46 protein-coding genes and 1 pseudogene (1 of these 47 running past the window's edge) are annotated in these 57671 nt (G+C 69.3%); 18 read left to right on the top strand and 29 right to left on the bottom strand.

Features of this window, described 5'->3' with window-relative positions; genetic code table 11:
* On the top strand, positions 1–178 hold the end of the coding sequence (locus JNB50_RS12440; RefSeq protein ID WP_208040458.1) for a CbrC family protein. 395 nt of this gene lie to the left of the window's left edge; the window shows 178 of its 573 coding nt (coding positions 396–573); the start codon falls outside the window, past its left edge; its stop codon occupies positions 176–178.
* Positions 179–234: 56 nt separating this feature from the next.
* On the opposite strand, the gene JNB50_RS12435 is transcribed toward JNB50_RS12440, so the two are convergent.
* Positions 235–1005, bottom strand: a complete 771-nt coding sequence (locus JNB50_RS12435) for an alpha/beta fold hydrolase (protein ID WP_243768426.1) — start codon at positions 1003–1005, stop codon at positions 235–237.
* Positions 1006–1057: 52 nt separating this feature from the next.
* Between JNB50_RS12435 and JNB50_RS12430 the strand changes: the two genes are divergently transcribed.
* From JNB50_RS12430 to JNB50_RS25910, 4 genes and pseudogenes are all read left to right on the top strand, one after another.
* On the top strand, positions 1058–1480 hold the full coding sequence (locus JNB50_RS12430) for a MarR family winged helix-turn-helix transcriptional regulator (protein WP_208040457.1): 423 nt from the start codon (positions 1058–1060) through the stop codon (positions 1478–1480).
* A gap of 152 nt (positions 1481–1632) precedes the next feature.
* The gene (locus JNB50_RS12425; protein WP_208040456.1) at positions 1633–2481 is read left to right on the top strand and encodes a hypothetical protein; all 849 of its coding nucleotides are present in this window, start codon (positions 1633–1635) and stop codon (positions 2479–2481) included.
* 56 nt (positions 2482–2537) lie between these two features.
* Positions 2538–3134 carry an NADPH-dependent FMN reductase gene (locus tag JNB50_RS12420; protein WP_208040455.1) on the top strand — a complete coding sequence of 199 codons (597 nt, stop codon included), beginning with the start codon at positions 2538–2540 and terminating at the stop codon, positions 3132–3134.
* A pseudogene (locus JNB50_RS25910) lies at positions 3131–3268 on the top strand (TetR family transcriptional regulator); the annotation flags it as partial. The gene JNB50_RS12420 and the pseudogene JNB50_RS25910, both read left to right, overlap by 4 nt.
* Before the next feature lie 200 nt (positions 3269–3468).
* Here JNB50_RS25910 and JNB50_RS12410 read toward each other — a convergent pair.
* A complete protein-coding gene (locus tag JNB50_RS12410; protein ID WP_243768425.1) occupies positions 3469–4578 on the bottom strand; it encodes an endo alpha-1,4 polygalactosaminidase in 1110 nt (369 codons plus the stop codon).
* 108 nt (positions 4579–4686) lie between these two features.
* Here JNB50_RS12410 and JNB50_RS12405 point away from each other — a divergent pair, with 108 nt between their 5' ends.
* Both JNB50_RS12405 and JNB50_RS12400 read left to right on the top strand, forming a co-directional pair.
* The gene (locus JNB50_RS12405; RefSeq protein ID WP_307794704.1) at positions 4687–5310 is read left to right on the top strand and encodes a sigma-70 family RNA polymerase sigma factor; all 624 of its coding nucleotides are present in this window, start codon (positions 4687–4689) and stop codon (positions 5308–5310) included.
* 82 nt (positions 5311–5392) lie between these two features.
* Complete coding sequence (locus JNB50_RS12400; protein WP_208040454.1) at positions 5393–6724, top strand: hypothetical protein; 1332 nt, start codon at positions 5393–5395, stop codon at positions 6722–6724.
* A gap of 37 nt (positions 6725–6761) precedes the next feature.
* On the opposite strand, the gene JNB50_RS12395 is transcribed toward JNB50_RS12400, so the two are convergent.
* From JNB50_RS12395 to JNB50_RS12380, 4 genes are read right to left on the bottom strand one after another with little or no spacing between them, the layout of a single operon-like run.
* Positions 6762–7109 (bottom strand): carboxymuconolactone decarboxylase family protein, encoded by a 348-nt coding sequence (locus tag JNB50_RS12395; protein ID WP_208040453.1) that lies wholly within the window; start codon positions 7107–7109, stop codon positions 6762–6764.
* The gene (locus tag JNB50_RS12390; RefSeq protein ID WP_208040452.1) at positions 7106–7513 is read right to left on the bottom strand and encodes a cupin domain-containing protein; all 408 of its coding nucleotides are present in this window, start codon (positions 7511–7513) and stop codon (positions 7106–7108) included. The genes JNB50_RS12395 and JNB50_RS12390 overlap by 4 nt, the downstream gene beginning before the upstream one ends.
* Positions 7510–8541: a zinc-dependent alcohol dehydrogenase family protein gene (locus JNB50_RS12385; RefSeq protein ID WP_208040451.1), complete on the bottom strand. Its 1032-nt coding sequence runs from the start codon at positions 8539–8541 to the stop codon at positions 7510–7512. The genes JNB50_RS12390 and JNB50_RS12385 overlap by 4 nt, the downstream gene beginning before the upstream one ends.
* Positions 8529–9797, bottom strand: coding sequence for a multidrug effflux MFS transporter (locus JNB50_RS12380; RefSeq protein ID WP_208040450.1), 1269 nt, complete (start codon positions 9795–9797; stop codon positions 8529–8531). Before JNB50_RS12380 ends, JNB50_RS12385 begins: the two co-directional genes overlap by 13 nt.
* A gap of 102 nt (positions 9798–9899) precedes the next feature.
* Here JNB50_RS12380 and JNB50_RS12375 point away from each other — a divergent pair, with 102 nt between their 5' ends.
* Both JNB50_RS12375 and JNB50_RS12370 read left to right on the top strand, forming a co-directional pair.
* On the top strand, positions 9900–10787 hold the full coding sequence (locus JNB50_RS12375; protein WP_208040449.1) for a helix-turn-helix transcriptional regulator: 888 nt from the start codon (positions 9900–9902) through the stop codon (positions 10785–10787).
* Positions 10784–11158, top strand: a complete 375-nt coding sequence (locus tag JNB50_RS12370; RefSeq protein WP_208040448.1) for a DUF2255 family protein — start codon at positions 10784–10786, stop codon at positions 11156–11158. Before JNB50_RS12375 ends, JNB50_RS12370 begins: the two co-directional genes overlap by 4 nt.
* A 151-nt stretch (positions 11159–11309) precedes the next feature.
* On the opposite strand, the gene JNB50_RS12365 is transcribed toward JNB50_RS12370, so the two are convergent.
* Positions 11310–13307, bottom strand: a complete 1998-nt coding sequence (locus JNB50_RS12365) for an RICIN domain-containing protein (protein ID WP_208040447.1) — start codon at positions 13305–13307, stop codon at positions 11310–11312.
* A gap of 210 nt (positions 13308–13517) precedes the next feature.
* On the opposite strand from JNB50_RS12365, the gene JNB50_RS12360 reads away from it, so the two are divergent.
* Genes JNB50_RS12360 through JNB50_RS12340 form a run of 5 tightly spaced genes read left to right on the top strand, consistent with a single transcriptional unit; the run spans position 13518 to position 19243 of the window.
* A complete protein-coding gene (locus JNB50_RS12360; RefSeq protein ID WP_208040446.1) occupies positions 13518–14723 on the top strand; it encodes an ROK family protein in 1206 nt (401 codons plus the stop codon).
* Positions 14724–14759: 36 nt separating this feature from the next.
* Positions 14760–15851: a sugar ABC transporter substrate-binding protein gene (locus JNB50_RS12355; RefSeq protein WP_208040445.1), complete on the top strand. Its 1092-nt coding sequence runs from the start codon at positions 14760–14762 to the stop codon at positions 15849–15851.
* Entirely contained in the window at positions 15836–16648 is an 813-nt protein-coding gene (locus JNB50_RS12350) for an ATP-binding cassette domain-containing protein (protein ID WP_208040444.1), read from the top strand. The genes JNB50_RS12355 and JNB50_RS12350 overlap by 16 nt, the downstream gene beginning before the upstream one ends.
* Positions 16641–17855 (top strand): sugar ABC transporter permease, encoded by a 1215-nt coding sequence (locus JNB50_RS12345; RefSeq protein WP_208040443.1) that lies wholly within the window; start codon positions 16641–16643, stop codon positions 17853–17855. The genes JNB50_RS12350 and JNB50_RS12345 overlap by 8 nt, the downstream gene beginning before the upstream one ends.
* Before the next feature lie 17 nt (positions 17856–17872).
* Entirely contained in the window at positions 17873–19243 is a 1371-nt protein-coding gene (locus JNB50_RS12340; protein ID WP_208040442.1) for a GH1 family beta-glucosidase, read from the top strand.
* 74 nt (positions 19244–19317) lie between these two features.
* Here the strand turns inward: JNB50_RS12340 and JNB50_RS12335 are convergent, their stop codons facing one another.
* From JNB50_RS12335 to JNB50_RS12320, 4 genes are read right to left on the bottom strand one after another with little or no spacing between them, the layout of a single operon-like run.
* The gene (locus JNB50_RS12335) at positions 19318–19611 is read right to left on the bottom strand and encodes a putative quinol monooxygenase (protein WP_208040441.1); all 294 of its coding nucleotides are present in this window, start codon (positions 19609–19611) and stop codon (positions 19318–19320) included.
* 39 nt (positions 19612–19650) lie between these two features.
* Positions 19651–20130 (bottom strand): Lrp/AsnC family transcriptional regulator, encoded by a 480-nt coding sequence (locus JNB50_RS12330; RefSeq protein WP_208040440.1) that lies wholly within the window; start codon positions 20128–20130, stop codon positions 19651–19653.
* A gap of 34 nt (positions 20131–20164) precedes the next feature.
* Positions 20165–21640, bottom strand: coding sequence for an aldehyde dehydrogenase (locus tag JNB50_RS12325; protein ID WP_208040439.1), 1476 nt, complete (start codon positions 21638–21640; stop codon positions 20165–20167).
* Between the two features lie 35 nt (positions 21641–21675).
* On the bottom strand, positions 21676–23118 hold the full coding sequence (locus JNB50_RS12320) for an APC family permease (protein WP_243768424.1): 1443 nt from the start codon (positions 23116–23118) through the stop codon (positions 21676–21678).
* 154 nt (positions 23119–23272) lie between these two features.
* Between JNB50_RS12320 and JNB50_RS12315 the strand changes: the two genes are divergently transcribed.
* Positions 23273–24688: an FAD-binding oxidoreductase gene (locus tag JNB50_RS12315; RefSeq protein ID WP_208040726.1), complete on the top strand. Its 1416-nt coding sequence runs from the start codon at positions 23273–23275 to the stop codon at positions 24686–24688.
* Between the two features lie 94 nt (positions 24689–24782).
* On the opposite strand, the gene JNB50_RS12310 is transcribed toward JNB50_RS12315, so the two are convergent.
* From JNB50_RS12310 to JNB50_RS12285, 5 genes are read right to left on the bottom strand one after another with little or no spacing between them, the layout of a single operon-like run.
* Complete coding sequence (locus JNB50_RS12310; protein WP_208040437.1) at positions 24783–27410, bottom strand: alpha-L-rhamnosidase; 2628 nt, start codon at positions 27408–27410, stop codon at positions 24783–24785.
* Positions 27411–27428: 18 nt separating this feature from the next.
* On the bottom strand, positions 27429–28313 hold the full coding sequence (locus JNB50_RS12305) for an alpha/beta fold hydrolase (protein WP_208040436.1): 885 nt from the start codon (positions 28311–28313) through the stop codon (positions 27429–27431).
* 22 nt (positions 28314–28335) lie between these two features.
* Complete coding sequence (locus JNB50_RS12300; protein WP_208040435.1) at positions 28336–29805, bottom strand: NAD(P)-dependent oxidoreductase; 1470 nt, start codon at positions 29803–29805, stop codon at positions 28336–28338.
* The gene (locus JNB50_RS25065; RefSeq protein WP_243768423.1) at positions 29802–34871 is read right to left on the bottom strand and encodes a family 78 glycoside hydrolase catalytic domain; all 5070 of its coding nucleotides are present in this window, start codon (positions 34869–34871) and stop codon (positions 29802–29804) included. Before JNB50_RS25065 ends, JNB50_RS12300 begins: the two co-directional genes overlap by 4 nt.
* Positions 34872–34887: 16 nt before the next feature.
* Positions 34888–36228 (bottom strand): MFS transporter, encoded by a 1341-nt coding sequence (locus JNB50_RS12285; protein WP_243768422.1) that lies wholly within the window; start codon positions 36226–36228, stop codon positions 34888–34890.
* A gap of 129 nt (positions 36229–36357) precedes the next feature.
* Here JNB50_RS12285 and JNB50_RS25775 point away from each other — a divergent pair, with 129 nt between their 5' ends.
* Positions 36358–37365 (top strand): LacI family DNA-binding transcriptional regulator, encoded by a 1008-nt coding sequence (locus JNB50_RS25775; protein WP_307794703.1) that lies wholly within the window; start codon positions 36358–36360, stop codon positions 37363–37365.
* Positions 37366–37427: 62 nt separating this feature from the next.
* Here the strand turns inward: JNB50_RS25775 and JNB50_RS12275 are convergent, their stop codons facing one another.
* The 5 genes from JNB50_RS12275 to JNB50_RS12255 form a co-directional block, all read right to left on the bottom strand.
* Positions 37428–38945 (bottom strand): carboxylesterase/lipase family protein, encoded by a 1518-nt coding sequence (locus JNB50_RS12275; protein ID WP_208040434.1) that lies wholly within the window; start codon positions 38943–38945, stop codon positions 37428–37430.
* Between the two features lie 25 nt (positions 38946–38970).
* Positions 38971–41625, bottom strand: coding sequence for an alpha-L-rhamnosidase (locus JNB50_RS12270; protein ID WP_208040433.1), 2655 nt, complete (start codon positions 41623–41625; stop codon positions 38971–38973).
* A 46-nt stretch (positions 41626–41671) separates the two neighbouring features.
* Positions 41672–42580, bottom strand: a complete 909-nt coding sequence (locus JNB50_RS12265; protein WP_307794702.1) for a carbohydrate ABC transporter permease — start codon at positions 42578–42580, stop codon at positions 41672–41674.
* 5 nt (positions 42581–42585) lie between these two features.
* On the bottom strand, positions 42586–43470 hold the full coding sequence (locus JNB50_RS12260; protein WP_208040432.1) for a carbohydrate ABC transporter permease: 885 nt from the start codon (positions 43468–43470) through the stop codon (positions 42586–42588).
* An 87-nt stretch (positions 43471–43557) separates the two neighbouring features.
* Complete coding sequence (locus tag JNB50_RS12255) at positions 43558–44850, bottom strand: extracellular solute-binding protein (RefSeq protein WP_307794701.1); 1293 nt, start codon at positions 44848–44850, stop codon at positions 43558–43560.
* A 237-nt stretch (positions 44851–45087) separates the two neighbouring features.
* On the opposite strand from JNB50_RS12255, the gene JNB50_RS12250 reads away from it, so the two are divergent.
* Entirely contained in the window at positions 45088–46098 is a 1011-nt protein-coding gene (locus JNB50_RS12250; protein ID WP_243768421.1) for a LacI family DNA-binding transcriptional regulator, read from the top strand.
* A gap of 60 nt (positions 46099–46158) precedes the next feature.
* On the opposite strand, the gene JNB50_RS12245 is transcribed toward JNB50_RS12250, so the two are convergent.
* On the bottom strand, positions 46159–47550 hold the full coding sequence (locus JNB50_RS12245) for an MFS transporter (RefSeq protein WP_208040430.1): 1392 nt from the start codon (positions 47548–47550) through the stop codon (positions 46159–46161).
* A gap of 24 nt (positions 47551–47574) precedes the next feature.
* Between JNB50_RS12245 and soxR the strand changes: the two genes are divergently transcribed.
* Positions 47575–48051: a redox-sensitive transcriptional activator SoxR gene (gene soxR / locus JNB50_RS12240; protein WP_208040429.1), complete on the top strand. Its 477-nt coding sequence runs from the start codon at positions 47575–47577 to the stop codon at positions 48049–48051.
* Positions 48052–48073: 22 nt separating this feature from the next.
* Here the strand turns inward: soxR and JNB50_RS12235 are convergent, their stop codons facing one another.
* The 7 genes from JNB50_RS12235 to JNB50_RS12205 all read right to left on the bottom strand — a co-directional run bounded on the left by JNB50_RS12235 (position 48074) and on the right by JNB50_RS12205 (position 57611).
* Positions 48074–50347, bottom strand: coding sequence for an alpha-L-rhamnosidase (locus tag JNB50_RS12235; RefSeq protein WP_208040428.1), 2274 nt, complete (start codon positions 50345–50347; stop codon positions 48074–48076).
* 115 nt (positions 50348–50462) lie between these two features.
* Positions 50463–51572, bottom strand: coding sequence for a Gfo/Idh/MocA family protein (locus JNB50_RS12230; protein WP_208040427.1), 1110 nt, complete (start codon positions 51570–51572; stop codon positions 50463–50465).
* Positions 51569–52309: a sugar phosphate isomerase/epimerase gene (locus tag JNB50_RS12225; RefSeq protein ID WP_208040426.1), complete on the bottom strand. Its 741-nt coding sequence runs from the start codon at positions 52307–52309 to the stop codon at positions 51569–51571. Before JNB50_RS12225 ends, JNB50_RS12230 begins: the two co-directional genes overlap by 4 nt.
* An 8-nt stretch (positions 52310–52317) precedes the next feature.
* The gene (locus tag JNB50_RS12220; RefSeq protein WP_208040425.1) at positions 52318–53526 is read right to left on the bottom strand and encodes a GDSL-type esterase/lipase family protein; all 1209 of its coding nucleotides are present in this window, start codon (positions 53524–53526) and stop codon (positions 52318–52320) included.
* Positions 53527–53596: 70 nt separating this feature from the next.
* Positions 53597–55624, bottom strand: a complete 2028-nt coding sequence (locus JNB50_RS12215; protein ID WP_208040424.1) for a right-handed parallel beta-helix repeat-containing protein — start codon at positions 55622–55624, stop codon at positions 53597–53599.
* A gap of 83 nt (positions 55625–55707) precedes the next feature.
* Positions 55708–56637, bottom strand: coding sequence for a carbohydrate ABC transporter permease (locus JNB50_RS12210; RefSeq protein WP_208040423.1), 930 nt, complete (start codon positions 56635–56637; stop codon positions 55708–55710).
* On the bottom strand, positions 56637–57611 hold the full coding sequence (locus tag JNB50_RS12205; RefSeq protein WP_208040720.1) for a carbohydrate ABC transporter permease: 975 nt from the start codon (positions 57609–57611) through the stop codon (positions 56637–56639). Before JNB50_RS12205 ends, JNB50_RS12210 begins: the two co-directional genes overlap by 1 nt.
* Positions 57612–57671: the final 60 nt, after the last annotated feature.

Raw genomic sequence — 57671 nt, 5'->3', positions numbered from 1 at the left:
TGCGTCGGGTCTCACCGATTACCTGGACGAGCCGGACTTCGCCGCCGACGTCGATGGAGGCCTGGGCTGGGAAGCGTCTCTACTGCGAACCCGTCTGAGTGAGGGGGGAGATCTCGCGGGCTACCTGTTCCGGTGTCTGACCTGCGGCGCACATCGCCTTCATGTCGACGCTAGCTGAGGCGTCTACGCTCGTAACGTTTCGGCCGCCGCAGCGGACCCGTTGTTGTCGCCGCCTCAGCCCCGCGCGAGGAACGGGTCGATCGCCGCCCAGGTCGCGTCCGGCGCCTCCAACTGCGGAAGGTGCCCGGCCTCGGGGATCTCCACGAACCGCGCGCCGGGAATGGCCCGAGCGACAGCCCGCCCGTACGCCGGTGTGACGATCCGATCGCTCGCACCCCACACCATCAGCGTCGGAACCCGAACGGCGCCGAGCCGACCGAGCAGGCCGGGGTCGCCCATCCCGGCACCGGCGATGACCGCCATGGTGCGACCGTTCGCCTCCTGGATCGCACGCTGCGCATCGGTCAGCGAAGCGGGGTCCCGGTAGCCCTTGTCGGGGTCGTGCCAGGCCGCCTCCGCGAGGCCGCGGGCGTCGAGGGCGAAGAAGTCCGCGACGGGCTCGCCCTCGATGACCGCACCGACGCCGTCGATGTCGACCACCGCGCCGATCACTCCGGCGTAGCGCTCATCGGCAGCCGCCTGCACCGCCATCTCGAGCGCGATCCAGCCGCCGATCGAGGAGCCGATCAGTGCGACGTTCCGCTCCCCGCTCGAGGACAGGAGGTCGAGGTAGTGCGCCGCGAGGTCTGCCACCGAGGCGATCGAGCCGGGGAGCGGGGTCCCGTCCCATCCGGGGTGGGTCGGCGCCACGGCGTGCATGGTCGCGCCGAGGTGCCCGACGATCGGGGCGACCGTCTGCGGCCCTCCGCCGCCGTGCAGCACGAGCGCCGTCCGCGTTGCGGGGTCGCCGGCCTGGAGGACGGGGACGTCTTCGAGAAGAGTCATGATCAGCTCCTAAATCAACATGTTTATTTAATGCTGTTGATAAGATAGCACCGTGACGACGAACCTGGAAGTGCTCGGCCAGACGATCAAGCGCGCGCAGTACCGCAATCACCGCACGATGGACGCCGCGCTGCACGACATCGGCATCAGCCTCGTGCAGTGGGACGCGCTGCGCGCCATCGAGCGGATGCCCCACGCCTCCGGGCACGACCTCGCCGTCGCGACCTTCCAGAGCGACCAGTCATTCGGCACCCTGGCGAACCGCCTCCTCGCCCGCGGCCTCATCACCCGGTCGGCGGGCCGGGGCCGTCGCATCGAGCACGCGCTGACCGATGCGGGACGGACCGCCCTCCAGGAGGGCTACGACGTGGCGTCCGGGGTGCTGGACGAGCTCTTCGCGCCGCTCGACGAGGACCGACGCGCACTGCTGCTCGACGCGCTCCGGATTCTGACGGCGGACGCCGAGCCGTCGTGAGGCGCCGTGGCGGCGACGGCCCCCGGCCTAGAGGAATCCCTCGCCCGAACGACGACGGCCATCCGTTCGGCTGACGTTTCCGCGGCCGGTGTCCGCTGGACTGGGAGCACCCCGGCGTGTGCCGGGCGTTCCGTCGTCTGGGGGTTCTTTCCGTGTCAACGATCGTCGCACCGCACCGTCCGCCGCTGAGCGGAAGACTGCGATCAGCCCTGCTGCTCTCGGCAGCTGCCGTCGCCGCCGTCGCCGGTGTCACGCTACTTCCATGGCGGGTCGCCGACGTCTGGTCGCAAGGCTCGGGGGTGAACTCCACCACCCTTTCCGCGCAACTGAATGCTGCGTTCGTCGGCTACTGGAACAGCGGCGCTTCCGGACTCGGCGCCGACCTGTCCCACGTCGTCGCCTACTGGCAGGTGTTCCACATCACCAAGGCGGTCGCCGCCGCGGTGCTGCTCGCGCTCCTGGTGCTTCTCGGCGTACGCCTCTGGCAGTTGTTCGCGAGGAGCGAGCGCCCGGGAGCCCGCGCCGCGTACGCCACCCTGGGAGTGCTGGGGGCGCCTCTCGCGCCGGTGGTCCTCCTGATCCTGCTGGCGAACATCCAGGGCGCCGTCGCCCCGCTGTCGTCCGTGCTGAGCTTCCTGGACCACGGCGGGTCGGATCCCGCCGTCGCGCAGAGCCTCGCCCAGATCGGCGAAGCGCTCCGGACCGGCGCGCTGAACGCGCCGCTCACGGCGCTCGTCGACGACTTCCGGGACTACCACGCCGTGCTCGCCGTCGCAGCGACCGTCACCGGGATCGCGATCATCGGGACGAGCATCGCCCTGCTCCTCATCCGCTCCCGCCGACCACGCGACCAGCGGAGAGCCCGCGCCGTGCTCGCCGGCGTCGCCGTCACGATCCCCGCTCTCGCCTTCTGCTTCGCAGTGCTGGCGCTGGCGAACTTCTCGACGACGGAGGACACCGTCCCGGCGCTCACAGCGTTCTTCGGCGGCGACGACCTGTGACAAGGTGGCGCTCACTGCTCTACTGACCAGCGGTCAGTCAGTGGTACGATCGTGCCATGACTTCAGCGACCCCCCATCAGCGCGCGCTCGCACTCGGCGTGATCGTCGGCAGCCTGCGCGCCGATTCCGTGACGCGACGGCTGGCGAACGAACTCGTCGCGCTCGCGCCCGCGGCGTTCCGCCCGCGCTTCATCGAGATCGGCGATCTTCCGCTCTACAACGAGGATCTGGACATCGAGGTCGCCGCCGAACCGCCGGCCGAGTGGGCGCGATTCCGCAGTGACCTCCGCGCGTCCGACGCGATCCTGTTCGTCACGCCCGAGTACAACCGCTCCGTGCCGGCGCCGCTCAAGAACGCGATCGACGTCGGCTCCGCGCCGCACGACCAGAACGCCTTCGACGGGCTGCCGGCCGCGATCGTCTCCGCGTCGCCCGGCCGGATGGGCGCGTTCGGGGCCAACCACCACCTTCGGCAATCGCTGGTGTTCCTGGACATGCCGACGATGCAGCAGCCCGAGCTGTATCTCGGCGGCAGCTTCGGCCTCTTCGACGAGGCGGGAACGCTCGCCGACCCCGCCGTGACGGAGCTGCTGACCCGCTACATGGAACGCTTCGCGAGCTGGGCCTCCCGCCACGGGAGGATTGCGGCATGACCGAGGACGCACCGACCCTCGGGCGGCGCGCGCCGCAGCAACGACAGGCGGCGGTGCTGGACGCCGCCCGGTCGCTGTTCATCGACGCGGGCGTGGCGCGCACGAGCATCGAGGCGATCGCGAAACGCGCCGGCGTGGCCAAAGGCACGGTCTTCCTCTACTTCCCCACGAAGGAGCACATCGTCCAGGCGATCGAGGCGGAGTTCAACGCGCGCATCGTCGAGCGGACGCGCGCCGCGGCCACGAGCGCCGCGCGCCACGACGCCGTCGAATCCTGGTGCAGGGAGCTTGTGCACGCCTACCTCGACGAGCTCGACGTCCACGACATGCTCTTCTACAGCGGGGCCGCCGCCACCCGTGAAAGCGTCGCAGACAACGCTCTCATCGATGATCTCGAAGCGCTCCTCAGCACGCTCGACGTCGATGAGCCCGCGGTGACCGCCGCCTTCCTCGTCGGCGGCATCACGCTGCTCACCGACCGCGCGGTTCTGGCCGACCGCGCACCGGACGCCGACGAGCTGGCGCGCGCGGCCGGGCGCCTCGCGGTCTCCACGGTGTTGGAGCGCACACCGGATGCGGGGGCGTCGCAGGCCCGATAGACGTAACCCTGATGCGACGGCGTCACCAGATCGTGGTCGCGCAGGATGACCGTGACGTGTTCAGCCACCCGGTGGCAGCCGGCGTCGAACTCGGACGCGTCGATGTCATCGGAGTGCTCCACATCGAGGACCACCGGGTACGTTGCGGCGTACTCGTCGCACTCGTCGTAGGCGACGCACGATTCCGCGACGGCGAAGTCGAAGCCTGCGGCGGCGAGCCGCTTCGACTGCTCGGCGGTGTTCTTCTGCGCGATGGCCAGGCCGAGTCGATGCGCGATCCGCACGTAGGAAGACGCCAGCGCGACATTGTCGTCGAGCGTCATCGCCCCGTGCGACCGCGTGAACGAATCCAGGTTGTCGATCTCGACGGCGGCGTAGCCGCGCGCCTTGCACGCGCGGATCGTCGGCTCGATGAGGGCGGCGATCGCGGCCCGCTTGGCCTCCGTGGACGAGTCGAGCAGGTATTCGTCCGGCCAGTTCGGGTCGGCGATGAACTCCCCTCTGACCCGCAGCAGCAGGTCGGGATGGTCCCGGACGAACTCCTGAGACGCGCCCGGCTGGGTCTGGAAACCGTTGACGTAGCAGATGTCGTAGCCGAGGCCGGCCGGTCGATCCGTCGAGTCGCGTTCGACGACCGAGACGTGGGCCGGCGGATCGTACGCGCCACCGAGTTGGTAGTCGAAGCCCGCGCCGGCCGGCGGCATTCGGACTCCGGCCGCCGCGGACCGCGTACCGGGCGCACCGTCGTGTGCGCTGCAGCCGCTGGTCGCGACGAGGACGGCGAGAGCGACGAGTGCGGCCAGTGCGACGCACAGTCCGCGGCGTGTGCCGGCACTGACCCCCATCCGCTCTCCCTCCCTCCTGGAGGCTATCCGAAGCGTAGGTCTCCCGACGCAGGCCGCTGGATCCGTTGCCACCTGCAAGATCCCCGCCATACTCGACACAACCAGGACGTGAGGATCGCCAGAACCGACGCCGACGCCGAGATGACCCAGGGGGTGGCCGTGCCCGACGAGAGTATCGACGCTGTCGAGACGATCGGCGCCGGCGACGTGGACTCCGATGCCGGCACCGAGCACGTCCCCGCCCACGACGCCGACTGGTTCACCGCGGTCGTCCGGGAGCATGCGACCGCGCTCGTGCGGTACTTCGCCCGCCGCGGGCCACGGCAGGACGCCGACGATCTCGCCGCCGAAGTCTTCGCGACCGCGTGGCGACGGCGCGCGGATGTGCCCGACGAAGCAGTGCTGCCCTGGTTGTACCGGACGGCCGGCTTCACGCTCGCCAATCACCGCCGCAAGCCGGTCGACCTGCCGGTGGACGAGGTCCCGGAGGCCGGCACCGGCCGGGTGGGAGACGATCCCGAGCTGCGCGCCCTGTTCGACGCCGAACTGCGCGGGGCGCTCGCCAGCGTCGGCGAGCGCGACAGGCGGATCCTCCTGCTGCACGCGTGGGAGGGTCTCGACGGCGAGGAGCTGGCCGCCGTGCTCGGCGTCTCGCGGTCGGGCGCAGACAGCGCCCTCTCCCGCGCGCGGAAGCGCCTGCGGGACGCGTGGGGCGACCGGCAGACATTCTGAGCGGCGGATCGGCGGCCCGTGCAAGGTCCGTGGCCGGTCGCACATAGACGGTGAAGAAGCGTTCCCACGGAGGGTGATCGACATGGACGACGACAACGAGCTCGACCCGCTGGCCCGGCTGCGGGCCGCCGATCCTGCGGCCGGGGTGGAGCCCCGCGCCGGGTTCGCCGAGACCGTCGTCGCGCGGGCGACCGAGCCGCAGGCCGCGGGCGCGACGGAGGCACCCCTCGCCGACCTCGCCACCGCGCGCGCCCGCCGCGGCCGGATCTGGCGCCCTCTGGTCGCGGTCGCCGCCACCGTCGCGATCTTCGGCGGTGCCGGCATCGCGATCGGCCAGCACTCCGGCGGCTCCATCGTCGCCGCGGCTCCCCCGATCTCGCTGCACGGCGGCACGTCCTCCGGCGGCGCCGAGACCGCACCGCGCATCGGAGCCCAGGGCGGCAAGGCGGTTGCAGGCTCGAGCGCGGCCGACCGCGCGTTCGGGTACGGTTTCGGTCGCAACAGCTTCACCGCCTCCGGCCTCTCGACCAGTACAGGGACCGCCGCGGCGTACGCGTTCGACCCGCGCTCCGCCTCCGACGCCCGGACGGTGGGCGTCCTCGCCACCGCCCTCGGCCTCCGGCAGACGCCCGCGCAGAAGGACGGCTCCTGGACGGTCGGCCCGCAGGACGGCACGGCGCCCTCCCTCACGGTCGGCCTCGACGGGACGCTGAGCTTCTCGTACTACGACCCGAGCTTCATGGCCTCGTGCTCGAAGACCGACGACGGCGTCACACCCGAACCGTGCACGCCGAGTCGCCCCCTCCCCTCGACAGACGCGGCGACCGCCGCCCTCCGCGCCCTCATCGCGAACGCCGGCCGCGACGCCGACACGTTCCAGTACGAGGCGAACGCGCAGGAGGGCGCCCTCACCCAGCAGGCCCAGGCCTGGCCCGTCGTCGACGGGCAGCGCGTCGACCAGCCCTGGTCGATCGAGCTGACCGCGGACGGGATCGTCAGCGCCTCCGGCTTCCTCGCTCCGATCGTCTCGGTCGGCGACTATCCCGTCGTCAGTGCTCAGCAGGCGTTCGAGCGCTTGTCCGATCCGCGCTTCGGAGCACAGCGGTCGGGAATGCCGATCGCGCTCCGCGCACAGGGCGCCGGCTCCGTCGCGGGCTCGGGGGCGGCGTTCGACACGGCACCCCCCAGTGCCGCTCCGCCCACCGAGCCGCCAGCGACACCGACAGCCGGCACACCGCTCTCCTGGCCGGTCACCCGAGTCCACATCGTCAGCGCCCGGCTGGGCCTCGCCAGCCAGTGGCAGCCCGACGGCGGCGTCCTCATCGTCCCTGCCTACGAGTTCACCGACTCCGACGGCGGCACCTGGTCGGTCATCGCGGTGGCGGACGACAAGCTGGACTTCTCTGTGAAGTGAGGGGCGGGCGTGGACCGCTCACCCAGCGGAGACGGCATCATGCCGGCACCGTCTCCTCGGTCCCGAACAGCTCCTTCGCGATCATCATGGCCGACATCGCCTTCGGCCACCCCGCGTAGAACGCGAGGTGCGTGATCGCCTCGACCAGTTCCTCCTGGGTCACGCCGTTCTGCACGGCGAAGGGGAGGTGGAAGCGGAGCTGGTCGACGTTGCCCCCGGCGAGCAGCGCGGTCACCGTGATCAGGCTGCGGTCGCGCTTGGACAGCTCCGGCCGTTCCCAGACCTCGTCGAACAGCACGTCGTCGGTGTAGTGGACGAGTCCTGGCGCGAAGTCGCCGAACGTGCGCTGCCCTCCGGTCCAGCCGTTCCCCGTCGCATTCGTCATGCGTGGTGCCCTTCGTACTCGTCGTCGGTGATGTGCTCTTTCCAGGTGGTGGTCTCGGCCGGGTCATCGGCCGATTCCAGCATCGCGAGGTGCTCCATGAAGCAGTCCGGTGCTGCCGCGTGCCAGTGGTCCTGGCCGGGCGGCGTGTAGAGCGTCTGGCCGGGATGCACCTCGATGATGTTGCCCTGGCGGTCGCCGAACCGGGCGACGCCCGCCGTGACCCGCAGGTACTGGCCGCGCGCGTGGCTGTGCCAGACGGTGCGGGCGCCGGGCGCGAACCGGACGAGCGCGACGGTCATCCGCTGATCGCCGTCGTGCGGGCTGGCGATGGGGTCGACCCAGACGTCGCCGGCGAACTGCTCCGGCGGGTTCTTCACGGTCGGTGCCGCGGGTTCGATGTTCATACGTTCTCCGTCTCCAGCAGCACTTTGATGGCCCGGCGTTCGTCCATCGCCCGGTAGCCTTCCGCCGCCTCCGACAGGGGAAGGGTGAGGTCGAACACCGCGCCGGCGTCGAGCTCGTCACGCATGATCGACGCAATCAGCTCCGGCAGGAACCGGCGTACGGGAGCCGGCCCACCGTGCAGATGCACACCGGAGAAGAACAGCTCCTCGCCCGGCAGCTCGACACCGTGAGAGACGCCGACGTAGCCGACATGGCCTCCGGGACGCGTCGCGCGGATCGCCTGCATCATCGACTCCTGCGTGCCGACCGCCTCGATGACGGAGTGTGCGCCGAGGCCGCCGGTGAGTGCCTTGATCGCGGCGACACCGGCGTCCCCGCGCTCCTCGACGACGTCGGTCGCCCCGAACCGACGGGCGAGCGCCTGACGGTCGGCGTGGCGGCTCATGGCGATGATCCGCTCGGCGCCCCGTTGCTTCGCGGCGAGGATGCCGAGCAGGCCGACCGCGCCATCGCCGACCACGGCGACCGTCTTGCCGGGACCGGCTTCGGCGGCGACGGCGGCGAACCAGCCGGTGCCGAGCACGTCGGAGGCGGCCAGGAGGCTGCGCACCTGCCGAGTGGTCGGGGTGCCGGGAACGACGACGAGGGTGCCGTCGGCCAGCGGGACGCGCAGCTTCTCGGCCTGCGTGCCCGGCGCTCCCATCGGGAACGCGTGCACGCAGCGCGACTGGTAACCGGCCCGGCAGATCTCGCACGTGTTGTCGGAGGCGAAGAACGAGCCGACGACGAAGTCGCCGACCGCGACGTTGCGCACGTCGTCACCGATCTCCTCCACGACCCCGACGTACTCGTGTCCCATCGGGGTCGGCTCGGAGACGGCGTCCGTCCCTCGGTAGGGCCAGAGATCGGAGCCGCAGATGCAGGCGGCGGCCACGCGGATCACCGCGTCCGTGGACTCAAGGATGGTCGGGTCGGCGCGCTCTTCGACGCGGACGTCCCGCGGGCCGTACATGACTACTCCACGCATGTGGGGGTTCCTTCCGTTACGAGGTGGGTGGTGCTGGCATGGACTCCGGCCCTGGCCGTGGGTCGGAGGAGGGCGAGTGCGGTGACGGCGGCCGCGGCGACCGCGACCGTGGTGACCACGCCCAAAGGGAGGATGCTGAACGCGCCGGCGATGCCGACCAGCGGAGCCGCGATGCCGCCGAACGCGAACCGTGCGGCGCCGAGCAGCGAGGACGCCGTGCCCGCGATGCTCGGGTAGTCCGCCAGCGCCAGCGTGGTCGAGGGCGGGCTGGTGATCGCCGTTCCGGCGGCCAGCAGGAACAGCGACGCGATCACCACGGCCAGCGGCACGTGCACCACTCCGGCGACGAGCAGCCCGACTGCGCCGACTCCGGCGACGGCGAGGCCGACGGCCAGAGCACCCGGCACGCTCCAGGTCGCGCTGAAGCGGCCGGCGAGGTAGCCGAAGACCATGAAGCCGGTCGAGTTGAGCCCGAACGCGAGCGCGTACCCCTGTGGTGACAGACCGTAGACGCCCTGGAGCACGTACGTCGCGCCGCTCAGGTAGGCGAACAGCGCCGCATAGACGAAGCCCTGCGCGACCACCGCCCCGACGAAGCGCCGGTCGGAGAGGAGCAGCCGGATGTCGCGACGGATAACGGCGACCCCCGCGCCGGTGCGCGCATCCGGGGCCAGCGTCTCGGGGAGGCCGACGGCGACCCAGCCGAGGATGACCACGCCGATCGCCGCGAGCACCAGGAACAGTCCACGCCAATCCAACACCGCGGTGAGCGCTCCGCCGAGCAGCGGGCCGATGATCGCCGCCAGGCCCCCGATGACCGTGAGCCGGCCGTAGAAGCGGATGAGCCCGCCGCCCTCGTAGACGTCGCGTCCCGCGGCTTGGGCGATCACGATGCCGACACCGCCGGCGATCCCCTGCACCAATCGGGCCGCGATGAGCACTTCCACGGTCGGGCTCGCGCCGCACAGCGCCGAGACGATCACGTACGCGGCCACCCCGATGAGCGCCGGCCCGCGCCGCCCGAACCGGTCGGAAAGCGGCCCGGCGATGAGCTGCCCCACGGCGAGGCCGACGAGGCAGGCGGTCACCGTCAGTTGAGCCAGCGAGGTCGCAGCACCGAGCTCGGCCGTGAGCGCAGGGAGCGCCGGCAGGTAGAGGTCCATCGAGATCGGGCCGAACACGGTCAGCACGAGCAGGAGCGTCGCGAGTGCGCGCCCGGCCCGCGCTCGGGCCGGCGGAGAGGGGAGAGCTGTCACGCCACCCAGCACACCGCGTTCCGCCGCTTCGAGGGAGTCCCTGATGAGAGGTGTACTGACAGGGCATCCTTCGCGGACGCCTGGCCGCTTAGCCTGAGACGCATGGACAATCGAGCGGACGTTCGCGACTTCCTGATGTCGCGTCGCGGCAAAGTCACGCCAGAGCAGGTCGGGCTGCCGGCCGGCACCGGCCGACGCGTCGCCGGCTTGCGCCGCTCGGAGGTCGCCATGCTCGCCGACGTCAGCGTCGAGTACTACGCGAAGCTGGAGCGAGGAGCGATCGCGGGTGTCTCTGCCGGCGTTCTGGAGGCGGTGGCGCGGGCGCTGCAGCTCGACGACGCCGAGCGCGCCCACCTGTTCGACCTCGCCCGGGCGGCAGACGGCATCCCGAACTCCGGACGTGCGCGCAGGCGCGCCTCCCGGAGCCCCGAAGCACGGCCGAGCCTGCACTGGGCGTTGGCGGCGTTCACCGACGGGGTCGCCGTGGTGCGCAACGCGCAATCGGACGTGATCGCGTTCAATGCTCTCGGCCGAGCTTTCTACGCCCCGTTGATCGGCGACGGAGGCCGCACGCCCAATCTCGCCCGCTTTCAGTTCCTCGATCCGGTGTCACGCGAGTTCTACCCGGACTGGGACCGTTTCGCCGACATGTGCGTCGCCATGATGCGCGCGGAGGCGGGACGCGACCCCCACAATCGCGCTCTCCAGGACCTGGTCGGCGAGCTGTCCACCCGCAGCGACACCTTCCGTCGGCTGTGGGGCGCACACGATGTGCGCATCCACGGTGCGGGCACCAAGCGCTTCCATCATCCCGTCGTCGGAGAGCTGACGCTCGCCTACGAAGAGTTCGCCATCACCGCCGAGCCCGGCCACGTCATGCTCGTCTACACGGCCGAGCCCGGCTCGCCGTCGGCCGATCGGCTCCGCCTGCTCGCCTCCTGGGCGGCCGAGCAGCCCGAACACCGCCAGACCATCACGGAGGGATCATGACCACCTGGACCACGGACGAACTGCAGGCCATCGCCGCCACCGACGATTTCCACATCGCGCCGTTCCGCGCCGACGGCATCACGCTCGGCACCCCCACGTGGATCTGGTCGGTCGTCGTCGACGGCCACGTCTATGTCCGCGCCTACAATGGCACGGCCTCCCGCTGGTACCAGTCCGCCCGCGCCCAAGGAGCCGGGCGTATGACCGCCGGCGGAGTCGAGAAGGATGTCGTCTTCACCCCCGTCGCGGATGACCTGCTGAACGACAGCGTCGACGGCGCGTACGAGGCGAAGTACGGCACGAGCCCCTACTTCCCCCCGATGGTCACCGCGAAGACACGAGCTGCGACCGTCCGGGTCGACCCGCGCTGACCGCGGGGCGGGTGCATGCCGAAACGCACCCCGAGGCCACCGGTGCGCCCTCCTGCTCGCTCACCCGACCAGCCTACGCACGGGGACGGCCCGACGGCCCGACGCGCATGCCGGGGAGCCTGTCACCCTCCCCGGCATCCCCGTCATCCGGTCAGCTGACCGGAACGAACTGCCAGAGGGCGTTCGGGTCCGAACTGCTGCTCGCGTACTGCTGGATCAGCGTCGAGTCGGCCAGCGAGCCTCCGGTCAGGTTCAGCTGGAGGCCGCTCGTGCGGTTGGTGATGACGTACCAGCTTCCGCTGGCGGTGATCGACCACTGCTGGTTCGCGTTCCCCGTTCCGGTGATCGTGTACTGCTGCATGACCGTCCCATTGCTGGTGGAGCCGCCGGTGTCGTCGAGGGCCTTGCCGCTCTTGGCGTTCACGATGTTGTAGTAGCCGGAGCCGGCGCTGACCAGGTTCCACTGCTGGTCGAGGTCCCCGTCGTCGGTGTACTGCACCGCCTGAGCGCCGTCCGCGGTGGAGCCGCCCGCGACGCCCAGCGGTTTACCGGTCGTGCGGTTGACGAGCTTGAACACGTGCCCGGCCGACGGCGTCGACGACAGGGAGGTCGCCGCGGGGACCGTGCCGGAGATCGTGACCGTCGCACCCGCCGGGAGCGTGTACGAGAACGATCCCTGCCGGTTCCAGGTCGTCTCGAAGGCGGTCGACGACGAGTTGGTGTTGGTCGCGACCAGCACCTCGGAGCCCGACGGCGTCTTGAAGGCCGCGGTCACGATGCCGTGCGCGCTCACCGTCGAGTTGATGTGGGTGGAGCCGACCGGCACGAACTTGCTGAGTTGGGCGAGCTGGTAGTAGTTGTTGTCCAGCGTGACCGTGTCGGAGGTCACGTGTCCCGAGCCGTCGAGTGTCGGCTGGATCGTCACCAGCGGCGCGCAGTTGGTGCAGGCCCCGGCCAGGTGCGGCCCGCTCGAGGAGTCGAGGGCGGCGTTCCACATCACCACGGACTTGGCCCAGTTCTGCACGGAGAGCAACGCCATCGCAGCAGTCGAGTAGCCGATGATGTTGGTCGGCGCGCTGTCGGACGAGCACTCGGTCTCGTAGGCGTCCTTCGTCGGGTCGATGTTGTGCAGCCTGGTCATGTTCGTCGGGTCGGCCGTGGTCGAGCCGCTGTTATAGCAGTGCCATGCCATCCCGCTCAGGTTCGAGCCGGCCGTGCTGAGCATGTCCTGCGGGAAGTTGGGGACGTCCCAGTTGTGGTCCCAGCCGAGGATCTTCGGGCTGAGGCCTGCACTCGAAAGGGTGGGTGCGAGGTAGTTGTTCACCCAGTTGCCCTCGGTGGTCCCGTCCGCCCAGTACATGCCCGGGTACGCGGCAGGAGCGTACTGCGGCTCGTTCTGCGGCGTGATGTACCCGACGGAGACCCCGTTCGACTGGTAGGCCTGCAGCCAGTCGCGGAAGTAGTCCGCCCACGCCTGGTAGTCGGTCGTGAGGAGCGTCCCGTTGGTTCCGCTCGTGCTGCCGAACATCGACCCGTTGCTCTTCATCCACGCCGGCGCGCTCCACGGGCTCGCCACCAGCTGGAGGTTGGAATTAAGCGCCTTGGCGTCCTTGATGGTGGGGATCATCAGGTTGGTCTCGTCGGAGTAGAGCGAGAAGTACTGATCGGGGTTCCCGCTCGGCCCTGCGGTGTCGTCGTCCGTCCAGGTGGTGTTCGTCGAGTTGAAGTCGGTGGAGGTCATGGGAACACGCCAGAACGAGAAGTTCGCGCCGGAACTGCCGAACAGCTGACCCATCAGGGTGGAGTACGCGGTCGGGCTGTAGCCCTTCAGCTGCTGCAGCAGCGAACTGGACGAGTCGGTGAAGGCGGCGCCGAAGCCGCTCATGCTCTGGTAGGCGAGGCTGTCGTTGACGCTGACGTTGATCGAGCCCGAGGCGACGGAGCCGAGCGTGATCGCGCTCTGCGGGGTGAGGGCGCTGGAGTTGTCGGCCGTCGTCAGCCAGGCGTTCAGCGTGACCGTCGCGGATGCCGGGCCTGCGACCGCGATGGCGGCCCCGGCTCCGAGGAGCGCGGCCACCCCCATCGCGGTGGCGGACCGCCGCAGTCGTCTGCGGTGCGTGCGGTGGTGCGTCGGTGTCATCTGACTCATGGGGTGCCTCCTTCGGCAGTAGGTCGACACACGCCGCGTCGATGCGACACGTGTCAGAGGGATAACTATTGCGGGGCTTACTTTAAGATCCGAAAGAATTTGGCCACAAGAGGCAATCCATGCCCGAGACACTCCTTGTTTCTTTTACAAATTCAGACTTGCGCAGCTTATTTCGATGTGTAAACTAAGGCGCAACCAAAGGAGGACTGCATGGCCCGGAAGGCAACCGTGAAGGACGTGCGACGCGCGAATCGGGCGCTGGTCGTGCGGCACCTGCTGCTGGAGGGGTCCTCCTCCCGGGCAGCCGCCGGCGAGGCGACGGGGCTGTCCGCTGCGACCGTCACGAGCGTGATCGGCGACCTCATCGAGGAGGGCGCCGTCGTCGAACAGGGCCAGGTGGAGTCCGACGGCGGACGGCCGCGGACCGTGCTCGGCCTCAACCGGGACGCTGCGCGCGTCATCGGGGCCGACGTCGGCGAGACCGATGTCACCATCGGGCTCTTCGACCTCGACATGAACCGACTCGGCGAGCGCAGCTACCCGTTCCGCGGACGCCGCATCTCCCCCGAGCAGGTCATGGACACCATCGTGGCCGGGGTCGGCGAGCTGCTCGACGACCGACGCGGTTCCTCCGTGCCGATCCTCGGGCTCGGCCTCGGCGTTCCCGGCATCGTCCGCTCCGTCGTGAACGCCGACGGGACGACCGACGCGCTCGTCCACGCCCAGGTCATCGGCTGGGACGGCGTTTCCTTCGGCGACCTGTCGCACCGGCTGGGGATGCCGGTCTTCATCGACAACGGCGCCAAGACGACCACCCAGGCGGAGTCGTGGTTCGGCTCGATCAAGGGCGTCGACGACGCCGTCGTCGTCCTCATCGGCGCAGGAGCCGGTGCCGGCATCGTCTCGAACGGCGCCCTGCTCCGCGGCTCCTCCAGCAGCGCGGGCGAGTGGGGGCACACCAAGATCAGCATGGACGGCGTCCGCTGCCGGTGCGGCGCCAAGGGCTGCGTCGAGACGTTCGTCGGAGCGGTCTCCATCCTCGAAGCCTGGCTCGGCCCGGAAGCGCACATCGACGGCCAGGAGAACGAGGCGATCGCCGCTCTCTTCGCGGCCAGGTCCGACGGCGACGAGCGCGCGCGCTCGGCCGTCGCCGACCTCGTCGACCACCTGGGCGTCGCCCTCTCGAACCTGGTCAACCTCTACAACCCCCGCAAGCTCATCCTGGGCGGCTGGTTCGGCGACATCATCGCCCAGCACGTCCTGGACGAGGTCATCGAAGTCGTCCAGCGGTCTTCGCTGGAACAGCCCGCCGCAGACGTTCGCATCGAACGCTCCACGCTGGGCTCCAAGGCGGTCGCCCTCGGCGCTGCCACCCTGCCCATCGAGCAGTTCGTCGAATCGGGCTTCAACCGTTAGTCCAACCCCATCCACACACAGCGAAGGGAATTCGCGATGAAGCGAATGACACCGATCGCCCTGGCGACGCTCGCCCTTGCGGGCCTGCTCCTCGCCGGGTGCAGCTCCACCAACCCCGCGGACGCGTCCGGCTCCTCCTCCGGGAGCAAGACGATCGCGTTCCTCATGCCCTGTTCCACCTGTGCTGACCGCTTCGAGTCGAAGGACAAGCCCTATTTCATCGAGGCCGTCCACAAGCTCGACCCGTCGATCAAGGTGATCGCGGAGAACGCGCAAGGATCGGAATCCACCCAGATCAACCAGGCCGAGTCGGCGCTGACGAACGGCGCCAGCGTCATCGTCGCGAGCCCCTACACGGCCAAGGCGGGCGCGACCATCGTGAACAAGGCGCGCGCCGACAAGGCCGCGGTGATCGCCTACGACGGGATGATCGACGGCGCCGTCCCCGACGCCTACATCTCGTTCCAGAACGAGAAGGTCGGCGAGCTGCAGGGGAAGTACATCGTCGACCACGCGTCCAAGGGCGGCACCGTCGCGATGATCAACGGCGACATCACGTCCGCTCCCGGCCTGGCCTTCAAGCAGGGCGCGCACCAGTCGCTCGACCCCGCGTTCACGGACGGCTCCCTCGTCCTCGGCTACGAGTCGGACACCCCCGGATTCGACGGCTCGAAGGCACAGGCGTCGATGGAGCAGGCGCTCACCAAGCTGAACAACAAGGTCGACGCGGTCCTCGTGCCCAACGACGGGATGGCCACGCCGGTCATCGCGGCCCTCACCGCGCAGCAGCTGAACGGCAAGGTCATCGTCACCGGGCAGGACGCCACCGACCCCGGCCTGACGAACATCCTGGAAGGCAACCAGTCGATGACGGTGTACAAGTCCATCCGGGACGAGGCGAACGCCGCAGCGAAGCTCGCCGTCGCCCTCGCCCACGGCGACAAGAACGCCGTCAAGCAGCAGACCACGACGACGGTCAAGAACGACGTCGGCTCGGTGCCGGCGATCCTCCTCGACCCGGTCGTGGTCGACAAGTCGAACATCGCCGACACGGTCATCAAGGACGGCTTCACCACCTGGGCGAACATCTGCGTGGGAGCCGCGAAGGCACAATGTCCGTCGAACTGAACCAGGAGGAGCGCCGGCCGGCCTCGGGCGCCGGCGCTCCCCCGCTCCTCGAACTCCGTGCAGTGTCCAAGTCCTACGGTCACGTCCAGGCGCTGGCCGACGTCGACTTCCACGTCGACGCCGGCAGCGTGGTCGCCCTCGTCGGCGACAACGGGGCGGGCAAGTCGACCCTGGTCAAGGCCATGGCGGGCGCCCACCAGATCAGCTCAGGCGAGATCCTCATCGACGGCCGTGCGGTCACGATCGGCTCTCCGACCGAGTCGGCCCGGCTGGGGATCGAGACCGTGTATCAGGACCTCGCCCTGTGCGACAACCTGGATGTGGTCGCCAACCTCTACCTCGGCCGGGAGTTGCGGGTCCGCTCGCTGCCCCTGCTCGACAAGCTGAAGATGGAGAAGCAGGCGGGAACGGTCATCGCCGAGCTGGCGGCGACCATCCCCGCCCTCGACCAGCTCGTCTCCTCGCTCTCGGGAGGGCAGCGGCAGGCGATCGCCGTCGCCCGCGCCGCTCTGTGGGGCTCGCGCGTCGTTCTCCTCGACGAGCCGACCGCCGCACTCGGCGTCGCCCAGACCCGCATGGTCTACGACCTCGTCCGGCGGATGCGCGACACCGGCCTCGGCGTCGTCGTGGTGACCCACAACATGGCCGATGCGTTCGCCGTCGCCGACCGGATCACCGTGCTCCGCCTGGGACGGAACGCCGGCGACTTCATCCCGGGGGCCAGCACGCCCGACCAGGTCGTCGCCGCCATCACCGGCGCCGACACCATCCGCACCGAAGGGACCGACCATGATTGAAGCGAGCACCCCGACGCGGGTGCCCGTCACGACGCCGCCGCGTGCGACGCTCCGCTCGCGGCTGCCGATCCCGCGGGACTTCGGCCCGTACGCCGTCGTGATCGGCCTCGCGGTGGTCTGGATCGTGTTCCAGCTGCTGAACAACAACTTCCTGTCTCCCCGCAACCTCTCCAATCTGACCCTTCAGATCGCGGTGCTGGGGACCATCTCTGTCGGCATGGTGATCGTGCTCATCCTCGGCGAGATCGACCTCTCCGTCGGCGCCATCGCCGGCGTGAGCGCGGCAACGATGGCGGTGCTCTCGACCAACGCGGGAGCGCCGGCGTGGGTGGCGATCCTCGCCGCTCTCGCGTTCGGAGCCGTGATCGGCCTCATCCAGTCGCTCGTGATCGTCTTCGTCGGCATCCCCTCGTTCATCGTGACGCTCGCCGGACTGCTCGTCTGGCAAGGGGTGCAGTTGATCATCATCGGTGACAACGGGCAGGTCGCCCTGAACGACCCGTTCCTCAAGTCCATCGCCTCCACCTACGTGAGCCAGGCAGGAGGGTGGGCGATCGCGGCCCTCGTGATCGTCGCCGTCGTCGCGTGGCGGTGGACGGCGCGACGGATGCGCAGCAGAGCGGGGCTCGCCGTGCGGCCCGCGTCCGCCGATGTCATCGGCGTCGCGATCGTGGCCGTCCTGATCCTGCTGGCCACCTGGCTGCTGAACAGCTACTTCGGCATCCCCTGGGTGCTCGTCGTCCTCCTCGCGCTCGTCGGAGTGATGAGCGGGGTGATGAGCCTCTCGCCCTTCGGCCGGCACGTCTATGCGATCGGCGGCAACCGGGAGGCCGCGCGCCGCTCCGGCATCCGGGTGCGCGGGGCGACCATCGCGGTGTTCGTGATCATCGCCGTCATCGCCGGTGTCGCCGGCATCATCGAGGCCTCTCGCGAGTTCTCCGCGTCCAGCGCGCTGGGCGGAGGGACGCTGCAGCTCAACGCCATCGCCGCGGCCGTCATCGGCGGCACCAGCCTCTTCGGCGGACGTGGACGCGTCTACAACGCGATCCTCGGCGCGCTGGTGGTCGGGAGCATCGAGAACGGTCTCGACCTGCTCGGCCAGCCCGCCGCCGTCCAGAGCATCACCACCGGCATCATCCTGTCCCTCGCGGTCTCCGTCGACGCGCTCGGACGCAAGCGACTCGCCCGCCGCGGCGCCGCCCGCTGAACCCACGAAAGAAGACCATGAACTCTGAGAACACCTACCCGCCCGGCTTCCTCTGGGGAGCAGCGACCGCCGCGTACCAGATCGAAGGGGCCGTCGCCGAAGACGGGAGAGGGCCGTCCATCTGGGACACCTTCAGCCACCGGCCGGGGGCCGTGCTGCGGGGCGACACCGGGGACATCGCGTGCGACCACTACCACCGCTGGGAGTCCGACCTCGACCTCCTCGTCGAGCTCGGCGTGAACTCCTACCGGTTCTCCGTCGCCTGGAGCAGGGTCCTCCCGACCGGTGCCGGCGCGGTCAACCAGGCGGGGCTCGACTTCTACGGTCGCCTGGTCGACGGCCTGCTCGAACGGGACATCACCCCGATGGTCACGCTCTACCACTGGGATCTCCCGCAGGCGCTCCAGGATGTGGGCGGCTGGGCGAACCGCGACACGGCGGATCGGTTCGCCGACTACGCCGGCATCGTGCACCGCAGCCTCGGCGACCGGGTGCCCTACTGGCTCACCCTCAACGAGCCGTACTGCTCCGCGTTCGTCGGTCACCTCGAGGGGCGGCACGCGCCGGGGATCCGCGACGAGGCGACAGCGGTCACCGCTCTCCACCACCTCCTGCTTGCACACGGCAAAGGCGTGCAGACGCTCCGCGCCGACGGCGTGAGCGGCCAGGTGGGCATCACCCTGAACCTGACCTCCGTCCGGGCGGGAAGCGATGCGCAGGAGGATGTGGAGGCGGCCCGCCGGCTCGACCTCTTCGAGAACCGGATGTTCCTCGACCCCGTCCTCCGCGGACAGTATCCGGACGACGCCCGCGCCTTCTACGACGGCGTCACCGGGTTCGAGTTCGTCCACGACGGCGACCTCGAGACGATCAACGCACCGCTCGACTACTTCGGTGTCAACTACTACGAGCGCCACGCCGCCGTCGCCGATCCGCGCGACCCCGTCCGCGGCTGGGCGAAGGTCCCGCCCGCCGAACCGACCATTTCGGGGATCTCGGTCGAACCGGTCGGTCTGAAGGAGATCCTCCACCGCGTCGCCGACGAGTACACGACGCTCCCGCTCATCGTCACAGAGACCGGTCAGGCCCTCTTCGACTACGTCGACCCCGAGCGCGAGATCAACGACGCCGAACGGGTGCACTTCTACCGGTCGCACATCGAGGCGGCGACGGAAGCGATGAACGACGGCGTCGACCTGGTCGGCTTCTTCCCCTGGTCGTTCATGGACAACTTCGAGTGGGCGTGGGGCTACGGCCACCGCTTCGGAATGTACTTCGTCGACTACGCGACCCAGGAGCGCATCCCCAAGCAGAGCGCGCACTGGTACGCGTCCTGGCTGCGGCAGGTCGGCGCACGGGAGCCGCTCTCGGCCCTTCAGGTGCCCTGAGACTCGGTCGGCCGGTCGGTCCCGGCACGCCGCTCCTGCACTCGTGCGGACGGTGTGCCGGGACTGACGCGGCGTCAGAGCGACGCGTCGTCCGTGAACCGTGTCAGCGTGGGAGGCTCCGCCAGGTATGCGCCGAGGCCCGACGCACCGGGCCCGGCCCGCCAGGCGCGATAGGCGTCGTCATGCTCCAGCGACTCCCAGCGCTCGACCGCGACCACGTGCGCCGAGTCGGTGACGTCTGTGACGACCCGCACGCCGAGGCAGCCGTCGAATGCGCGCGTGTCCGCGAGGATCTCGCTCAGCGCGCGAGGTCCGTCTTCGAGGTGGTCGGGAGCGAAGCGCAGGTCGAGGAGGGAGGTGACAGTCATGCGGGCGACGCTAGCACCTGACGACGCCGGACCTCCCGGTCAGTCGGCGCTCGAGACCTCAGGGACGCCCCAACCGTATGCAAGCTTGTGCACTTCGAGCACGAAGAACGACTCGGTGGAGACGACCCCGTCGAGCGCGCCGATCTTGTTCTCGAGCACGTCGACGATGTGTGCGACATCACGGCAGATCACTTCGACCATCACGTCGAACCTGCCGCTCGTGATGACGACGTAGCTGGTCTCCGGGAGCTCCGCGAGTGCCGTGCAGATCGCGCGGGCCGTGCCGGGGCGGGCTCGCACGCCGATGAGGGCGAGCCGGTCGAAGCCGATCGCGAGCGGGTTCGCGATTCCCACGACTTGCAGCACACCGTCGTCCTCGAGCTTGTTCAGCCGGTAGCGCACGGAGGAGGCCGGCACGTCGAACTCCTCGGCGAGGCTGGAGAAAGTGCGCCGCCCGTCCACCTGGAGCGCCGCGATGATGCGGCGGTCCAGGTGGTCCAGGCCGTCAAGCTCGTTCACGGATCGAGGCTATCGCTTGCGTGTCCGGATGCGCTCAATCGAGGTGCAGCACGCCGGTGCGCAGGTCGCTCATATCGAGGAGCGTGTGCTTGCCGCCGATCCGCCCCCAGCCCGTCCGGGTGCCGCCGACGCCTCCGAAGGGCATGTTGATGTCCCAGAAGCCGTTGCTGTCGTTCACGACGACCTGGCCGGTGCGCATCTCCTCCACGAACCGGTAGGCACGGCTGAGGTCCTTGGTGAAGACCGCACCCTGCAGACCCAGCGCATCCTCGTTCGCGATGCGCAGCAGCTCGTCGTCGGAGTCGGCGGAGATGATCGGCACGACCGGTCCGAACGTCTCGGCGACGCTCAGCAACGCGTCGGGCGCGACGCCGTCCACGACCGTGAACTCGTAGTAGAGATCGGTCGGGAAGCCGGAGGCGCGGCCACCGCCGACGACGATCTCGAAGCCGCGTTCGCGCGCCTCGGCGAGGTGGGCGTCCACTTTGTTCGCCGTGGCCTGGTTGTTCATCGGCCCGAGCGTGGTGGTGGAGGCGAACGGATCGCCGAGCACCGCCTCCGCGGCCGCGGCACGGGTCGCCTCCACGAACCGCTCGCGGACGGCGCTGTGGACGAGGACGCGCCCGGTGGCGCAGCACACCTGTCCCGCGTTGTAGAACGCACCGCGCACCGCGGCACGTGCCGCCGCCTCAACATCCGCATCGTCGAGGACGACGACCGGTCCGTTGCCGGACGCCTCGATGATCGAGCGCTTGAGCCCGGCAGTGGCCACGATCTTCTCCGCCGTCGCGGACGAGCCGATGAAACCGATCGCGTCGATGCCCGGGTGCGAGACGAGCTCGCCGCCGAATGCACCCTCGCCGGGGAGGACGTTGACCAGCCCTGCGGGCACGCCCGCCTCCTCCAGCACCTCGACGGCCGCCAGCAAGGACAGTGCGGTGTGCGCCGGGGGCTTCACCACGACCGCGTTGCCGGTCGCCAGCCCCGGCGCGACGAACTCCGCGAACATCAGAACCGGGAAGTTCCACGGGATGACGATCGCCCAGGTGCCGACGCCCTGATAGAACGTCCACATCCGCTTGTGCGTGTCGTTCGACGGCAGCGTCTCGCCGTGCAGGCGGACCGCGTCCTCCGAGTGGAGGTGGAACAGCTGGGCGCTTTCGTCGATGTCGGCGTACGCCTCGCTCAGCGGCTTGCCCTGCTCGAGTGTGAGCAGACGCGCCAGGTCGTCGCGCTTCGCGGCGAGCAGGTCCCCGACGCGGTGCAGGATGGCCGCGCGCTGCCACACGCCCACCCGGCTCCAGGCCTGCTGCGCTTCGCGGGCGGCGGCCACCGCCCGGTCCAGGTCCTCCCGGCCGGGCACCGCGATGGAGGCGATCACTTCGCCGGTGACCGGGCTGACGACATCGGATGTCTCACCCGACGCAGCGTCGACGTACTCGCCGGCGATGTACAGCTGGCTGTGCGGCACGGCGATGTCCGCACGGGTGAGGAGGGATTCGGTTGTCATGGTGGGTTTCCTCTCGACGGGATGGAACGGGATGTTCAGAGGGACTCGTCCGCCGACCGCGGCGGAACTCCGGAGCGACGGTCGCGCGCACGGACGAACGCCCAGATCACGACGCCGAGGGCGAGGATGCCGATCGCGATGCTCAGTTCCAGAACGCCTCCGTAGCCGGTGATCGAGAATCCGGTCGCGCCGACGACGACGATGACGGCGAGCAGGATCGCGAGAACGATCGAGATCGGAACGAAGATGTTCGGCAGTCGGATGGGCCGCACCGCGTCGGGGCGGTCCTTGCGCAGCAGCGCGAAACCGGAGACGGCCAGCACATGGGTCAGGACGTAGCCGAGGTTGCCGGTGACGATGATCGCCAGCGGCTGCTGCAGGACCACGAGCAGCACGATGTTCAGCACGAGCATCACGTTGAGCGCGCGCATCGGGATCCCGCGACGGTCGAGCTTGCCCACCGCGCGGACCGTGACGCCCTCCTTGCCCATGTTGAACAGCACGCGGGACGAGTCGGCCACGGAGGTCAGCATCACCAGCACCAGCGACGCGATGAGGCACAGGACCATCACGTTCGCCGCGGCGTCCGACCCGACCAGCTTCGCGAACGCCCCGACGAAGAACGTGGCGGGGTCCTTGCCGATGGCCTCCTCGCCCGCGAAGCCGCCGAGCGTGATGGGGACCAGGAAGAAGACGCCGAGGCAGAACAGGGCGGCGGCTCGGATGGCCCGTGCCGTGTCCTTCACCGGATCGCGGTACTCGGAGGCGAACGTGGTGCAGACCTCGACGCCCAGGGTCGTCCAGGCCATCACGTACAGCCAGACGACGGCGGTGTGCAGGCCCTCCCAGCCCTCGAGCTTCCAGGTGAGCGCGCCCGGGTTCCAGCCGCTGCTGAAGACCGGCAGCACGATGAAGACGAACAGCGGGATCAGCAGGATCGCAGCGGTGATGTACACGAAGGTCATGGTCACCCGCACGCCGATGACGTTGATGCCGTAGAGCACGAAGATGACCCCGAGCCCGATGAGGATCGGGAAGCTCAGGTGGATCGGCCCCAGGCTCAGCTCCCAGGTCTGGTCGGGGAACCACTGGGACTGGATGATGAGCCCGGTCAGAGCGCCATAGGTGGCGAGGTTGGATCCCCACGGCAACCAGTACCCGACACCGGCCACGGGAGCGAGCCAGGGTGCCCGGGACTTCCAGGCCTCCGCGGCGAAGCCTGCGATGCCGCCGGAGGACTCGGGGAACATCGTCGACAGCTCGATGTAGATCCAGTTGACGACGAATGCGATGACCATCGAGATGGCCCAGAGCACCGCGGCGCCCCACCCGCCCAGGCCGGCGATCGACGCCCCGAGGGTGGCGATCAGCGCGGCCGGCATCGTCATCGACATCGCGAAGGCGTCATACCAGCGCAGCTTGCGTGGAAGCTTCTCCTCCACCGCGTGGCCGGCCTGCGGCGTCACGTCAGTGCTCATGGAATCCCCGTATCTCTTCATTGAGTGCACGACGACGGGTCTGGTCGCCCATCTGAGAGCCATCCTTGCGAATGGTTGCTGAATGCGCAACTATCAATCTGTTCTTTTAACCAAATGGCATTCGTTGCAGTCTCGAATGCAGCGAGGAGCAATGATGCAGCAGACGGCTTTCGAACGCACACCGCCGCCGAGAGCAGCGGCCGATCACGCACTCGCCGACACGCAGCACTCCGTCTTCTGGCTCGACGACGTGCACCGCGACCAGCACGATTCGCTCACCGGCCGCCGGGCAAGCGACCTGGTCGTCGTCGGTGGCGGGTACGCCGGGCTCTGGACGGCTCTGCTGGCGACGGAGCGGCACCCCGGCATCCGAGTGACGCTCCTGGAGGCGAACCGGATCGGCTGGGCGGCGTCCGGGCGCAACGGCGGCTTCTGCGAGGCGAGCCTCACGCACGGCGAGGAGAACGGCGCCAGCCGCTGGCCCGAAGAGATGGCCACACTCCAGCGGCTCGGCACCGAGAACCTCGACGAGATCGCGGCGACCGCCGAGCGCTACGGCATCGACGCGGACATCGAACGCACCGGCGTCCTCAAGGTGGCCACGGAGGAGTACCAGCGGGTTCAGCTCGCCGACGCGCACCACGACGACCGGAACGTCTTCCTGGACGGCCCGCGACTGCGCGCGATGGTCTCCTCCCCCACCTACCGCGCGGGCCTCTGGGATCGGGACGGCTGCCTCCTGGTGCATCCGGCCAAGCTCGCGCTCGAACTCGCGAGGGTCGCGCGCGAGCGAGGGGTGGAGATCTACGAGCGTTCCCGCGTCACGGGGCTCCGCCGCGACGGGCAGGGGATCCTCGCGACCACCGAGGCGGGCACCGTCCGCGCGGACCGCGCGGTTCTCGCCACGAACGTCTTCCCCTCGCTGCTGCGCCGGAACCGCCTGATGACCGTCCCGGTGTACGACTACGTCCTCGCGACGGAGCCGCTCACCCCCGCTCAGCGCGAGGCGATCGGCTGGAAGGACCGCCAAGGCATCGCCGACATCGCCAACCAGTTCCACTACTACCGGCAGACCGCCGACCATCGCATCGTCTTCGGCGGCTACGACGCGATCTACCACCCGGGCGGCCGCGTCCGCGCCCGCTACGAGGACCGGCCAGAGTCGTTCCATCGGCTCGCCGAGCACTTCCTCACGACGTTCCCCGCCCTGGAGGGGATCCGGTTCTCGCACCGCTGGGCCGGCGCCATCGACTCGTGCTCCCGGTTCTGCGCGTTCTACGGCACCAGCCACGACGGCAGGGTGGCGCACGCGGCCGGCTTCACCGGCCTCGGCGTCGCCGCGACGCGCTTCGCCGGCAACGTCATGCTGGACCTTCTCGACCGGACGCCCACCGAGAGGACGTCACTGCGGATGGTGCAGGAGCGTCCGGTCCCGTTCCCTCCGGAGCCGGCGGCGACGCTCGGCATCAACGCCGTCCGCTGGTCGATGGACCGGGCGGATCACAATCAGGGTCGGCGCAATCTCCTGCTTCGCACGCTTGATGCGCTGGGGATGGGGTTCGATTCGTGATCAGCGCGCGATGACCACGGTGGTCGGTGTTTCGTCGGGGTGACGCGAGGGGGCCGCAGACACCCCCTCTCAGCCGGTGTGGGCACAGGACTCGTCAGAGCCGGGAAAGCTGAGCGCGCAACTCTCGAATCTCCTCCGAAGCGATCGACCCAGCGGCCATCTCCAGCACCGCGTTCAACGGGACGGCCCGCGCCATGCAGATCATCGGGCTGTCCGCGACGCCGGGAACCACGCGATCGACCACCTCGCGCGAGGCCGGGTCGTCCAGGAGCTCACCGAGGGTCGTGACATCCGGGTCGATCCGACCCCAGCTCAAAGGCTCATCCGAGGGCGCCTGGGCCTCAGAAACGCGCGCGGCGCGGAGATCCGCATACGGCGTGCGAGCGGATCGCGCTGGCGCGGTCGCGGTCCACGCGCTTTCGCCCGCTCCGACCTCGTGGAGTTCGCCGTTCGGCAGGTGCACGATCGCGGCCACGCCTTCGGGGACGCTGACTCGGATGGTCACCTTCCCACCGTCGCGGTCCCAGCGGCTGCGGATGACGCCGTGCGGGGTTTCGAGGCTCCCTTCCGCCCATGTCAGTCGCTCGTCGAGGTGGGGGCGGATGTCCACCTTTGGGTAACCGGGCTCGGCCGGGCGGATGCCGGCGACGTACTCGTGGAGGAACGTGACGACCGCACCTTTGGAGTAGTGGTTGAGCGACTCGTGCGGGTTCCCGCCCGCGTCGATGCCGGACCAGGACTCCCACACCGTGGTGGCACCGCGTTCGAGCATGACCAGCCAACCCGGCTCGTCGCCCTGGAACAGGAGGTCGTAGGCGACGTCGGCGTAGCCGTTGTCCGCGAGGACCGGGAGCAGCATTCCCGTGGAGAGAAAGCCGGTGCCCAGATGCGTGCCGTTCTCCTCGATCAGCCGTACCAGCTGATCTGCCGCGGCCGCGGTCAGCTCGGCCGGGATGAGACCGAACGCGAGGCCCCGGACGTAGTTCGCCTGCGTGGGGACCGTGAGCGTTCCGTCGGCGTTGAGGAATTCCGTTCTCCAGGCGTCGGCCACATCCTGCGCGAGTCGCGCGTACCGCTCCGCTTCGGCCACGTCTCCGATCACCCGGGCAGCGTCGGCGGTGAGCTGCGCTGAATGCGCGAGGTAGGCCGTGGCGACGATCGCGGGGTCGCCTTGCGGGTTGAACGGGACGTCGGGTTCGAGCCATTCGCCCCAGTGCCATCCGGTGTCCCAGAGGAACCGCTCATGCGGCGCCGGCTCCGGCCGTGACGCTTCGCGGCTCGGGTGGCGACCGCCGGCAGCGGCTCGGGCGGCGTAGTCCACCCAGGCCCGCATCATGGGTGCGGTCTCTGCCAGGATGCTCGGGTCGCCGTAGGCGCGGTAGAGCTCCCACGGCACGATCGTCGCGGCGTCTCCCCAGCCGGCTGAGCCGTCGAAGGAGATGGGGATCACCGGATCGGGTTCGATGCCGCAGTCGGGCGCGACGTTGGTGATCGTGCCGTCGCCGTGCTGGTCGTCGGCGAGGGAGGTCAGCCACTTGCGGGCGAATCCGCTGATGTCGTCGAGGTACGCGGCACTGCGCGCGAAGATCTGGAAGTCGCCGGTGTATCCCCAGCGCTCCCGGTGCGGGCAGTCGGTGGGGATGTCGAGGCTGTTCGACCTCCAGCTGGCGACCGCGATGCGGTGGAGCTCGTTCAGGCGCGGGTCGCTACTGGAGAAGGTTCCGGTGTGATGGAGGTCGGTGCGTACCTGATGGGCAGTGATGGCCTCGGCGGCGAGGTCCTCTTCGAGCCCGTCGACCGCGACGTAACGGAATCCGTGACTCGTGTGCCGGGGCTCGAAGACGTCGGACGGGGCGCCGCGGGAGATGACGGTGTCCCGTTGACCCACCGGCAGCTTCGGGAGCCCCGGGGCGACGGCGATGTCGAGGTGCTCGAGGGTGAGGTCGCCGTCGTGGTCGAGAGCCTCCCCGTGCGTGAGCTGGATGGTGGTGTCCGCCGGACCGAGCCCGGTGAGGCGGACCCAGCCATTGAGGTTCTGTCCGAAGTCGACGACCTGGCGTCCGGACGCGAGGCGTGTGATAGCGACGGGAGTGAAGCTCTCGGCCTTGCGTACGGGTGGCGCGACCGACCAGACCAGCCGGTCGGTGTCCTGCGTCAGCGCGTCATCGGAGATCGCGATCCGCTGCCAGTCGGTGCGGCCGAGACGGCGAAGGTCGCTGGTCTGCCCATCCATCAGGTCGGCTTGAACGATCGCACCGACGCCGGTCTCCCACGTGCTGTCGGTGACCACTCGGATAGTGCCTTCTGCCGTCTCGATCGCGAGTGCTGCGACAACGGCGGTCCGCGTTCCGAAACTGTCGGGCACGCGATGCGCGCCGACGCGGCCACGGAACCAGCCGTCGCTCACGACCAGGACGAGTTCGTTCCGCCCCGCAACGATCGAGGCGGTCACGTCGTACTGCTGGACCTGGAGGGTCTTGCGGTAGCTGGTGAGGCCCGGCGTCAACTCGAAGTCGCCCACCCGCTCTCCGTTGAGGAACGCCTCGTAGACGCCGTGTGCCGTGACCGTGAGGATCGCGCTCGTCGCCGTGTCGGTGAAGTCGAACGTGCGGCGGAATTCGTACGCCGGCCGTTGACCGGGCGCAGGTACGGCATCCGGCGTGGTGATCCATGTGGCATCTGCGAGGGCTTCCGCGGGTGATGTCTGCTGAACGGTGGGCATGAAGGATCGTCTCCTCGGTCAGGATCGCAGGATGCGGATGACGTGGTCGTGCGCACGCTTGGCCTCGGGAGTGGCCGAGCCGCTGAGCCCGACTGCGTGGTTGCCGTCGGGCGAGTAGGTCAAGGTGCCGGCGTTGCCCGCCCGCCGCAGGAGACGGTAGGCCTCCAGCGCTTGCGGCAGCAGCAGGTCGCGACCTCCGGTGACCACGTGCACCGGCGGCAGGCCGTCGAATCGGCCAAGGAGCGGGCTGACCACGGGATCGGATGTCGACAGCTCAGCGGCCCATGCCCGGCCCCAGTGCCGGAGCTCGTCCGGGTCCAGGATCGCGTCCCAGGTCTGCAGCACATCGGCCGCGGGGTGGGCGAGCTCGACGTCGAGCCACGGACTCAGGAGGACGGCGGCGCGGACTCCCTCCGGGTGCACCTGCAGCACACTCAGCGCGAGGCCGGCGCCCGCTGAGTCGCCTGCGAGGTACACGTTTCCAGCACCTTTCTCCGCAATGGTCTCAGCGAGGACCTCCGCCACGAACGCCCGTGCACGCGTGGCATCGCCAACCGGAATGACCTCGTAGAGCGGCACGACGGCGTCGACCCCGGCAGCCGCCGCGAACCGGGCGACGGCCTTCCAGTGCGCGGTCGCGATCGGATGCGCGTATCCGCCGCCGGCGAGGAAGACGATGGCACGACCGGGCATCGCGTCGCGGCGGCGGAGCGTGACGACCCGCGACCCGGCCACCCGGTCCTCGCTGACGCGGAACCGCTTGGCGACGGAGGGCGGCACGGGAGCCGGGGCGGGCGGACCCTCTGCGTGGCGTCGGGCGATCTCGACGGCGACGTCCTGCTTGCCGCCGCGGGCGATGACACGTCTGACGATGGCGTCCATCGCCAGCGCTCGAATCGACATGGAGACTCCTGAACGTGGGCCGTCAGCGCCGCGCGGCCTCGTCACGGCGCGCGGGCGTGTGCGAGTACAGCTGGGCGAGGAACGGGTTGTGCTCGGCCTGGCGCTCGTAGCCGGCGGTGTCGCGCGTGCAGTCGGGGCACCAGTGGCCGCCGGTCAGGATCAGGAACGGGCTGGCGGCGAAGATGTGACCGAACGCGCAGCTCCAGATCAGCGGCTCGCTCGGGCGCCCCTCCGGAACGACCGGCGAAACCAGCTCTCCGCCCCGGAACTCGGCGGCGTGGACGTAGTCGGCTCGAGTCCAGTCACGGGGCGAGATGTCCTCGTCGAAGCCGTGATCCAGGTATGACGGAGTACGCGAAGGCTCCGGCACGGTGAACGTCGTCCAATCGCCGATGGCCTTCCACTCCTCCAGCGATCCGAAGTGGGCGCGGATCGCGGCCTCGTCGTGGTGGGCGATGGCGTGCATGGTCCCGCGGGGCTTCCGGGTGAGCGGTCGCATGACGAGGTTCTTCACGATCCACCCGGGGACCCGGCCGGCCGACCTGACCGAACGCGGGAGCGTCGCGACGGCGCGCGCGAGCGCACCCTCGAAGGTGTCGCGACGGAACGGCACGAGGTCGTCGAGCCGGTCGCTGTCGGTGTACCAGTGCCCGTGGAAGTTCTGCGTGGCGAACCAGTTGCGGTCGTACCAGCCGCGCACGTCGCCGACGCCGAGAGCACCGCTGATCGCGGTCTGGAGCTGCCAGTTCGTCAGCCGCCACTCCTCGCCGCCACCGATGTTGTAGATGGCGCCCCAGAATTCCTCGGGCAGGTCGCGCTCAGCGATCCCGGCGAGCAGCCGTGCGGAGTCCTCGGCGGTCGCCCACTCCATGACGCCGCTCAGCGTGGAGTGGGTCATGATCGGGTCGCGGAGGGCGAGCATGCCCGGATGGAAGATTCCGGTCTGTCGCAACCACGCCCACTTCGGCAGCCGCGACTCGATCAGCAGCTTTTCGGCGACGACCTTCGTCTGCCCGTATTCGTCGAACCGGGAGACACGGATGGGGTCGCCGACCCGACCCCAATGGATCGGCGCAGTGCGGTCCCCGGTCTCGGCGACCGACCCGATCCCGACCACCCCGACCGACGACGGGTCGGCAAGCGCCGCGACCGCGCGGATGATGTTCTGAATGCTGCCGACGTTCACCCGCTGCGCGAGCTCGGGATGCTGGTCGGCGAGCGGGGAGACGACGGCGCCGACATGCAGGATCAGATCGACGTCCCGAATGGCGCGCTGTACGTCAGCGGGGTTCAGCAGATCACCCCAGAAGATCTCCAGATTCTCCATGCCAGAGAACTCGTCGAGCACGGCCCGGTCCTGCGGGGTGTCCAGCGCGAACGCGACGACGCGCATCCGGTCCCCTCGTTCCCGGAACTCACGGAGGGCGGCGCGGCCCCAGTTGCCGGTGGCGCCGGTGAGGAGGACGCGGGTTCTCGGATCGGTGGCCGTCACCGCTGTGCCGCCGCGACGTCGGCTGCGCCGGTGACATCACTGCTCAGCGCGATCAGCTGGTCGAGCGCCTCGTCGGGGATCTCGACTCCCGGGAACCGCGCGAACTGCCCCATCGGCATCGACTCGACCATCCTGAGCATGTTGCCGTTCGCCTCTGCGGCGGCGAGTTGCTCTTCGGATGCGCCCGCCATCATCGCCTGCATCAGCGCGGGGCCGACGACGGGGTGGCCGAACCAGTCGCCGACGGTGGATGCAAGCGACAGCACCTGGGGTGCATTCACGTCGCCGTCGAGGTCGATCGTCTGCTCTGCGACGATCTGCTCGGCCGATTCACCGAGCTGGATCGTGTAGCCGCCGGGAGCGACCCACCACCGAGACTGCGGGGTGTCCCAGAAGGCGAACGCTCGCCGCGCCAGCGGAATCTCGACCGTGGTCGACTCCCCCGGCTCCAGCCGGACCTTCGCGAAACCGGCGAGCTCACGGGTCGGGCGCCGAACCGGCGAGCTGTCCGGGGCGACATAGAGCTGCACGACGTGAGCACCCGCGACAGCACCGGTATTCGTGACCGTCACGCGAGCGATCGCACTGTCGGCACCGGTCGTCTCCACCTCCAGCGCCGACTCGAACGTCGTGTAGCTGAGCCCGTGCCCGAAGGGATAGCGGACCGCGCGCCCCACGGTCGTGTAGTAGCGGTAGCCGACGAACACGCTCTCGCTGTAGCGGACGACCTTGTTCTCGCCGGGGAAGGAGAGGTAGGAGGGGGTGTCCTCCAGCCGCAGCGGGATGGTCTCGGCGAGTCGGCCGGACGGGTTGATGTCGCCGGTGAGGACGCCGGCCAGCGCGTGGCCGACGGCCTGGCCGAGCGCCCAGCCTTCGACGATCGCGTCGACGCTGTCGTGCCACGGCTCGAGGGAGACGACGCCGCCGTTGGAGAGCACGACCACGGTCCGGGGTGCCACTGCGGCGACGGCCTGGATGAGGCGGGTATGCGTGTCGGGCAGGTCGATGTGCGTGCGGTCGAACCCTTCGGACTGGTCTTCCTCGTACAGGCCGACGAAGACGACGGCGACCTCGGCGTTGCGCGCTGCCTCGACCGCCTCCTCTCGCAGGCGGTCGTCCGCCTCCGGGGCGGTGCGGTCGTAGCCGGGAGCGAAGGCGACCTCCGAGCCGAGCCGAGCGCGAAGTTCCTCCAGCGGGATGTCGAGCCGGGTCGGGTTCACGTGCGAGCTGCCTCCGCCCTGGTATTGCGGCTCGGCGGCGAGCTGGCCGAGTACGGCCACCCGCTGTCCCTCTCGCAGTGGCAGCGTGTCGTTCTCATTGCGGAGCAGCACGATCGCCTCGCCCGCCGCTCGGCGGGCCAGGTCGTGATGGACGTCCGCGTCGAAGGCGTGGTCGCCGTCACCGGGCGCGGTGCGCTCGGCGAGCCGGGCCAGCCGCTCGACGCTCCGCTCGACCACGGAACGGTCGAGACGTCCGTCGCGCACGGCGGCGACGATCGTCTCCGTGCCCTCGTCGCCGGTGCCGGGCATCTCCAGATCGAGACCGGCCTTCAGCGCCTCGACGCGGTCCTTGATCGCGCCCCAGTCGGAGACGACGAGCCCCTCGAAGCCCCACTCGTCGCGGAGCAGCTCGGTCAGCAGCCACTCGTTCTCGGAGGCGAACGCTCCGTTGATCGCGTTGTACGCGCTCATCACGGTCGCGGGTTGCGCCTCGGTGACGACCTGCTCGAACGCGGGAAGGTAGATCTCGCGGAGAGCACGGTCGTCGACCTGCGCGTCCACCCGCATCCGCTCGGTCTCCTGGCTGTTGACAGCGAAATGCTTCAGCGACGCTCCGACGCCGGTGCTCTGGAGGCCGTGCACATACTCGGCGGCGATCGCCCCGGTGAGTCGCGGGTCTTCCGACAGGTACTCGAAGGTCCGACCGCCCAGCGGCGAGCGCTTGATATTGATCGCCGGCCCGAGCAGCACGTCGACGTCGAGGGCGCGTGCCTCGCGGCCCAGCGCCGCGCCGACCTCCCGCGCCAGCGCGGCGTTCCAGGTGGACCCCAAGCCCACCCCGGGCGGGAAGCAGGTGGAAGGGAGGCTCTGGTTGAAGCCGAGGTTGTCGGCCGTGCCGCCCTGCCGGCGGACGCCGTGCGGTCCGTCCACCAGCACGAGGGAACGGATACCGTCGCCTTCGCGGGTCGACCAGAAGTCGCGGCCGGTGAGCAGAGCCGCGTCCCGGGCGAGCGCGTCGTCGTCCACGGTCGGTTCGGGTGCGTGGAGCACGTCGTCCGGCACGGGTCCGCCCGCGCTGACGGCCGCGAAGCCGCGTTCCAGATCGGCGAGCACAGCCTCAGAGTTGGGCAGCATGGACGAGACTTGACGGGGCGTGACGGCCTCCTGCCCGCGCAACCCCGCTTCCATGTGCTCGGCCGCCTCTGGCACGTGTTTGGTGATGACGCCCGTGAGGACGGCCATCGCCTCTGAACTCTCGATGAGTGTCCCGAGCGGGGTGTCGACGGTCACGGTGACGTGCGTTTCCTGGTCGACCTCGAACGTCTCGCTGAACTCGTGCTCGCCGTGGCCGACGACGTGCCGGGTGCCGGAGGGCAGTACCACCTCGGCGGTGACACCGACCGGGACGCGGACGGCCAACCGGAGTTCGCCGTCGCTGAGCACCCAGCCGCTCTCCGCGGTGCCGTAAGGCGTCTTCAGACGGGCGGATGCCGATGTGAGGCCGCGACGGGGAGGTTGCGGCGCGATGCGGAGCTGCCGGTAGCCCGGCGCCGCAGGGGCCAGGCCGGCGACGACGCGGTGCAGCCAGTCGCCGACGGCGCCGAACGCGTAGTGGTTGAACGACGTCATGCCGGACGGGTTCACGGTGCCGTCGGGCAGCAGCGAATCCCACCGCTCCCAGATCGTGGTGGCGCCCTGGTCGACGGTATACAGCCAGGACGGCGCGTCGGTCTGGAACAGGAGCTTGTAAGCGGTGTCGGGGTGCCCGTTGGCCGAGAGCGCATCGCAGATCAGCGGGGTGCCGATGAAGCCGGTCGAAATCTTGAACCCGTTCGCACGGACGATCTCCGCGAGCCGGTCTGCGGCGCGCGTCCGCGCGGCATCGTCGCCGGCGAGATCGAACTGCAGCGCGAGCGCGTATGCCGTGGCCGAATCGGAGAGGACGCGCCCGGCCTCCGAGACATACTCGCGGCGGAAGGCGGTGGCGACCTCATCGGCCAGCGAGCGGAGTCGCGCTGCTTCCGAGCGCCCGAGAAGCGCTGCCGCATCGGCGACGATCCGGGCCGACCGGGCGAAGTACGCGGTCGCGACGATCTCCGGATACGTGGCGGCCGCTTCCGGCCGTCCGGCCGGCGCGGAGGGGTCGAGCCAGTCGCCGAACTGGAACCCGGCCGACCAGATCCGGTCGGGGCCCGCCGCAGCCTCCACCTCGGTGACCCAGGCGAGCATCGAGTCGAACTGCCGGGCGACGACATCGAGGTCACCGGTCGACTGGTACATCGTCCACGGCACGACCGTCGCCGCGTCGGCCCAGCCGGCCATCGGGCCGGTGTAACCGGTCGTGATTGCGGGGACCACCATCGGCGTGCCCCCGTACCGGGCCTGCTCGGCCGCGAGGTCCTTGAGCCACGAGGTCAGGAAGCCCGCGCTATCGAACAGGTACTCCGCCGTCGGGGCGAAGACCTGGAGGTCACCGGTCCAGCCGAGTCGCTCATCCCGCTGCGGGCAGTCCGTCGGGACGTCGACGAAGTTGCCACGCATCCCCCACACGATGTTCTGGTGCAGCCGGTCCAGCTTGGGGTCGGAGGCAGCGAACCACCCGGTCCGCTCCAGGTCGGAGTGCAGCACCTCGGCCACGACCGACGACGGATCGAAATCGCCGGGCCACCCGATCACTTCCGCGTACCGGAACCCGTGGAAGGTGAATCGCGGCGCCCACTGCTCGGCACTGCCTCCGCTCAGGACGTAGGTGTCGGTGGCCTTGGCGCCGCGCAGTGGCTCGGTCGCGAGCTCGCCCGCCTCCAGGACCTCTGCGTGGCGGAGAACCACGGTATCTCCCTCGTCGCCGGTGACGGTGATCCGCAGACGGCCGACGAGGTTCTGACCGAAATCGAGGATGGTGCGGCCGGAGGGCGAGACGCTGACATCGGCGACCGGTACCGTCTCGGTGACCTTCACCGGCGGACCGTCGGGCGCTACCAGCAGCCCGGTGTCGAAGTCGGCGACCGTCACCGGCGTCCAGTCGCCCGACGTGCTGCCGGGCGTCGACCATTTCGGGTCGAACAGCCGGGCGTCGAAGTGCTCCCCGTTGTAGAGGTCGGCGGAGACGATCGGCCCGGCACTGCTCTCCCACGTAGCGTCGGTCCCGATCACCTGTCGGTCGCCATCCTCGTACTCGACCTCCAGCTGGGCCAGCAGCCCCAGCTCGGTGCCGTACCACTCCCTGCGCCCGTCCCAGCCGAGATAGCCGCGCCACCAGCCGTCCGCGAGCCACGCGCCGATGGTGATCTCGCCTCCGCGGATCAGGTCGGTGACATCGTAGGTCTGAAAGCGCAGGCGCGATTCGTAGGCCGTCCACCCGGGGGCCAGCTCGTCGTCGCCGACGCGCCTGCCGTTGATCTCCAGTTGGTAGAGGCCGTGCGCCGTGGCGTAGACACGGGCTTTGCGCACCGGCTTGGCCGCGAGCTCGGCGGTCCGCCGCACGAGGGCGGCCGCTCCCGGAGCCGGTGTGATCAGCCGGGCCGTCCAGTCGTCCGGCAGGAGCAGGCCGGCCTCGACCTGGGCCCAGCCCGACCAATCCGAGACGGTGCCGTCCTCCCCCGTCACGCGCACCCGCAGGGACGCACGCTCCCGCGAAGCCAGCGCGGCGAACGGCCACGGAACGAGCACCGACTCGCGGCTGTCCACTCGGGCGGTCTCGCCGGTCCCGGACTCCAACTCGTACGAGGCCTGCGACCAGCCCGCCGGTGCTTCCTCGACGATCCAGCTCAGCCGTGGCGCGGCCTCGCCGATGCCGAGAGCATCGCGGTGGTGTTCGAACCGGACGGGGGTGACGGTGACAGACATGGCAGGCCTTCGTGGGTCAGCGGACGGAACGGATGCGGAGGATGACGAGACCGCCGAGGAGGACGAGCGCGGCGGCGATGAGGAAGAGCAGCGTGTAGTTCTTCTGGCCGCCGGTGACGCCGATGAGGAGGATCGCCGAGGCGGCGAGCGGTGCGACGGCCTGCGGGATCGACGTGGCGAAGCCGGTGATACCCATGAAGCGGCCCGCGTCGGTGTCCTTCTCCGGCAGGACGTCCAGCAACAGCGCCTGGTCGACGGCGGCGAAGAGACCGATGCCGAGCGACACCACGAGTGAGCCGGCGATCAGGAGGGGCAGCGAATTCGAGAGGGCCATCGTCGTCATACCCGCGGCCATCACCGCACCGCCGAGCACGAGGAAGACGCGGCGCCTGCGGAGCCGGTCGGACAGGAAGCCACCGCCGAGCGCACCGGCGGTGGTCGCGAGCACGCCGATGCCGCCCAGAGCAGCGATGACTCCGGCCACCTTGTCGACCGTGACGCCCATGCGCTCCGCGAAGAAGAAGGCGGTGAAGGTCGTGTTCAGGGTGAGCCCGAAGTAGAAGAGGAAGCGGCCGAGCCAGTTCCACGAGAAGTCCGGGAACTGCGCCGGGTTGTAGACGTACTTCCGCAGCAATCGACCGACCGTCAACTGCTCTTTCGGCAGCCCTCGGCTGTCGTCTTCGTGCACGAGCGTCACGAACAGCGTCACCAGGACCACGCCCACCGCTCCGGGGACGAGGAAGAGCAGCAGGGCGTTCGCCGTGAAGAACTGGGCGATGACCACGCCGAAGACGGGCGCGATCTGCGTCGCGAACCCGGTGAGACCGCCGACCTTGCCGCGCTGGGATTCCGGGAGGCGATCGGCGGTGGAGATCTGGAGGTTGCTGAGCACCGTGCCCCACCCCCACTGCGCCAGGACCCAGCCGACGCCGAGCAGCAGGACGGACGGGGCCGCCGCCATCCACACCAGCGAGACGACGCCCACGACCATGCCGCCGATCATGAAGGGACGACGGCGGCCGAGGCGGCTGCGGGTGCGGTCGCTCCACACCCCCATGAAAGGCGCGGAGAGCATCACGAACAGGGCGCCGGCGCCGGTGATGTAGCCGAGGTACTCGGCGTGCCCCGGAGCGATGGACTGCACCCGGATGGCGAGCGAGATCGCGATCGGGGTGATGAAGGCCATGAAGACGCCGAACTGCGCCAGGACCATGAACCAGATGTAGCCGGCGCCGACCTTCGGAAGCTCCGGCGGGGTGCGGGCCTCATCGGCGACCGCCTCGGGATGGACGGTCGGAGCGGGAAGCGGTGCCGGCATCGCTGCGACGACCGGTTCGTCGCTGGTGGGGTTCGACATGTCAGGTGACTCCATCGTCAGGGGCTCTGTTTCGGGAAGGGTACTAGCACGAGCTAGTGAAGTCACTATAGACGCGACTAGCTAGCACGTGCAAGTGCGAGATAGAGTCGAGAGGACGAAGGAGAACCTGTGACGAATTCGGAAACCCTCAAGCGCGTGACCGCGGCCGATGTCGCGCGCTCGTTGGGCATCTCCCGCGCCACGGTCGGCTTCGTCCTCAACAACACCCCCGGCCAGACGATCTCCTCCGCGACCCGGGAACGGGTGCTCACAGAGGCGAAGCGCCTCGGGTACCGGCCGCACACCGCCGCACGAGCACTGCGGAGCGGTCAGAGCCGGATCGTTCTGGTCATCCTCCCGGACTGGCCCATGGACTACAGCATGCGCACCCACCTGGACGAGGCATCGCTGGTCCTCGATCGCGCCGGGTACTCGCTGGTCACGATGACGCCGCACCCCGGCGGCCAAGCTCAGCCACTGTGGGAGACGCTGCGCCCCGACGTGGTGCTCGGGATGGCGCCACTCCCCCGCGCCCTCGTCGCGGAGATCCGCGACAGTGGAGTGCAGCACGTGATCGCAGCCGTCCTCGAAGACGGAGCAGAAGCAGCAGCGGACGACCTGCGATACATCGAAGGGCCGCGCCTCCAGGTCGAGCACCTGCTCGAGCGCGGCCGCTCGACGCTCGCGTTCGCCGGTTCGGCGGATCCGCGGATCGGGGACCTCGTGGCCACCCGTCGTGCGCTAGCGGGCCGGACTCTGCTGGAACGGACCGGCAGCGGCTTCGCTGCGGATGCGGACATCGACGCGACCGACGCGGCCGCGGTCGTCGAGGGATGGCTGGCCAGGGGAATCGACGGCGTCGTCGCCTACAACGACGACATCGCGGCGCTGGTCGCCGGCGCCGTCCTCCGCTCCGGGCGCACCGTCCCGCACGATGTCGCCGTGATCGGCCACGACGACAGTCCCCTCGCGTCGCTCTTCGTCCCCAGCCTCACGAGCGTGCGAATCGACACGGCGGGGCTCGGACGCTACGTCGCGGAGCTCGCTCTGAGCGCGGTCACCGACGCGCCGACGCCCACGGCCGGACCCGAGACGGAGGCGCAGCTCGTCGTTCGCGAATCCACCGGCGGACTGTAGGACCCGACGCCGAACGTCATCCCGTACGTCCGGGGCGACGCGTTGAACACCGCTCCTCGGCCTCACGCCCACGTCCACGTCGCGTGACCGACCGCCTGGAGGATCTGGTCGTCGAAGTTCGCCTCGCACCGGCTGGGAGCGTCGAAGACCATCGTCGAGCGCCCGTCATCCCACGGTCGCCACTGCTCTCCTGGGCGCCCCGTTCTCGCGAAGGCCGCCCATGCGCCACCCACAGCGTCTGCCACGTCGAGGGCGGCCGCCGTCGCCCCCGTCTGTCGTTCGCAGAGAACGGCGTTCTTCTGCACGAAGGCGATCTCGGCGCTGTGGAACGTGCCGGGCCTGGCTCCGAGTACCGGAGTCTTCCAGGCGAACTGATAGAGCCAGGCCTGGCCGCCCTGTGCCACCTTGGCTTCCGCTTGGCGCACCGCCGCCACCCGCATCGGAGCGGCCTCGATGGTGGCGAAGAGGCCGAACGGCGACTCGTCAGGGTAGCGGTCCTTGTACGCGGCGAGCACGTCGTCCGCGGAGGCTCCGAAATCGGTACGGAGCTCCGAACGGACATCGGCCCAGGTCATGGTCTCGGCGCGGGGGTTGTCCAGGCCGTTCACGAACTCGTTCTGGTTCGCTCCGACGATCAGCGGAACGTGGGCGGAGAGCGCGTCGGAGCCCGGCGCCGACGGATCGCCGAGCAGAGGCTCCGCGATGATGCGCCCGTCCTGGACCGGCCGCCATGCTGTGAAGCCGAAGCCGGCCGCGACATCGATCAGCGCGCTCATCGGGATCCCGTCGAGCTGATCGGGCGCGACTCCGATACGGTCGAGAACCTCGCGGGCCTGGGCGTGCGACGCGTCGGGGTCCAGGATCTCGGCGAACGAGCCGCTCTGCACGACAGCCTTGTGGAACAACCCCCGGGCGGACGGCATGGAGAGCAGGCACGAGACCTTGCCGCCACCGCCCGACTGCCCGTAGATGGTGACGTTCCCCGGGTCCCCGCCGAATGACGCGGCGTTGTCGCGCACCCACTGCAGCATCAACACGATGTCCTGCATGGCGAGGTTCGCGCTGTCCTCGTAGCCGGTCAGCCGGCTGAGGTCGAGGAAACCGAACAGGTTGAGCCGGTGGTTCGAGGTGATCACCACACAGTCCTCGGAACGTGCGAGATTCGCACCGTCGTAGGCCAGCAGATCGTTGCCGGATCCTCCGGTGAACGCTCCGCCGTGCAGATAGACCATCACCGGCCGGGCACCGGCCAGATCGGGAGTCCAGACGTTCACCCGCAGACAGTCCTCGCTCTGAGCCACCGCGGCCGAGCCCCGATAGAAGACGAACGCGTCTTCGTCGCCGCTCAGGCCGAGAGCGTTCTGGCCCAGTGCTTGCTGGGGCGCCTGCGGACCCCAGAACAAGCAGCTCCGCACGTCGTCCCACCCCGCGGGCTGCTTCGGCGGCCGAAACCGGTTCGGGCCCGCGGTCGATCCGCCGTAGGGGATCCCTTTGAAGGCGAGCGCTCCGCGCTCGATGGTTCCCCGCACACGACCGTGCGTCGTCTCGGCGTCGACCAGCGGGAACGATGATCCGTGCATTTCTCTCCTCACCGCCGTCGTCTCCTCACCACCGTCGCTTGGCCGGCTTGCGCGGGTCGTCCTCTGCGCTGCGGAACTCACCGACGAGCCGGTGCGTGCCGTGCCCGACCTCGACGAACGCGTCGCCGGAGCCGGGCAGAGTCACCCGGGCCCGAAGGCCCAGCGGCACGTCGACGTCGATCGTGAAGTCGGTGCCGCGGCGGGTCCACTCGACGCCCACCTCACCGTGCGTCGTGAGGTGACGGGTGCCAGCCTGGGTGAGACCACCTCCGGGATGCGGCTTGATCACCACGACGTCGCTGCCCGGCTCTGGGAGGTTGAGCCCGGCCACGACCCGGTGCAGGAAGTCCGCGACCGCTCCGAGGGCGTAATGGTTGAACGAGGTCATCCCGCCGGGATTGATGGAACCGTCGGGAAGCATGCTGTCCCAGCGCTCCCACACGGTCGTCGCCCCCTTGCCGACCTGGTAGAGCCACGACGGCAACTCCTCCTGCAGCAGGAGATGGTAGGCGTGGTCGATTCCCCCGGCGATGGTGAGCGCGTCGCAGACCAGAGGGGTTCCGACGAACCCTGTGGTGATGCGGTAGTCGGATGCCGCGACCAACTCGATCAGTCGCGCTCCCGCCCGCTCCGCCTGCTCCGGAGTCGCGAACAACTCGAAGACGAGGGCCACCGCGATCGAGGTGACGGTGTCGCTGACGAGCCGGCCGTTCGGCGAGAGGAACTCGTTCTGGAACGCGGCGACGGCTCGCTCGGCGATCCGGCCGTAGTGCACCGCGTCTTCACTCCGCCCCAGTATGTTCGCCGACCGTGCGAGCAGCCTCGCGGACAGCGCGTGGTATGCCGTCGCCACTAGGTACTTGTCCGTGTGGCTGTCTCCTGGATTGTTCGGAGGAGCGGCCGGGTCGAGCCAGTCCCCGAGTTGGAACCCGGCGTTCCAGAGGCCGGTCTGGCCGGTGAGGTCGTCGACGAGGTCGACCCACGCTTTCATCGACTCGTACTGGCTCGCAAGGATCGACGGATCGTGATCGTGTTGATACAGCGCCCACGGCACGATGACGGCCGCGTCCCCCCAGGCGGCAGTCGGGAAGTTCGGGAAGCCGCACTCCACCCACGGCACGAAATTGGGAACGTGACCGTGGTCCTTCTGCTCGTGCGCGACATCCCGGAGCCAGCTGGTCAGCACGCCCTGGGCGCCGTAGAGATAGAGGGCCGTGGGCGCGAACACCTGGATGTCACCGGTCCACCCCATCCGCTCGTCGCGCTGGGGGCAGTCCGTCGGAAGGTCCACGAAGTTGTCGCGCATCGACCAGACGATGTTTTCGTGGAGGCGGTTCAGCCCGGGGTGAGAGCTTGTGAACCATCCCGTGCGCTGCATATCGGAGTGCACGACGAGGGCCGCCACGTCGACCGTGTCGATGTCTCCGGGCCACCCTTCGAGCTCGGCGTACCGGAAGCCGTGAAGCGTGAAGCGCGGTGTCCACTCCTCCAGCCGGTCGCCGGCCAGTGTGTACGAGTCGATGGAGACGGCGGTGCGCAGCGGGCGGACTCCGAGTTCGCCGTTCTCGATCACTTCCGCGTGATGCAGCCGCACCGTCTGGCCAGCCTGTCCACGCACTCGGATCCGCAGCTTTCCTGCGATGTTCTGGCCGAAGTCGAGGCGGATCCGACCGGAGGCGACACGTTCCACCGCCACGGGTTCGAGCACGTCCGTGACGCGGATCGGCGGACCGACCGGCGCCTCGATCGCGGCAGGGAAAGCGTCCAGTGCGAGCAGTTCGGGTTGCGCCCACGATGTCGCGTCGAACCCCGGCGCACTCCACCCGCGAGGCAGCAGTCGCGCATCGTAGCTCTCGCCCTCGTACAAGCCCGCCGCCGTGATCGGCGCGGCCCGGTACCGCCACGAGTCCGCGAGCGGGACCCGCAGCAGCCGGCCGTCGGTCAGGGTGAGTTCGAGCTGGACCAGCGCCGAAACGTCCTCGCCGTAGTAGTCCCAGAGGCCACCGTCGAAACCGATACGTCCGCGGTACCAGCCGTCTGCCAACCAGACCCCGAGAGCATTGCGTCCCGGTCGGAGGCGATCGGTGATGTCGGTGGTCTGGTAGCGCAGACGATGCCGGTAGCTCGTCCAGCCGGGCGCGAGCACGTCGGGTGACACCGGTTCGCCATTGAGCTCGAGCTCATAGACGCCGTGCGCCGTCGAGTACACCCGCGCATGCCGGATGTCATCGACGCCGATCCCGACAGCGGCCAGGTCCCACTCGTTGCGCAGCAGGTAGCCCGGCCGCAGCCCGCCCTGGGCGGCGGACGGGGACGGCGAGACGAAGGGTTCCATCCAGTCGGCGCGTTCGAGCAGACCTGCTTCCACGGACTGGCTCGCCGACCAGGCCGAGTGACCGTCTGCGGTGGACACGCGCACCCGCACGGTCACCCGTTCGCGTGATCGAAGCGGCGAGAACGGCCACGCGATCGAGGTGGCTGCACCCTCGGCGTCGTACACGCTGACCGTCCCGTCGGACGCACGGCCTTCGACGGTGAACGATGTATGCCGCGAGTCGCCGCTCACCAGCCACGACAGGCGCGGCCGCGTCTCCGCGATACCGAGCGTGGACGCTCCCCGGCGGTTCTCGAGCCAGATTTCGTCGACGGACACGGCTGCGTCGGTGAAGGTGGATGTCACTGTTCTCCCGTTGGTCTGAGTGTGCGATGTGTGGAGCGGGGCTCGGTCAGCCCTTGACGGAGCCTGCGGTGAGGCCCTTCATCACGCGCTCGTTGAGGAACAGGTAGATGATCAGCGTTCCGAAGACGTTGACGCAGATCGCGGCGAACGTCGGACCGTACTGCACAGCGCCGTACTGCCCGGTGAAGTTCAGCAAGCCGACCTGGATCGTCTGGAGGTCGCTGCTGTTGGTGAAGGTGAGCGCGATCAGCAGGTCGTTCCAGAGGAAGAAGAACTGCACCAGGCCGACGGTGAAGATCGCGTTGCGGACCATCGGGAAGCCGATCGACCAGAAGGAACGGTAGATGCTGGCGCCGTCCAGGGTCGCCGCTTCGAAGATCTCGTGCGGCACCGCACGGAAGAACGTGGCCATCATGAAGACGGTGAGCGGCAGGCCTCCCACCGTGTACGTGATTATCAGCGGCCACAGCGTTCCCGTCAGGCCCGCTTGGTAGTAGATCGTGAACAGCGGCAGCAGGATCATCTGGCCGGGCACCATGACGCCGGCCAGGAAGAGCAGCAGGACGACGCTGCGTCCGCGCCAGACCATGACCTGGAGGGCGAACCCCGCGGCGACGCCGAGAAGGATCGTCAGCGCCAGCGAGGGGAAGACCGCGATGACCGAGTTCTGGATGTAGTGCCCCAGGTTCCCGGTCGTGAAGGCGGCGACGTAGTTGACGGGGTCGAGACTGGAGGGCAGGGACCAGAAGGGTTCGTTCAGGAACTCGTTCTGCGTCTTGAACGAACCGAGCAGGATCCAGATCAGCGGGTAGATCTCGATCACCAGCAGGACGGCGATCAGGATCCGTACGGGCAGACGCTTCATGAAGCGGAGAGCCTTCGGCTCGCGACGCTCTCCGGGGGTCTCGCCCCGGGTCGCCGCAGCGGGGATGCGGTCGGTGGTTACTGCGGACACGATTGCTAGCCCTTCGTGAGGTCGCGGCGCGTGGAGCGGAAGATGAAGATGGTGACGATCAGACAGAGGATCGTCAGCATGAAGGCGATCGTCGAGCCGTAGCCGTAGTCGCCGTACGTGAACGCGGTCTGGTACATGTACAGCGTCAAGGGCGTCGTGCCGTTTCCGGGGCCGCCGTTCGTCAGGGCCAGCACCGAGTCGAAGACCTTGAGCGTTCCGTTGATGCTGAAGATGATCGACGACAGCAGCACGGGCAGCGACAGAGGCAGCACGATCGTTCGGATCAGCTTCCAGCCGTGTGCGCCGTCGAGGCGCGCCGATTCGATGATGTCGTCCGGGATGTCGACGATGCCCGCGTAGAGGAGGACCGCATAGAACCCCATGGAACGCCAGATGTCCATCATGACGATGACCCAGAAGGCGGAGTCGGCGTGCCCGAACCAGTCGACACTGGGAAGGCCCACCCAGTTCAGGACGGAGTTCACCGGGCCGAGAGTGGGAGCCGACTCGAACAGCTTCTGGAACAGCAGGGCCACCGCGACGGTCGGAAGCACCACGGGGAAGAACACGAGGGTGCGGATGAGGCCCGATGCCTTGCGAAGGAAGAACACGTACATCAGGGACAGCAGATAGCCGATCACGATCTGCCCGATCGTCAGGACGATCGCGTACTTCAGGGTGAACGCGATGGCCGCCCAGGACGCAGGGTCCTGGAAGAACTTGACGAAGTTGTCGAGTCCTGCCCACGTGAAGCCGGTGACGATGTTCCCGCTGAAGGTGGTGTAACCGACCGACCAGACGATCGGGACGAGCATGATGAGGGAGTAGAGCAGGAGCGCGGGTCCGACGAGGACGAGAACGGCGCGACGGTCACCGAGTACGGATTTCATTGACTGGGCTTTCTGAGTCGGATGGGCGCGACCGTTCCGGGCCAGGGGCGGGCTCCCGGCCCGGAACGGTCGGCGTTGTCGGTCGGACTACTTCGCGTCCTGCACCAGCTGCATGAACTGAGCCCCGTCGATCGAGCCGTTCACGAGCTGGCTCGCGTTGTTCGAGCTGACCGTGGTCGCCTTGGCGGAGAACAGCGCTTCGAACCAGAGCACGCTGGTGGTGGTCTTCGCAGCCACGTCCTGCACGGTCTTGGTCAGGCTGGGGACGCTCGACGGCTGCTTCGTGATCGTGAAGCCGGAGACGACTCCGCTGTCGGCCAGCACCTGGTTGCCGTAGTTCTTCGCGATGCAGCTGACCCAGTCACCGACCTTGCCGTCGAAGTTCTTGCTGGCGAAGGTCACAGGAACCCCGACGTTCGACGGGACCTGGTCGATACTGCCCTTGCCGCCGCTGACCGCGGGGAACGGCATGTAGCCGATGTTGTCCTCACCGATCTGGTTCTGGGTCTTGTCGGCGAAGTTGGCGAGAACCCAGCTGCCGTTGTACATCATGGCGGCCTTGCCGGTCAGGAACGAGTTGATCATGGTGTTGTAGTCGATGGATCCGACGGCGTCGCCGAAGAATCCCTGCTTGCCCAGGCTTGCGACGGCGTCGGCGGCCTTGACGTAGGAAGCGTCGGTGAGCTTCGCCTTGCCGTCCGCGACGTCCTTGAGGGCGTCCGGGCCGAGGTCGCGGAAGATGTAGTCCCCGATGAGGCGGGTGATCGGCCAGCCGTCCTTGCCGTCGGTCGAGATCGGCTGGACCCCGGCCGCCTTGAGCTTCACGGATGCGTCGACGAGAGCGTTCCAGGTCTTCGGCACCTCGATGCCGTTGTCCTGGAAGATCTTCTTGTTGTACCAGATGCCTTCGATGTTGAACTCGGTCGGGAGCACGTACAGTTTGTCGGTGCCATAGAGCTTCTCGATGGTCGACTTCGCCGCGGGGAGGATCTGGTCCGAGACGCCGGCGACGCTCGAGAGGTCCTTCAGCTTGCCCGCCGTGATGAACTGCTTCATGAGGCTCGGGGTGCCCGCCGCCATCGACATGTTCGGCAGTGCGTTCTGGCCGGCGAGGAGCTGCAGCTTCTGGTCGAAGCTCGAGCCGGGGTTGGTGGTCGCCTTGAGCGGGAGCGCCTTGTTCTCCGCGGTGCATTCGCCGGTGCTCAGAGTCTTGAGCGTGCCGACGATCGTGGTGTTCTCGGTTTGGCCGAGGTAGTTGAACGCGGTGTTGCTGCCACCGGTGCTGCCGCTGGAGCAGGCCGAGAGCAACACGGCTCCGGCACCGACGACCGCGAGGGCCGAAACCAAGCGCGCGCTGCGCCGCTTGACTGCTGTGGTCACAATTCCTCCTTGAATGCGAGCCTCTTCGAATGTGAAGCGCTTCAAAAGGCAGAGTGACACATGGCCGGATTCATGTCAACTGCGGTACTATTTTGTTTGAAGCGCTTCATAATTCCACCGGTTTGCGATGCCGGGGACGGATTATGCGACGATTTCTACACGATGGACTCTTGTCCGGTTAGCGAGGCCACCATTTCCGGAACGACGAAGAGGGGCAACGACGCTCCTCGCCCGAGCATGGCCGACGTGGCACGGCTGGCGAGCGTCTCGCTCGGGACCGTTTCGAACACCCTGAACAACCCGGACAAGGTCAGCGATTCCACACGCCGACGTGTGCTCGGGGCCATCGCCGAGCTCGGCTTCGTCCGCAACGATGCGGCACGATCACTTGCCGCGGGAACCAGCACCACGGTCGGAATCGTGCTCGCGGATCTCGGCAACTCCCTGTTCGTCGACATCGCGCGAGGCGCCGAAGCTGCGCTTCGGCGCCGAGGAATGAACCTCCTCATCGCCGACAGCGCCATCGACATCGACCGACAGCTGAACTACCTGCAGACGTTCGAGCAGGCACGGGTCGCCGGGATCATCCTCGCACCGCTGGACAGCGCGATCGTCGAGGAGCCCTCCCGGTTGACGTCCACGACGCCGATGGTCCTGGTCAACTTCGAGTCCCGTCGCCACATCTACTCCGGCGTCGTCACAGACGAGCGACGGGGCGGCTACCTGGCCGCACGTCATCTGCTGGACCTCGGCAGGCGACGGATCGCCTTCGTCGGCGGCCCGCTGATCTTCCGGGCGGTCGAGCTCCGCTACGAGGGTGCGCGGGCGGCCGTCGACGAAGTCGAAGGCGCGACGCTGGAGCTCATCGAGACGCTGGGCGTCAACATCAAGCACGGCAAGCAGGCAGGACGTCAGCTCGCCGCCGCGACACGGCCTCAGTTCGACGGTGTCGTCGCCGCCTCCGACCTCATCGCGATCGGGTTGATCCAGGTGTTCGAAGAGACGCCGGGCTTCAGCGTGCCGAGGGACGTCGCCGTGGTGGGATACGACAACAACCACTTCGCTTCCGAGAGCAGCATCCCCGTGTCGACGGTGAGCCAGCCCGGTGAGGAGATGGGTGGCGTCGCCGCCGGTCTGCTGCTCGATGAGATCTGGGGCCGCGCGAAAGACGAGAAGCAGACGGTGGTGCTTCCGCCGACCGTCATCCCGCGCAAGAGCACCCTCGGAGACGCCTGGCGCAGAGACTGACCGCGGAGAGCGTCGGTCATTGCGGTGTTCCGGACCGGGAGCACGAACACCGGTTAGCCGCTAACGGTGCCGCCGCAATCCGGCGAAGGCCACTGCCACGCCCGCCGCGACGATGAGCGCGAGTCCGGTCGCCATCACCTGAGGATCTGAGACTCCGGCGATCCGTGTGGAGAGCAGGAGTCCGCACACGGACGTGAAGACGGTGTTGCTGAGCAGTTGAACGACGCTGATGCCGGCAGACGCTTGTGCGGACTCTCCCTCGTCGCGACCGGTCGACATCGCCGCCACGGCCAAGTGCGGGAACGCCAATCCCACGCCGGCGCCGATCGCCATCAGCGCCGGGAGCCACCACAGCATCCCGAGCCCGCTCGTCGCCGGCGTCACGGCCAGAGCGACGAAGCCGGCGAGGGTCACCACCGGACCGATGGTGCGCAACGTGCGCTTGGTGCGCTCGCTCGCGACGGAAGCGCTCAGGAACTGGGCGGTCGTCCAGCCGACGGAGGGAACGGCTCCCAGATACCCTGCCGCGAACGGCGGCAGGCCGCCGAGTGTCTGACCGAAGAGGGGGATGAACGCCTCGATCATCACCGATCCGGCCAGTACGGCGACGAGGAGGTAGATCCAGCGCAGATCGGACCCCCGCAGGTACGTCGCGCGCGGCAGGAGGCTCGTCTTCGAGCGGGCATCGACGACGAGGAACATCCCGAGCAGGACGACGCTCGCGGCGAACCAGCCCAGTCGCGCCGGACCGTCGAAGAGGGCTGCGGCGCTGAACCCGGATACCGCGAGCAGGACGATCAGGAGCGAGGGGACCGCGATCGCGCCGCGGTGGCTGCCCCCGGCGCTCCGGCCACCGCCTTCGGTCTTCACGGACCTCTGCGCTTGGAGAGCCAGCGCGAGGGCGACACCCGCCAGAAGGACGAACGGCAGGCGCCACACGTCGGCTGTGCCGAAGAGGCCGCCGACCGCGGGCCCCGCGATGCCGCCGACGCCCCACATGGCGGAGACGAGGGCGGTGGCTCTCCCCCAGAGCTCCGCGGGAAGCGTGATGCTCACCGCCACATAGGCGAGAGCCGAGAGCAGTCCGCCACCGAATCCCTCGGCCGCCCGACCCGCCACGACGACCTCCATCGTCGGCGACACGGCGATGAGGACGGACCCCGCGGCGAAGACGAGGAAGCCGAGCAGGTACGACGCACGGATGCCGAACCGCGAAGCCAACGCGCTCGCGCTGGCGGAGCCGACGATGGACGCGGCGAGGAACGCGGTGTTCACCCACGCATACAGGCGGTCTCCGTGCAGCTGTTCGGTCATCGCGGGCAGCACCGCACCGGTGATGTAGGTCGTGATCGCGTAGAGCGCGATGCTGCCGCTGAGGACGATGACGATGCGTCCGTTCGCGCCCTTGAAGAGCGCCCGCCAGGAAGGAGCCGATGTTGTCTGGGTGGTCATGTCTGTCAGCGTAGGATCTCAACTATGGTTGAGATCAACCGGCCCAAGCCGACGGACCTTCTGACCATCGGGGAGGTCGTCAGGCGCACCGGTGTCAGCGCCTCCGCGCTGCACTTCTACGAACGCAAGGGCCTCATCCACACCCAGCGGACGCCGGGCGGCACCCGCCTGTATCCGCGGCACATGGAACGCCGGATCGCGATCATCCAAGTGGCCAAGCGGCTCGGAATCCCGCTCAGCGAGGTAGCCGACCAGTTCGAGTCCCTTCCCCGCGACCGGATGCCGTCGCTCCGCGACTGGAACCGCCTGAACGAGCACTGGCGCGCCAAACTCACCGCCCGTCAGCGCGAGCTGGAACGCCTGCAGAGCGAGATGAGCCAGTGCATCGGTTGCGGGTGCGTCTCCCTCAGCGTGTGCCTCGTCATGAACCCCGGCGACATCCTCGGGCGGGACGGCCAAGGCGCCAGGCGGCTGCCGCCGTTCGCGGAGGACGAGGGGTAGGGAGCGCCCGAGTCGAATCGGCTCAGACCTTCCACTGCCCGGCTACGACTGCGAGCTCCGTGGTGACCGAGACCGGCCCACCGTCCAGCCGCTGGTCCTCGCGTCCAGGCAGCCGCAGGATGCCGTCGACGCCGTCGGGGAGCTCGGCGTGCACCGTCAGGAGGTCGCCGTCGAGGCTCCAGCGCACCGACACCCGGCCGTGCCGGGTCTGCAGCGACGTCGCCGCCTCGGTCAGGCCTCCGCCCGGCTGCGGGGCGACGAGCACCGAAGCGTAGCCCGGCTTCAGCGGTGCGAGCCCGCCGACGACCCGGTGCATCCAGTCCGCCACCGCGCCGAGGGCGTAGTGGTTGAAGGAGGTCATCTCCCCTGGGTTGATGGTGCCGTCCGGCAGCATCGAGTCCCAGCGCTCCCACACCGTGGTCGCGCCCATGGTGACGGGGTAGAGCCAGGACGGGCACTCCTTCTCCAGCAGCAGCCGGTAGGCGACATCCGTGTGACCGGTCCGGCTGAGCGCGTCCGCGATGAACGGGGTGCCGGCGAAGCCGGTCGAGATGCGGTAGCCCGCCTCAGCTGCGAGCCCGGCCAGCCGGTCGCCCGCGAACTCCTCGTCGGCCTCGTCCAGCAGTCCGAACACGATCGCCAGCGAGTACACCGTCGTGCAGTCGCTCAGCACGACGCCGTCCGAGACGTACTCGCGGTTGAAGGCGGCGCGGAGGCCGGCGGCGTGGGCCTCGAACTCCGCGTGCTCCGCCGGGCGGCCGAGCAGCGCAGCCGTGTCGGCCAGAATCCGCGCCGACCGGTAGGCGCACGCGGTCGCGACGACACCCGTGTCCGCCTTCGCCTTCGCCGGGTCCTCCGGCGGCGCGTCCGGGTCGAGCCAGTCGCCGAGCTGGAAGCTGCCGTCCCACACCCCGGCCGACGAGAGCAGCGACTTCACCCGGCGCACGTGCGCGGCCATCGAGTCGAACTGCCGCTCCAACGCCGCGGTCTCGCCGTACGCCTGGTACAGATCCCACGGCACCCAGACAGCCGCGTCGCTCCACAGCGCGGTCGCGTCCGGCTCGCCGAAGGACTCCGGGTGCGGCATGTACTTGAGCACGTCCGGGATGACGAAGCCGACGATCCCGGCGTTGTGCCGCTGCTCCAGGTCCAGGTCGACCAGCCAGTCCGAGAGGAACGCCTCCACGTCGTACAGGTAGGCCGCGGTCGGCGCGAACGCGGCGATATCGCCGGTCCAGCCCAGGCGCTCGTCGCGCTGCGGGCAGTCGGTGGGGACGTCCACGAAGTTGCCGCGCATCCCCCACACCACGTTCTCGTGGAACCGGTCGAGCAGCGGGTCGGAACTGCTGAACTCGCCGATGCGGGTCAGCTCGGAGCCGATGGCGATCGCGGTCAGGTCCTCGGCCTTCAGTTCGCCCGGCCACCCGGTGACCTCGGCGTAGCGGAAGCCGTGGAAGGTGAAGGTCGGCTCGAACTCGTCCACGCCTCCCGAGAGGATGTAGCGGTCGGTCGCCTGCGCGCTGCGCAGCGGTCGCAGGCCGAGCTCGCCGTTCTCCAGCACCTCCGCGTGCCGGACGGTGACCTCCGTGCCGGCCGGTCCCTGCACGCGCACCCTGATCCACCCGACCAGGTTCTGCCCGAAGTCGACCAGGGTCCTGCCCGACGGCGAGGTGCTGATCTCCCGCACGGGGAGGGCGGCCCAGCGCTTCACGGACGGCCCGAGGTAGGGCTCCAGCGTGGCGGTGTCGAAGTCGATCGCGTGCGTGCCGGTCCAGCCGTCGCCGGCGAAGCCCGGCAGCTTCCAGGCGTCGTCGCGCAGGCGGGCGTCGATGGTCTCGCCGTCGTACAGGTCGTTCGCGAGCACCGCGCTGGGGCCGCTCGTCCACGCGTCGTCGGTGACGATCAGCTGCGAGCTGCCGTCGGCGAACTCCACCTCCAGTTGCGCGAACGCGCCCTGCGCGCCCCCGTACCAGGCGGACCCTCCCGTCCAGCCGAGGCGACCGCCGAACCAGCCCTTCCCGAGGGCGAGGCCGATCACGGTCGTTTCCTCCACCAGCGCGGTCACGTCGTAGGTCGCGTAGCGAAGGCGCCACTCGTAGCTGCTCCAACCGGGAGTGAGCAGGTCGTCGGAGACGGGACGGCCGTTCAGCCAGGCCTCCACCACCCCCTGAGCGGTGAGGGCGATGGTCGCCCGGACGACGGCGCCGTGGCCGCCCTCCAGTGCGAACTCCCTGCGCAGCAGCGGGGCTCCGTCGAAGGCTCGGTCGGCGGCGATCATCCGGGCGTGCCACGTCATGTCTCTCGCGTCTTTCGGTTCGGTGTTCGGCGTTCGGTCTCGGTCGTCATCGGGCCGGGGGGCTCAGCCCATCATCGCGCCGCCGGTCATGCCATCGGCGAGCCCCCCGGTCCTGTCAGCTCGCGACGGACTCCGCCGCGAGGGCGGACCATTCCGGCGAGAGCGCCGGCTGCACCTCGGGCCGGCTCGCGATCACGACGGGGCTTCCGGTCTCGCCCGCCTCGATCGTCGAGACCATGGCATCGAGCACGTGGTAGGCGAGCTCACCCGTCGCGCGCTCGGGGCGGCCCTCCCGGAGCGCCTCGGCGAGCTCGGCGACGCCCGTCCCCCGGGTGGTGGTCGACCCGACCGCCGCGATCGAACGCGGTTCGTCGCCGTCGGTGTAGAGCAGCAGTTCGCCGTCGAAGCCGTTGACGTCGGGGACGACCAGCGTGCCCTCGCTGCCGGAGACCTCGAAGCGGGTGCGCTGCAGGTGGGAGTCGAAGCTGAAGACGCTCTGCGCACTCGTGCCGTTCACGAATCGGTAGCCGGCGCCGACATACGTCGGTACGGTGACGGCGAAGGTCTCCCCCGCGCGCGGGCCGGAGCCGATCGTTCGCGTCTCGCGGGCGGCGCTCAGAACGGCGTCGACCGAGGCGAGCGGGCCGAGCAACTGCACAAGCGCCGTCAGGTAGTACGGCCCGACGTCGAAGAGCGGTCCGGCGCCGTCCTGGAACAGGAAGTCGGGGTTCGGATGCCAGCTCTCCGGCCCGGGCGACTGCAGCAGCGTGAGTGCCGACTGCGGCACTCCGATCGCCCCCGCCTCGATGAGGCGGCGCGCGGTCTGCACGCCCGCACCGAGGAAGGTGTCCGGCGCCGCAGCGACGCGCAGCCCGGCACCGGCGGCGGCATCCAGAAGCAGGCGTGCACTCGCGCGGTCGAGCCCGAGCGGCTTCTCACTCCAGACGTGCTTGCCCGCGGCGATCGCCTGCAGCCCGACCTCCACGTGCACCTGCGGCAGCGTCAGGTTGACGACGATCTCCACGTCGTCGTCCGCGAGGAGGCGCTCGACCGAACCAGAACCGGGGATGCCGAAGGCGGCCGCCCGGGCGGCCGCGCGACCCTCGTCGAGGTCGGCGACGAAGCGGACGTCGACTCCGGGGAAGCGGGTGAGGTTGCCGAGGTATTCGGCGCTGATGACGCCGGCTCCGATCAGCCCGACGCCGACGGGACGGTGCGCGCTCATGCGGTCACCGCCGTGGTGAGGAAGGCATAGCTGTCCGCGATCACCTGGAAGCGGTCGGAGCGGGAGTCGTCGACCTCCACGACGTGCAGCGCGTTCGGCGCCGCCGCGAGGATGTCGGCGATCGGCAGCGAACCGGATCCGACGGCGACCTGGTCGATCTCGGCATCCGTCGCCGGGCCGTCCTTGACGTGGATCGCCGTGACGCGGTCGCCGAGCGTGTGCAGCAGTGCGACGGGGTCGACACCGCCGACCGCCGCCCAGTAGGTGTCGAGCTCGATCGCGACCTCGTCGCCGACGTGGTCGGCGAACACCTCGAGAGCCGTCCGGCCGCCGATGCGGGAACGGATCTCGTGGGCGTGGTTGTGGTAGGCCAGGGCGACGCCGTGCTCGCGGGCGATGGCGGCGGCGGCGCGGAACTCCGCCGCGACGGCGGCCACCTCCTCCTCGGTCGTCCAGCGGTCCTCCGGGACGTACGGGTCGATGACGGTGCCGATGCCGAGCCGGGCCGCGACGCGGAAGATCTGCTCCTGGTCACGCCCGAGCACGAGGTTGTGCGCGGTCGGCACCGCCAGCCCGGCGGCGGCGATCGCATCGCCGAGGCGCGGCCAGGTGGCGAAGTCGTACGCCTCGACGAGCTCGAAGCCGATCCCGCGCACGCGGGCGAGCGCTCCTGGCAGGTCCTCGGCCAGCGCCTCCCGGATGGAGTACAGCTGGACGGACAGGGGTGATGGTGACACGGTTCTCCTCAGTTCGGGGTGTCGGTTGCGGGGGTCGTGAGCGCGGCGAACGCAGCGCCCACGGCCGATCCGCCGTCGCGTGCGAGGCGGACGAACCGGGCGGCCATGAGGCGGTGCCCGGCGTCGTCGGGGTGCAGGTCGTCGGGCAGCCGGTCGACGTCGTCCGGGCCGAGGAGGAGGCGGCCGTCGAGCAGGTGGAGGCGCGGGTCCCCCTGCTGCCGCGACGAGACGCCTGCGGCGATCAGCTCCCGGATGCGGCCGAGGGTGAGCGTGCCGTCCTCGGGGGTCCAGGCGCGAGGGGTGCCCGCGACCTTGCCTGGCGCGACTTCGCGGGTGGGGCCGGGCAGGTCCTCGTGCGACGGCGACGTGATCGGGGTGATCACGAGGATCGGCGTCGCCGGGTGAGCCTCGCGGATGATGTCGAGGTAGTTGTGCAGTGCGGGCAGCAGGGTGCGGCGACGCATCCCGTCGATGTTGACGATGTTGATGCCGAGCTTCAGGGTGATCACGTCGGCCCGCTCGGCGGCGATGGTGCGTGCCACGAACGGATCGAGCAGGGCATTGCCCGAGAACCCGAGGTCGGTCAGCTCGAGGCCGAGCGCGGTGGCGGCACGTTGCGCCCACGGTCCGCGCGGTCCGTCCGCCTCGCCACCGTGGCTGATCGAGCTGCCGTGGTGCAGCCACAGCGGGGCGGTGGAGCCGGAAGCCGCGACGAGCGGGGCGTCGGCGCGCGCACCGCGCACGACGACCTCCGCCGTGTGCGGCAGCCAGAGGGTGACAGGGCGCTCGGTGCGGCCATCGCCGCCGAGCGTCCAGCGCAGTGTCGAGACGTCGCCCTCCTCGCGGCGGACGTCGCCGGAGGGGTCGCCGTGGATGAGCGTCCCCTCGGTCAGGTCGATCCGCTCGGTCGTGCCGTCGTGGTCGAGCTCGAATGCGGCCGGGCGCTGCTCGTGGCCCTCGGGGGCGGCGATCCGTGCGACCGCGACCTCCACCTCGAGCCGGGTGGCGGCCGTCACCAGGGCCAATCGCACGCCGAGCGTCTGGTCGGCCATGAGCTGGATGGCGGGGCCGGCCTGATGAGCGCGGGTCCAGCCCGGGAGCCTGCGCGGGGCGAAGCCGCCGTCGCGCTCCGTCAGCTCGATGGCACCGCGGACGCTCGCGGCGAGCACCTCCAGCCCCGTGGGCGAGAGCGCGTCCGTCGTCTCGGTGGTGATCACGTGGTCCTTTCGGTGGAATCGGTCGGTCGGCGTCGTGGCCGCCAGGGAGTGGCGGCCACGACGCCTCTGGTCACTTCGAGATCGTGAGGGAGCCGAGCTCGATGGACCACGCCGTGGTGGCGCTGATGGTCGCCTTCAGATACTTCGTGCCGGTGGGCAGCGTCGCCGTCGGGGTGACGGTCGTCGACGCCCAGCCGTTGGTGGTGGCGGCCGGGGTGGTGTGCGAGGTGGCCACGTTCGTCCAGGTCGTGCCGTCCGGCGAGCTCGCGAAGGTGAGCTTCGTCAGATCCGCGCTGAATTCGTACACCGTCGCCGAGAAGGTCTTCATCCCGTCGAAGAGCCAGGTCACCGAGCCGGCCGAGCCGTTGGATCGCGAGAATCGCGACGCGTCGCCGTTCATGTTGCTGAGCGGCGTCGAGGTGTCGATGATCATGTTCGAGGTGTGCGACGAACTGACACCCCAGCCGCTGGCGTCATCGACGAGCGTCGTGGGCCCTGTGATGTTCTGCGCCTCGTGGAAGCCACGGCTCGGGGCCGCGGTGGCGGACACCGTGCGGCCGAAGTAGTCGCGGCCGCCGTTCGCCGCGATGACCGCGCCCGTGCCGATCGCCGGCGAGGTCGGCTGCAGCTGGTATCCCGTGACCGCGGTGAGACCCGTGGGGGCGGCGCCCGACGGCGAGACGAGCTGGGGGTCGGTCGTCAGCTTGTGCGCGTCCGCCGGCTCTCCCGCGGGATGGCTGCCGAAGAACACGTTGCTGTCGATGACCGCGCCCGCGACGTTCGGGTACAGGTAGTCGCCGCTGCCGTGGTTCTCCACGATGTTGTCGCGGAAGCTCCACGCGCCGGTGGTGGTGCCGTCGCAGCCGTCGCAGAAGATCGGCTTCGAGGTGGCGCCCGACGGGATGTAGACCGTGTTGTTGTAGATGTCCGTCCCGGTCGGAACGCCGTACGAGAAGGTGAAGACACCCTTCACCCCGCCCCAGCCGTCGTTGACGCTCAGGTTGTAGCGCACCACGAGGGTCGACGAGTAGCCGCCCATCATGAGCAGGAACCCGCCCTGGTTGTCGTGGCTGTAGTTGTACTGGAACACCGTGTTGACGTTGAGCAGGTCGGAGTCGAAGCCCTGGCCGTCGGTGTCGTGGGTCAGCGTGCCGTAGACCTCGTTGTACTGCACGGTGGTGTTCATCGAACGGGTCGGCCACAGCCCGGCGGATGCCGCTTCCGTCGAACCGGCGATCGTCTTCTGGCCCGGGTTGCCCACGACGTTGTTCTGGATCAGCGCCCCGTCGGTGCCGAACGTCAGGATCCCGTCGCTGTCCACGTTCTGCACCGTGTTCTGCTCGACCACCACGCCCGTACTGAGCGCCGACTGGGTCAGGGCGTACGGCGTGGTCGTGTAGTAGCTGGCGTCCCAGAAGACGATGCCGGTGCGGCCGAGGTCGTGGACCGTGTTGCCGACGATATGGACGTTGCTGAAGCTGTCGGAGGCACCCTCGGCGTAGACGACGATGCCGCCGTTCAGGTGGGCGTCGACGTCGGAGCAGTTGAAGCAGCCGTTGACGTCGTGCACGGTGGTGCCCTGGATGGTGATGCCGTTGAGCGTCCCTCCTCCGGCGTTGTCGACGAGGATGCCGCTGCGGGTGAGGCCGGGAGCGGCCAGAGTGCCGAAGTTGTCCGTCCCGGAGTCGTTGACCACCTCGAGCGAGCGGATGGTCCAGTCGTGCTGGTTCTTCAGCAGCACCGCGCCGCCGCCGGCGAGCGTGCCGCCGTCGATCTTCGGCGCTGCGCCGGTGCCGTATGCGTCGATCGTGATCGGGCTGGTGGCAGTGCCCGATCCGAGCGGGTGCAGCTGGCCGGCCCAGCTCTGACCCCGCTTGAACAGGATGCTGTCGCCGGCGGCGAACGTCGTGGCGTCCACCTTGGCGAGCGACTTCCACGCGGTCGCCTGCGTCGTGCCTGCGGCGGTGTCGGAGCCGGCGGCGGCGTCCACGTAGTACGTGGTCCCCACAGCCAGCGCGGGCGCCGGGATCGCGACGACGGCCGCCGCCGCGGAGATCCCGACCGCCGCGGCGATCGCGAGCGCTCTCATTCGGAACATGGTGATTCCCTTCTTGTCTGCGTCAGCGCACGGCATCGTCGCCGTGCACCGTGGAGCGACCGGGCTGGTGGGGCGTGGCGGCCTCAGTCCTTCATTCCGGAGGAGAGGCTCACGCTGGCGAGGAACTGGCGCTGGAAGATCAGGAACAGCACGACAGGCACGATCGTGGCGAGGAAGAGGGCCGCCAGGAACACCGAGAGCTCCGAGGTCTTCTGCACGATCGGCAGCGCCACCGAGATCGGCTGCAGCGATGTGTCCGTCAGCACCAGCGATGGCCAGAGGTAGTCCTTCCAGGCGGCCACGATCGCGAGCAGCGAGACGACGCCGAGGATGGGCCTGGAGAGCGGGAGGACGACGTACCAGAGCACGCGCAGAGTCCCGGCGCCGTCGAGCTGGGCTGCCTCCATGAGATCGCGCGGCAGCGCCCGGAAGAACGTACTGACGACGAGCACCCCGAACGCGTTGGCCGCGGCCGGCAGCCAGACCGCCCAGTAGGTGTTCTGGAGGCTGATCCCGAACGGCGGCAGATCGATCACCGTGAGGTAGAGCGGGACGAGCGAGACGACGCTCGGCAGGAACAGTGTGGCGAGGATCGCTCCGCTCAGGAGGTTGCCCCATTTCGGCCGCAGCACCGCGATGACGTAGCCCCCGAGCACCGAGACGGCCAGGTTGGCGATCCAGGCGCCCACCGCCACCACGACGGTGTTGCCGAGGTAACGGCTCACATCCACCTGGTTCCACGCCTGGAGGTAGTTGCCCCATTGCCCGGCGTGCAGCCACACCCCGAGCGGGTCGCGCAGCACGTCCTGGGTGGAGTTGAGGGAGGCGAAGAGCAGCCAGAGCAGAGGACCGGCCCCGGCGACGAGGACGCCGACGAAGACGAGCACCTGCACGACGCGCACCGCGACGCGCGTGCGCGTCCGTCCCAGGTCGTGTCGCGAGACGAACGACCCCTCGGCCACGGACTCGCGGCGGCGACGGCGGGTGCCTCGCGTGGTTTCGACGACGGCCATCAGTCCGCCCACCTCCTGGTCAGTCGGAAGTACCCCACGGAGAGCAGGCCGAGCACCACCGCGAGCATCACGCTCAGGGCGGTTGCGGCGCCGTAGTCGCCGTCGAGGAACGCGTACTTGTAGAGCAGCAGCAGGATCGTGGTGGTCGCGTTCTGCGGTCCGCCCCCGGTGAAGAGGAACGGCTCCGTGAAGATCTGGGCCGCGCCGATGATCTGCAGCAGCAGCATGGTCATGACGATGCCGCGGATGGAGGGGAGCGTGATGTGCCAGATCCGCGAGCCGATCCCGGCACCGTCGAGCTCCGCCGCCTCGTAGAGCTCGGGCCGTACCGATGCGATCGCCGCCAGGTAGATGAGCACGGAGGTGCCCGCGCCGGCCCAGGTGGCCTCCAGCACGATCGACGGCATGGCCGACGAGACCGCGTTGAGCCACGGCTGGGGCGGAATGCCGACCATCCCCAGGATGCTGTTGAACAGCCCCCCGCTCGACGGGTCGTAGAAGACCTTCCAGAGCAGGATCGCCACCACCGGTGGCACGATCACGGGCACATAGGCCAGCAGCGAGTACAGCCAGCGCCTGCGCATGGTCACGGTCGAGAAGATCACGGCCATGAGCAACGGGAGCGGGAAGCCGAACAGGATGGCCAGCAGCGCGAAGTACAGCGTGTTCAGGATCGCCGTGCCCAACAGCGGGTCGTGGAGCACGTAGGCGAAGTTGTCGAGGCCGACCCAGTCGGGCGCGGCGACGTAGTTGTTGCGCTGGACGCTCATGATCACGCCGCGCACGATCGGAAGCCAGGAGAAGTAGAAGAAGATCAGGATGACCGGCAGCGCGAGGAGCAGGGTGCTCAGCCCGCCGCGGGTGCGCCAGCGCCGGAAGCGGCCGGGCCGGGCGGCGCGCGGACCGGCCGCCCGAGCGGGCGTGGGCGGGGCCTGCCGCTGTCGCGGCGGCCGCTCGTCGAGGGTGCGTGCCATGTCGTCTTCGTCTCTCGTGCCGCGCAGGCGCGGCGGGTGGGGGGTGGGGAGGCTCCGGCG

Source organism: Leifsonia sp. TF02-11 (genome assembly GCF_017565305.1).
Lineage (GTDB): Bacteria > Actinomycetota > Actinomycetes > Actinomycetales > Microbacteriaceae > Leifsonia.
The sequence above is the reverse complement of the archived record's forward strand: the minus strand, read 5'-3'. Positions and strand labels throughout refer to the sequence as shown.

Excerpts from the sequence above, each read along its gene's own strand:
- JNB50_RS12435 (WP_243768426.1), bottom strand. The coding sequence starts at position 1,005 with ATGACTCTTCTCGAAGACGTCCCCGTCCTCCAGGCCGGCGACCCCGCA.
- JNB50_RS12420 (WP_208040455.1), top strand. The coding sequence starts at position 2,538 with ATGACTTCAGCGACCCCCCATCAGCGCGCGCTCGCACTCGGCGTGATC.
- JNB50_RS12410 (WP_243768425.1), bottom strand. The coding sequence starts at position 4,578 with ATGGGGGTCAGTGCCGGCACACGCCGCGGACTGTGCGTCGCACTGGCC.
- JNB50_RS12400 (WP_208040454.1), top strand. The coding sequence starts at position 5,393 with ATGGACGACGACAACGAGCTCGACCCGCTGGCCCGGCTGCGGGCCGCC.
- JNB50_RS12395 (WP_208040453.1), bottom strand. The coding sequence starts at position 7,109 with ATGACGAATGCGACGGGGAACGGCTGGACCGGAGGGCAGCGCACGTTC.
- JNB50_RS12390 (WP_208040452.1), bottom strand. The coding sequence starts at position 7,513 with ATGAACATCGAACCCGCGGCACCGACCGTGAAGAACCCGCCGGAGCAG.
- JNB50_RS12385 (WP_208040451.1), bottom strand. The coding sequence starts at position 8,541 with ATGCGTGGAGTAGTCATGTACGGCCCGCGGGACGTCCGCGTCGAAGAG.
- JNB50_RS12375 (WP_208040449.1), top strand. The coding sequence starts at position 9,900 with ATGGACAATCGAGCGGACGTTCGCGACTTCCTGATGTCGCGTCGCGGC.
- JNB50_RS12370 (WP_208040448.1), top strand. The coding sequence starts at position 10,784 with ATGACCACCTGGACCACGGACGAACTGCAGGCCATCGCCGCCACCGAC.
- JNB50_RS12365 (WP_208040447.1), bottom strand. The coding sequence starts at position 13,307 with ATGAGTCAGATGACACCGACGCACCACCGCACGCACCGCAGACGACTG.
- JNB50_RS12360 (WP_208040446.1), top strand. The coding sequence starts at position 13,518 with ATGGCCCGGAAGGCAACCGTGAAGGACGTGCGACGCGCGAATCGGGCG.
- JNB50_RS12355 (WP_208040445.1), top strand. The coding sequence starts at position 14,760 with ATGAAGCGAATGACACCGATCGCCCTGGCGACGCTCGCCCTTGCGGGC.
- JNB50_RS12350 (WP_208040444.1), top strand. The coding sequence starts at position 15,836 with ATGTCCGTCGAACTGAACCAGGAGGAGCGCCGGCCGGCCTCGGGCGCC.
- JNB50_RS12345 (WP_208040443.1), top strand. The coding sequence starts at position 16,641 with ATGATTGAAGCGAGCACCCCGACGCGGGTGCCCGTCACGACGCCGCCG.
- JNB50_RS12340 (WP_208040442.1), top strand. The coding sequence starts at position 17,873 with ATGAACTCTGAGAACACCTACCCGCCCGGCTTCCTCTGGGGAGCAGCG.
- JNB50_RS12335 (WP_208040441.1), bottom strand. The coding sequence starts at position 19,611 with ATGACTGTCACCTCCCTCCTCGACCTGCGCTTCGCTCCCGACCACCTC.
- JNB50_RS12325 (WP_208040439.1), bottom strand. The coding sequence starts at position 21,640 with ATGACAACCGAATCCCTCCTCACCCGTGCGGACATCGCCGTGCCGCAC.
- JNB50_RS12320 (WP_243768424.1), bottom strand. The coding sequence starts at position 23,118 with ATGAGCACTGACGTGACGCCGCAGGCCGGCCACGCGGTGGAGGAGAAG.
- JNB50_RS12315 (WP_208040726.1), top strand. The coding sequence starts at position 23,273 with ATGCAGCAGACGGCTTTCGAACGCACACCGCCGCCGAGAGCAGCGGCC.
- JNB50_RS12310 (WP_208040437.1), bottom strand. The coding sequence starts at position 27,410 with ATGCCCACCGTTCAGCAGACATCACCCGCGGAAGCCCTCGCAGATGCC.
- JNB50_RS12305 (WP_208040436.1), bottom strand. The coding sequence starts at position 28,313 with ATGTCGATTCGAGCGCTGGCGATGGACGCCATCGTCAGACGTGTCATC.
- JNB50_RS25065 (WP_243768423.1), bottom strand. The coding sequence starts at position 34,871 with ATGTCTGTCACCGTCACCCCCGTCCGGTTCGAACACCACCGCGATGCT.
- JNB50_RS12285 (WP_243768422.1), bottom strand. The coding sequence starts at position 36,228 with ATGTCGAACCCCACCAGCGACGAACCGGTCGTCGCAGCGATGCCGGCA.
- JNB50_RS12275 (WP_208040434.1), bottom strand. The coding sequence starts at position 38,945 with ATGCACGGATCATCGTTCCCGCTGGTCGACGCCGAGACGACGCACGGT.
- JNB50_RS12260 (WP_208040432.1), bottom strand. The coding sequence starts at position 43,470 with ATGAAATCCGTACTCGGTGACCGTCGCGCCGTTCTCGTCCTCGTCGGA.
- JNB50_RS12250 (WP_243768421.1), top strand. The coding sequence starts at position 45,088 with ATGGCCGACGTGGCACGGCTGGCGAGCGTCTCGCTCGGGACCGTTTCG.
- JNB50_RS12245 (WP_208040430.1), bottom strand. The coding sequence starts at position 47,550 with ATGACCACCCAGACAACATCGGCTCCTTCCTGGCGGGCGCTCTTCAAG.
- soxR (WP_208040429.1), top strand. The coding sequence starts at position 47,575 with ATGGTTGAGATCAACCGGCCCAAGCCGACGGACCTTCTGACCATCGGG.
- JNB50_RS12235 (WP_208040428.1), bottom strand. The coding sequence starts at position 50,347 with ATGACGTGGCACGCCCGGATGATCGCCGCCGACCGAGCCTTCGACGGA.
- JNB50_RS12230 (WP_208040427.1), bottom strand. The coding sequence starts at position 51,572 with ATGAGCGCGCACCGTCCCGTCGGCGTCGGGCTGATCGGAGCCGGCGTC.
- JNB50_RS12215 (WP_208040424.1), bottom strand. The coding sequence starts at position 55,624 with ATGTTCCGAATGAGAGCGCTCGCGATCGCCGCGGCGGTCGGGATCTCC.
- JNB50_RS12210 (WP_208040423.1), bottom strand. The coding sequence starts at position 56,637 with ATGGCCGTCGTCGAAACCACGCGAGGCACCCGCCGTCGCCGCCGCGAG.
- JNB50_RS12205 (WP_208040720.1), bottom strand. The coding sequence starts at position 57,611 with ATGGCACGCACCCTCGACGAGCGGCCGCCGCGACAGCGGCAGGCCCCG.